At 64.3% G+C, this 56,453-nt stretch carries 57 protein-coding genes, 3 tRNA genes and 1 other RNA gene (1 of these 61 running past the window's edge); 30 read left to right on the top strand and 31 right to left on the bottom strand.

From position 1 onward, the window contains the following. Nucleotides 1-169: 169 nt before the first annotated feature. From UP10_RS24250 to UP10_RS24235, 4 genes are all read left to right on the top strand, one after another. Nucleotides 170-634 carry a (2Fe-2S)-binding protein gene (locus UP10_RS24250; RefSeq protein WP_197086890.1) on the top strand — a complete coding sequence of 155 codons (465 nt, stop codon included), beginning with the start codon at nt 170-172 and terminating at the stop codon, nt 632-634. A 9-nt stretch (nt 635-643) separates the two neighbouring features. Further along, on the top strand, nt 644-2,818 hold the full coding sequence (locus tag UP10_RS24245) for a xanthine dehydrogenase family protein molybdopterin-binding subunit (protein WP_044589733.1): 2,175 nt from the start codon (nt 644-646) through the stop codon (nt 2,816-2,818). After that, nucleotides 2,815-4,161 carry a c-type cytochrome gene (locus tag UP10_RS24240; RefSeq protein WP_044589732.1) on the top strand — a complete coding sequence of 449 codons (1,347 nt, stop codon included), beginning with the start codon at nt 2,815-2,817 and terminating at the stop codon, nt 4,159-4,161. Before UP10_RS24245 ends, UP10_RS24240 begins: the two co-directional genes overlap by 4 nt. A gap of 418 nt (nt 4,162-4,579) precedes the next feature. Then, nucleotides 4,580-4,813, top strand: coding sequence for a hypothetical protein (locus UP10_RS24235; protein WP_044543090.1), 234 nt, complete (start codon nt 4,580-4,582; stop codon nt 4,811-4,813). A gap of 5 nt (nt 4,814-4,818) precedes the next feature. Here UP10_RS24235 and UP10_RS24230 read toward each other — a convergent pair whose 3' ends face one another. The 5 genes from UP10_RS24230 to UP10_RS24215 all read right to left on the bottom strand — a co-directional run bounded on the left by UP10_RS24230 (nt 4,819) and on the right by UP10_RS24215 (nt 7,493). Beyond that, on the bottom strand, nt 4,819-5,646 hold the full coding sequence (locus tag UP10_RS24230) for a TIGR00282 family metallophosphoesterase (protein ID WP_044589731.1): 828 nt from the start codon (nt 5,644-5,646) through the stop codon (nt 4,819-4,821). Nucleotides 5,647-5,648: 2 nt separating this feature from the next. Next, nucleotides 5,649-6,227 carry a 5-formyltetrahydrofolate cyclo-ligase gene (locus UP10_RS24225; protein WP_044590090.1) on the bottom strand — a complete coding sequence of 193 codons (579 nt, stop codon included), beginning with the start codon at nt 6,225-6,227 and terminating at the stop codon, nt 5,649-5,651. Between the two features lie 209 nt (nt 6,228-6,436). Continuing rightward, nucleotides 6,437-6,598, bottom strand: a non-coding RNA gene (ssrS, locus tag UP10_RS42600) — 6S RNA. A 194-nt stretch (nt 6,599-6,792) separates the two neighbouring features. After that, nucleotides 6,793-7,176: a cell division protein ZapA gene (locus tag UP10_RS24220; RefSeq protein ID WP_044589730.1), complete on the bottom strand. Its 384-nt coding sequence runs from the start codon at nt 7,174-7,176 to the stop codon at nt 6,793-6,795. Continuing rightward, nucleotides 7,173-7,493: a DUF4164 domain-containing protein gene (locus UP10_RS24215; protein WP_044589729.1), complete on the bottom strand. Its 321-nt coding sequence runs from the start codon at nt 7,491-7,493 to the stop codon at nt 7,173-7,175. The genes UP10_RS24220 and UP10_RS24215 overlap by 4 nt, the downstream gene beginning before the upstream one ends. A 344-nt stretch (nt 7,494-7,837) precedes the next feature. Between UP10_RS24215 and tkt the strand changes: the two genes are divergently transcribed. The 9 genes from tkt (at nt 7,838) to UP10_RS24175 (ending at nt 17,314) form a co-directional block, all read left to right on the top strand. Then, entirely contained in the window at nt 7,838-9,820 is a 1,983-nt protein-coding gene (gene tkt, locus UP10_RS24210) for a transketolase (RefSeq protein ID WP_044589728.1), read from the top strand. A 164-nt stretch (nt 9,821-9,984) separates the two neighbouring features. Beyond that, complete coding sequence (gene gap, locus UP10_RS24205; RefSeq protein WP_044589727.1) at nt 9,985-10,992, top strand: type I glyceraldehyde-3-phosphate dehydrogenase; 1,008 nt, start codon at nt 9,985-9,987, stop codon at nt 10,990-10,992. 8 nt (nt 10,993-11,000) lie between these two features. Then, nucleotides 11,001-11,135, top strand: a complete 135-nt coding sequence (locus UP10_RS46385; protein ID WP_283807676.1) for a hypothetical protein — start codon at nt 11,001-11,003, stop codon at nt 11,133-11,135. 14 nt (nt 11,136-11,149) lie between these two features. Continuing rightward, on the top strand, nt 11,150-12,343 hold the full coding sequence (locus tag UP10_RS24200; RefSeq protein WP_044589726.1) for a phosphoglycerate kinase: 1,194 nt from the start codon (nt 11,150-11,152) through the stop codon (nt 12,341-12,343). 48 nt (nt 12,344-12,391) lie between these two features. Further along, nucleotides 12,392-13,459 (top strand): class II fructose-bisphosphate aldolase, encoded by a 1,068-nt coding sequence (gene fba / locus UP10_RS24195; RefSeq protein WP_044589725.1) that lies wholly within the window; start codon nt 12,392-12,394, stop codon nt 13,457-13,459. A gap of 165 nt (nt 13,460-13,624) precedes the next feature. Continuing rightward, a complete protein-coding gene (locus UP10_RS24190) occupies nt 13,625-14,674 on the top strand; it encodes a class I fructose-bisphosphate aldolase (protein WP_044589724.1) in 1,050 nt (349 codons plus the stop codon). After that, nucleotides 14,675-15,346 carry a thiamine phosphate synthase gene (locus tag UP10_RS24185; protein ID WP_044589723.1) on the top strand — a complete coding sequence of 224 codons (672 nt, stop codon included), beginning with the start codon at nt 14,675-14,677 and terminating at the stop codon, nt 15,344-15,346. Between the two features lie 7 nt (nt 15,347-15,353). Next, complete coding sequence (locus UP10_RS24180; RefSeq protein WP_044589722.1) at nt 15,354-16,430, top strand: tetratricopeptide repeat protein; 1,077 nt, start codon at nt 15,354-15,356, stop codon at nt 16,428-16,430. An 89-nt stretch (nt 16,431-16,519) separates the two neighbouring features. Beyond that, entirely contained in the window at nt 16,520-17,314 is a 795-nt protein-coding gene (locus UP10_RS24175; protein WP_044589721.1) for an inositol monophosphatase family protein, read from the top strand. Between the two features lie 14 nt (nt 17,315-17,328). Here UP10_RS24175 and UP10_RS24170 read toward each other — a convergent pair whose 3' ends face one another. The 3 genes from UP10_RS24170 to UP10_RS24160 form a co-directional block, all read right to left on the bottom strand. Next, on the bottom strand, nt 17,329-18,465 hold the full coding sequence (locus tag UP10_RS24170) for an AAA family ATPase (protein WP_044589720.1): 1,137 nt from the start codon (nt 18,463-18,465) through the stop codon (nt 17,329-17,331). A 132-nt stretch (nt 18,466-18,597) separates the two neighbouring features. Further along, complete coding sequence (locus UP10_RS24165) at nt 18,598-21,753, bottom strand: multidrug efflux RND transporter permease subunit (protein ID WP_044589719.1); 3,156 nt, start codon at nt 21,751-21,753, stop codon at nt 18,598-18,600. A 6-nt stretch (nt 21,754-21,759) separates the two neighbouring features. Next, nucleotides 21,760-22,968 (bottom strand): efflux RND transporter periplasmic adaptor subunit, encoded by a 1,209-nt coding sequence (locus tag UP10_RS24160; protein ID WP_156180226.1) that lies wholly within the window; start codon nt 22,966-22,968, stop codon nt 21,760-21,762. 554 nt (nt 22,969-23,522) lie between these two features. Between UP10_RS24160 and UP10_RS24150 the strand changes: the two genes are divergently transcribed. From UP10_RS24150 to UP10_RS24135, 4 genes are read left to right on the top strand one after another with little or no spacing between them, the layout of a single operon-like run. Continuing rightward, on the top strand, nt 23,523-24,518 hold the full coding sequence (locus UP10_RS24150; protein WP_156164945.1) for a flagellar motor protein MotA: 996 nt from the start codon (nt 23,523-23,525) through the stop codon (nt 24,516-24,518). Nucleotides 24,519-24,533: 15 nt separating this feature from the next. Further along, nucleotides 24,534-24,905, top strand: a complete 372-nt coding sequence (locus tag UP10_RS24145; RefSeq protein WP_044589717.1) for a VOC family protein — start codon at nt 24,534-24,536, stop codon at nt 24,903-24,905. A 24-nt stretch (nt 24,906-24,929) separates the two neighbouring features. Next, nucleotides 24,930-25,958, top strand: a complete 1,029-nt coding sequence (locus UP10_RS24140) for a peptidoglycan -binding protein (protein ID WP_044543071.1) — start codon at nt 24,930-24,932, stop codon at nt 25,956-25,958. Next, entirely contained in the window at nt 25,959-26,408 is a 450-nt protein-coding gene (locus UP10_RS24135; protein ID WP_044589716.1) for a GNAT family N-acetyltransferase, read from the top strand. A 797-nt stretch (nt 26,409-27,205) separates the two neighbouring features. On the opposite strand, the gene UP10_RS24130 is transcribed toward UP10_RS24135, so the two are convergent. Next, nucleotides 27,206-28,198, bottom strand: coding sequence for an aldo/keto reductase (locus tag UP10_RS24130; RefSeq protein WP_044589715.1), 993 nt, complete (start codon nt 28,196-28,198; stop codon nt 27,206-27,208). A gap of 108 nt (nt 28,199-28,306) precedes the next feature. On the opposite strand from UP10_RS24130, the gene UP10_RS24125 reads away from it, so the two are divergent. From UP10_RS24125 to UP10_RS24115, 3 genes are all read left to right on the top strand, one after another. Then, nucleotides 28,307-29,200, top strand: a complete 894-nt coding sequence (locus tag UP10_RS24125; protein WP_044589714.1) for a LysR family transcriptional regulator — start codon at nt 28,307-28,309, stop codon at nt 29,198-29,200. Between the two features lie 190 nt (nt 29,201-29,390). Continuing rightward, nucleotides 29,391-29,476: transfer RNA gene (locus UP10_RS24120), tRNA-Tyr, on the top strand. 16 nt (nt 29,477-29,492) lie between these two features. After that, nucleotides 29,493-29,568 (top strand) — tRNA-Phe (locus UP10_RS24115). Between the two features lie 643 nt (nt 29,569-30,211). Here UP10_RS24115 and UP10_RS24110 read toward each other — a convergent pair. Then, on the bottom strand, nt 30,212-30,607 hold the full coding sequence (locus UP10_RS24110; RefSeq protein WP_197086889.1) for a PilZ domain-containing protein: 396 nt from the start codon (nt 30,605-30,607) through the stop codon (nt 30,212-30,214). 234 nt (nt 30,608-30,841) lie between these two features. On the opposite strand from UP10_RS24110, the gene UP10_RS24105 reads away from it, so the two are divergent. After that, nucleotides 30,842-32,359 (top strand): AMP-binding protein, encoded by a 1,518-nt coding sequence (locus UP10_RS24105; RefSeq protein WP_044589713.1) that lies wholly within the window; start codon nt 30,842-30,844, stop codon nt 32,357-32,359. 23 nt (nt 32,360-32,382) lie between these two features. Here the strand turns inward: UP10_RS24105 and UP10_RS24100 are convergent, their stop codons facing one another. Continuing rightward, complete coding sequence (locus UP10_RS24100) at nt 32,383-32,859, bottom strand: hypothetical protein (protein ID WP_156180225.1); 477 nt, start codon at nt 32,857-32,859, stop codon at nt 32,383-32,385. 215 nt (nt 32,860-33,074) lie between these two features. On the opposite strand from UP10_RS24100, the gene UP10_RS24095 reads away from it, so the two are divergent. Then, a complete protein-coding gene (locus tag UP10_RS24095; protein ID WP_044589711.1) occupies nt 33,075-34,046 on the top strand; it encodes a S1C family serine protease in 972 nt (323 codons plus the stop codon). 33 nt (nt 34,047-34,079) lie between these two features. Further along, nucleotides 34,080-35,165 carry a carboxylesterase family protein gene (locus UP10_RS24090; protein ID WP_044589710.1) on the top strand — a complete coding sequence of 362 codons (1,086 nt, stop codon included), beginning with the start codon at nt 34,080-34,082 and terminating at the stop codon, nt 35,163-35,165. 5 nt (nt 35,166-35,170) lie between these two features. Here the strand turns inward: UP10_RS24090 and UP10_RS24085 are convergent, their stop codons facing one another. After that, complete coding sequence (locus UP10_RS24085) at nt 35,171-36,070, bottom strand: SDR family oxidoreductase (RefSeq protein WP_044589709.1); 900 nt, start codon at nt 36,068-36,070, stop codon at nt 35,171-35,173. A 45-nt stretch (nt 36,071-36,115) separates the two neighbouring features. After that, nucleotides 36,116-36,856: an SDR family oxidoreductase gene (locus UP10_RS24080; protein ID WP_044589708.1), complete on the bottom strand. Its 741-nt coding sequence runs from the start codon at nt 36,854-36,856 to the stop codon at nt 36,116-36,118. A gap of 120 nt (nt 36,857-36,976) precedes the next feature. Here UP10_RS24080 and UP10_RS24075 point away from each other — a divergent pair, with 120 nt between their 5' ends. Together UP10_RS24075 and UP10_RS24070 are read left to right on the top strand one after the other, a co-directional pair. Next, nucleotides 36,977-37,864: a LysR family transcriptional regulator gene (locus tag UP10_RS24075; protein WP_044589707.1), complete on the top strand. Its 888-nt coding sequence runs from the start codon at nt 36,977-36,979 to the stop codon at nt 37,862-37,864. 59 nt (nt 37,865-37,923) lie between these two features. Then, complete coding sequence (locus UP10_RS24070; protein WP_044543058.1) at nt 37,924-38,130, top strand: hypothetical protein; 207 nt, start codon at nt 37,924-37,926, stop codon at nt 38,128-38,130. 76 nt (nt 38,131-38,206) lie between these two features. Here UP10_RS24070 and UP10_RS24065 read toward each other — a convergent pair whose 3' ends face one another. The 6 genes from UP10_RS24065 to UP10_RS24040 form a co-directional block, all read right to left on the bottom strand. Continuing rightward, entirely contained in the window at nt 38,207-38,884 is a 678-nt protein-coding gene (locus UP10_RS24065) for a DsbA family protein (RefSeq protein ID WP_044589706.1), read from the bottom strand. A gap of 36 nt (nt 38,885-38,920) precedes the next feature. Beyond that, a complete protein-coding gene (locus UP10_RS24060; protein WP_044543057.1) occupies nt 38,921-39,658 on the bottom strand; it encodes a sulfite exporter TauE/SafE family protein in 738 nt (245 codons plus the stop codon). A gap of 135 nt (nt 39,659-39,793) precedes the next feature. Beyond that, a complete protein-coding gene (locus UP10_RS24055) occupies nt 39,794-40,516 on the bottom strand; it encodes an LrgB family protein (RefSeq protein WP_044589705.1) in 723 nt (240 codons plus the stop codon). Then, nucleotides 40,513-40,899 carry a CidA/LrgA family protein gene (locus tag UP10_RS24050; protein WP_044589704.1) on the bottom strand — a complete coding sequence of 129 codons (387 nt, stop codon included), beginning with the start codon at nt 40,897-40,899 and terminating at the stop codon, nt 40,513-40,515. The genes UP10_RS24055 and UP10_RS24050 overlap by 4 nt, the downstream gene beginning before the upstream one ends. Nucleotides 40,900-41,057: 158 nt before the next feature. Further along, complete coding sequence (locus tag UP10_RS24045; RefSeq protein WP_044589703.1) at nt 41,058-41,501, bottom strand: PaaI family thioesterase; 444 nt, start codon at nt 41,499-41,501, stop codon at nt 41,058-41,060. 5 nt (nt 41,502-41,506) lie between these two features. After that, nucleotides 41,507-41,941, bottom strand: a complete 435-nt coding sequence (locus UP10_RS24040) for an acyl-CoA thioesterase (RefSeq protein WP_044589702.1) — start codon at nt 41,939-41,941, stop codon at nt 41,507-41,509. 97 nt (nt 41,942-42,038) lie between these two features. Here UP10_RS24040 and UP10_RS24035 point away from each other — a divergent pair, with 97 nt between their 5' ends. Beyond that, a complete protein-coding gene (locus UP10_RS24035) occupies nt 42,039-42,596 on the top strand; it encodes a TetR/AcrR family transcriptional regulator (RefSeq protein WP_044589701.1) in 558 nt (185 codons plus the stop codon). Nucleotides 42,597-42,650: 54 nt separating this feature from the next. Here UP10_RS24035 and UP10_RS24030 read toward each other — a convergent pair whose 3' ends face one another. Continuing rightward, nucleotides 42,651-43,142, bottom strand: coding sequence for a hypothetical protein (locus UP10_RS24030; protein WP_044543052.1), 492 nt, complete (start codon nt 43,140-43,142; stop codon nt 42,651-42,653). Between the two features lie 177 nt (nt 43,143-43,319). On the opposite strand from UP10_RS24030, the gene UP10_RS24025 reads away from it, so the two are divergent. Then, nucleotides 43,320-43,604 carry a PsiF family protein gene (locus tag UP10_RS24025; protein WP_044543051.1) on the top strand — a complete coding sequence of 95 codons (285 nt, stop codon included), beginning with the start codon at nt 43,320-43,322 and terminating at the stop codon, nt 43,602-43,604. A gap of 14 nt (nt 43,605-43,618) precedes the next feature. Here the strand turns inward: UP10_RS24025 and UP10_RS45385 are convergent, their stop codons facing one another. Then, complete coding sequence (locus UP10_RS45385; protein WP_197086888.1) at nt 43,619-43,786, bottom strand: hypothetical protein; 168 nt, start codon at nt 43,784-43,786, stop codon at nt 43,619-43,621. On the opposite strand from UP10_RS45385, the gene UP10_RS24020 reads away from it, so the two are divergent. Further along, entirely contained in the window at nt 43,752-44,837 is a 1,086-nt protein-coding gene (locus UP10_RS24020; protein ID WP_156180224.1) for an AbrB family transcriptional regulator, read from the top strand. The two genes, UP10_RS45385 and UP10_RS24020, sit on opposite strands and share 35 nt — an antisense overlap. A 24-nt stretch (nt 44,838-44,861) precedes the next feature. Here UP10_RS24020 and UP10_RS24015 read toward each other — a convergent pair whose 3' ends face one another. Next, complete coding sequence (locus UP10_RS24015; protein WP_044589699.1) at nt 44,862-45,398, bottom strand: disulfide bond formation protein B; 537 nt, start codon at nt 45,396-45,398, stop codon at nt 44,862-44,864. Nucleotides 45,399-45,590: 192 nt separating this feature from the next. Between UP10_RS24015 and UP10_RS24010 the strand changes: the two genes are divergently transcribed. After that, a tRNA-Leu gene (locus UP10_RS24010) sits at nt 45,591-45,675 on the top strand. A 401-nt stretch (nt 45,676-46,076) separates the two neighbouring features. Here the strand turns inward: UP10_RS24010 and UP10_RS24005 are convergent. From UP10_RS24005 to UP10_RS23970, 8 genes are all read right to left on the bottom strand, one after another. Beyond that, nucleotides 46,077-47,069, bottom strand: coding sequence for a peptide ABC transporter ATP-binding protein (locus UP10_RS24005; RefSeq protein WP_044589698.1), 993 nt, complete (start codon nt 47,067-47,069; stop codon nt 46,077-46,079). Continuing rightward, entirely contained in the window at nt 47,066-48,094 is a 1,029-nt protein-coding gene (locus tag UP10_RS24000) for an ABC transporter ATP-binding protein (protein ID WP_044589697.1), read from the bottom strand. The genes UP10_RS24005 and UP10_RS24000 overlap by 4 nt, the downstream gene beginning before the upstream one ends. 28 nt (nt 48,095-48,122) lie before the next feature. Next, nucleotides 48,123-49,034, bottom strand: coding sequence for an ABC transporter permease subunit (locus UP10_RS23995; protein WP_044589696.1), 912 nt, complete (start codon nt 49,032-49,034; stop codon nt 48,123-48,125). Further along, nucleotides 49,031-50,041 carry an ABC transporter permease subunit gene (locus tag UP10_RS23990; protein ID WP_044543045.1) on the bottom strand — a complete coding sequence of 337 codons (1,011 nt, stop codon included), beginning with the start codon at nt 50,039-50,041 and terminating at the stop codon, nt 49,031-49,033. The genes UP10_RS23995 and UP10_RS23990 overlap by 4 nt, the downstream gene beginning before the upstream one ends. A gap of 84 nt (nt 50,042-50,125) precedes the next feature. Further along, on the bottom strand, nt 50,126-51,724 hold the full coding sequence (locus UP10_RS23985; protein ID WP_082077235.1) for an ABC transporter substrate-binding protein: 1,599 nt from the start codon (nt 51,722-51,724) through the stop codon (nt 50,126-50,128). Between the two features lie 361 nt (nt 51,725-52,085). Further along, the gene (locus tag UP10_RS23980) at nt 52,086-53,042 is read right to left on the bottom strand and encodes a PDR/VanB family oxidoreductase (RefSeq protein WP_044589695.1); all 957 of its coding nucleotides are present in this window, start codon (nt 53,040-53,042) and stop codon (nt 52,086-52,088) included. After that, entirely contained in the window at nt 53,039-53,566 is a 528-nt protein-coding gene (locus UP10_RS23975; RefSeq protein WP_044589694.1) for an MOSC domain-containing protein, read from the bottom strand. Before UP10_RS23975 ends, UP10_RS23980 begins: the two co-directional genes overlap by 4 nt. A gap of 87 nt (nt 53,567-53,653) precedes the next feature. Further along, complete coding sequence (locus tag UP10_RS23970) at nt 53,654-54,967, bottom strand: MFS transporter (protein ID WP_044589693.1); 1,314 nt, start codon at nt 54,965-54,967, stop codon at nt 53,654-53,656. A 498-nt stretch (nt 54,968-55,465) separates the two neighbouring features. Between UP10_RS23970 and UP10_RS23965 the strand changes: the two genes are divergently transcribed. Further along, the gene (locus UP10_RS23965; protein ID WP_245321857.1) at nt 55,466-56,059 is read left to right on the top strand and encodes a helix-turn-helix domain-containing protein; all 594 of its coding nucleotides are present in this window, start codon (nt 55,466-55,468) and stop codon (nt 56,057-56,059) included. A gap of 47 nt (nt 56,060-56,106) precedes the next feature. On the opposite strand, the gene UP10_RS23960 is transcribed toward UP10_RS23965, so the two are convergent. After that, on the bottom strand, nt 56,107-56,453 hold the 3' portion of the coding sequence (locus tag UP10_RS23960; RefSeq protein ID WP_050043790.1) for a c-type cytochrome. It continues 46 nt past the right edge of the window; the window shows 347 of its 393 coding nt (coding positions 47-393); the start codon falls outside the window, past its right edge; it ends in the stop codon at nt 56,107-56,109.

Below are 56,453 nucleotides of genomic sequence, written 5' to 3'. Positions count from 1 at the left end.
TTAGCCTAAAACTGCAGCAGTCGGGCCGCACGATCGCGTGAACGGCATGCATACTCTTCGGTTATGCAAGTCAGCCTTGCGGACAATATCCTGGCTTCCCAATTGATCGTAACGCGATAGTCTCGCGCTAACGTGTCCGCTGCCCGCGGCCGTCGATCTGGGGATGCTCATGGCAACAACGCTGACCATCAACGGCGAAGCGAAATCCTTCGATGCGCCCCCCGAAATGCCGCTGCTCTGGGTGTTGCGCGACATTCTCGGCATGACCGGAACGAAATTCGGCTGCGGCATCGCGCAATGCGGCGCGTGTACGGTGCACATCGACGGCAAGCCGGTGCGATCCTGCGTGCTTCCTGTCGGCGCGGTGCGCGACAAGGCCATCACCACGATCGAGGGCATCGGTGCATCGCCTGCCGGGGCGAAGGTGCAGAAGGCCTGGCTCGATCTCGAAGTGGTCCAGTGCGGCTATTGCCAGTCGGGCCAGATCATGTCGGCTGCGGCACTACTCGCATCGACACCGAACCCTGACGATTCAGACATCGACGCCGCGATGGCGGGAAACATCTGCCGCTGCGGCACCTATGTCCGGATTCGCGCCGCGATCAAGCAGGCCGCCTCCGGGCGCCAGTCGTAGGGGCGCGCCATGACAACAGTCCAAAAGAATTCCGACGGTGTTTCGCGCCGCGCCATGCTGGCCGGCGGCCTCGCCTCCGGCTTCGTGCTTACCTTCCACATTCCGGTCCAGGCCGCCAACGAGCCGACGCAGCCCGCAGACACGACCGACGGCGAATTCGCGCCCAACGCCTTCATTCGCATTGATCCCGCCGGTCGGATCACGCTTGTGATGCCGCAGGTCGAGATGGGTCAGGGAATCTATACCTCCGTCGCGATGATCCTGGCCGAAGAGCTCGACGCGAATCTCTCGACCGTCATCCTGGAGCACGCCCCGCCCAACGAAAAACTGTACGCGAATCCGATTTTCGGGATCCAGGCGACCGGCGGCTCGACGTCCGTGCGCGCATTCTGGAAACCGCTTCGCGAAGCCGGCGCAACGGCCCGCGCCATGCTGATCGAGGTCGCCGCGCAGCAATGGCAGGTCGAACCCGGGACATGCACGGCGTCGGATGGCGAGGTGATCCATCCCCAGAGCGGGCGCAGGCTCGGCTACGGCGCGCTGGCGCGGGACGCAAATGCGCAGACACCGCCGAAGACTGTCGCGGTCAAGGACCCGAAGGATTTCGTGCTGATCGGCAAGCCCGTGAAGCGCTTCGACACCCCGAACAAGGTCGACGGCACGACAATCTATGGGATCGACGCCATGGTTCCGGGCATGACATTCGCGACATTGGCGATGTCACCGGTTTTCGGCGGCAAGATCGGCAAGGTCGACGATACCGCGGCGAAGAAAGTCCCGGGCGTTCGGAAGGTCATCGTTCTCGACGACCTGGTCGCCGTGGTCGGCGACCATATGTGGGCCGCGAAAAAGGGCCTCGACGCGCTCGAGGTGACCTGGGATGAGGGCGCCAACGCGCACCTCAGTTCGAAAGACATTTGGCAGGATATCCGCGCCGCCAGTGAGAAGGACGGCGCAGTCGCGAAATCCGAGGGCGACATCGCCAAGGGTCTTGCCAGCGGCGACAAACTCGAAGCGGCGTACGAGCTGCCGTTTCTTGCGCATGCCACCATGGAGCCCTTGAACTGCACCGTTCATTTCAAGGGGGACTCCTGCGAGATCTGGACCGGCACGCAGATCATGGCGCGGGTGCAGTCGGAGGCGGCGAAGGCCGCAGGGCTGCCGGTCGACAAGGTGACTGTGAACCAGCATCTGATCGGTGGCGGTTTCGGCCGCAGGCTGGAGCCCGACATGGTTGTCGCGGCGGTGCGCATCGCCAAACAGGTCTATGGGCCGGTCAAGGTGGTGTGGACCCGCGAGGAAGACATCCAGCACGACGTCTATCGCCCGGTCTATCGCGACACCATTGCCGCCATGCTGTCGGGTGGCAGGATCGCCGCCTGGAAATATCGCATCACGGGTGCCGCCATCATCGCACGCTGGCTGCCGCCTGCGTTCCAGAAGGGCATCGATATCGATGCCGTCGACGGCGCCGTGGACATTCCCTATGACATCCCCAACATCCACGTCGAATATAACAGGGCCGAGCCACCGGCGGTGCCGACCGGCTTCTGGCGCGGCGTCGGCCCCAACAACAACGTGTTCGCCATGGAATGCTTCATGGACGAACTGGCGCGCAAGGCCGGTAAGGATCCGGTCAGCTTCCGCCGCGACATGCTCGGCAAAAACCCGCGCCAGTTGGCCGCGCTCAACCTCGCCGTGGAAAAATCAGACTGGGGCCAGGCCCTCCCCGCGCAGGTCGGACGCGGCGTGTGTGTGCAGCCGTCATTCGGCAGCTTCCTCGCCACCGTGGTGGAAGCGGAAATCGACGAACAGGGCGAGGTGCATCTGCGTCGCGTGACGACGGCGGTCGACACCGGCATCGCCGTCAACCCTGATACCATCATGGCGCAGATCGAAGGTGGACTGATCTTCGGCCTGACCGCCGCCCTCTACGGCGAAATCACCATCGACAAGGGACGGGTGCAGCAGTCCAATTTCCACGACTACCGCATGCTGCGCATCAACCAGGCCCCAAAGATCGACGTTCATCTGATCAAGAGTGGCGAGATGCCCGGCGGTATCGGCGAGGCCGGCGTGACGGCGGGTCCGCCCGCCTTGCGCAACGCGATCTATGCAGCGACCGGCGTTGCACTGCGCAGGCTGCCGATCGACCGCGCGCTGATCGCGGGGAAAAAATCATGAGCCGCCGCGCTCGCCGTATCCTCGAAAGCATCGTCGCGATCGTCCTGGTCGCATTCATTGTCGGCGTCTGGGTCATTCGCGGCCCCGGATCGATGGCGTTCGGGACCGGCCCGAACGTCGAACTCTCCGAATACAAGGGCGCCAATCCGACCGGCGTACCGGCTTCGCTGACCAGTGCGAGCCTCGTCGCGCGTGGGGAATATCTGGCAAAGGCGGCCGACTGCATGGTCTGCCACACCGCGCAGGGCGGCAAGGAATATGCCGGCGGCCTCGGCTTCAAGCTGCCGTTCGGCATGCTCTATTCGACCAACATCACGCCGGACAAGGAAACCGGTATCGGCAATTACAGCGACAAGGATTTCCTCAACGCGGTTCAGCGCGGCATCCGCCACGATGGTGCGCGGCTTTATCCGGCGATGCCCTACACGTCCTATACCTACGTCACCGACGCGGACGCGCTGGCGATCAAGGCTTATCTGTTCAGCCTGCCGCCGGTGCGCGCCGCTGCGCCCGTCAATACACTGGCATTTCCATTCAACCAGCGCTGGGCGATGGCGGTCTGGTCTGAAGTGTTCAATCCGAACATCAGGTTCGAGCCTGACATTTCGAAGTCTCCAGAATGGAATCGCGGCGCCTATCTGGCCGAAGCGCTGGCGCATTGCGGCGAGTGCCACACGCCGCGAAACCTGGCGTTCGCACTGAACAATCGCAAGAAGTTTGCCGGCGCGATCACCGCCGGCTGGCGCGCCTTCAACATCACCTCGGACAAGTCCACCGGCCTCGGCAACTGGAGCGACGACGATCTCGTCGCCTATCTCTCAAACGGCCACGCGACCGGCCACGGCACTGCGTCGGGCCCGATGGGCGAAGCCGTCGACCACAGCTTCAGCAAATTCGCGCCGGAGGATATCCGTGCGGTCGTGGCCTATCTGCGCAGCGTGCCGCCGGTTGCCTCGCCCGATCTGCCGGCGACCACGGCGCCACCAGCACCTTCGTCGCACAAGGATGGCGTGACATCAGATGCGCGCGGCAAGATGGTCTTCGAAGGTGCCTGCGTCAGTTGCCACGGCTGGAGCGGCGAGAGCAACGTCTCGCCGATGGCGACCCTGACCGGTGCCTGGGCGGTGAACGATCCCGGCGCGACCAACGTCGCGCAGATCGTGATATCGGGCACCAAGCGGCATACGCCCGACGGCGCGCTCTCGATGCCGGCGTTCGGCAATGCCTATTCCGACACCGAGATCGCAGCGGTTGCCAACTACGTCACCGCGCGGTTCGGCACTAAGGGATCGAAACTCACGGCGCAGGACGTGGCCGAGCTGCGCAAGCAGACGGCGCAGTGACCGCGTTTTTCAAGCGGCTGGAACCTTTCTGTTCCGATGGAATCGGAACGGGGTTCCAGACTCTGGTTTAGATGCGTTCTCTTTACGTGAACCGTCATCCACTTCGTTCGAAAACGCTTTAGTTCTACCCCGGCAGGGCGGCGTCGCGCAGCAGGCAGCCGGCACGCGCTCCAACCGATATGCGGGTGTCACACCGCTGACACAGCTATTTGAAAACAAAGATGCGCTGGCCGGCTTCCGTATGATCCGGCGGCGCTGTCGCCGCGTAATTATGACCCGGACTACGATCGCGGCCCGATCCCGCCGAAAATGTACGTGCCGAACCGATACTGAGGCGAGTTCCAACTCGGACCTCGTCGCGGACCGACCGGCTTCTTCAGGGAGCCGCGCAACGGACATCGAACAGAGGAGCTTCAAGATGAGCGACGAATATCCAGAGCTGGATCGTCTGCAGACCGAATACAAGAACTCGGTCGAGGCCTGGATCGCGGCGATCCGAAGCGAGGAAGCGCTTGCCTCCGTAAACCATACCGTGGCCGAGGTCGACCAGTGGGAGAACGCCCACTTCGCCGAGGACGCGATGCGCAGCAAGGTCAAGGCGGCGAAATCCGGGTACGAAGACGCCCTGCGCGAAAAGTTCTTCGGGTTCTGATCGAGCTAGCTGATCCAGAAACCCGGCACCGCGGGCGCGAGCCGCCCGCCGGCCCGCACCGGCGCGACCTTTACGGCAAGGCCGGTCGCATCGTCGGTCTCGACCGCGACGCCGCTCAGCGTCGCCGGCCCCGCGGCCGGCTCGAACCGGCCGGACGGGATGCCGGTGAGGAAGCGCTGCAACGGCTCTTCCTTCTGCATGCCGATCACCGAATCATAGTCACCGGTCATGCCGGCATCGCTCATATAGGCGGTGCCGCCGGGCAGCACCTGGTGATCGGCGGTCGGCACATGGGTGTGGGTGCCGACCACAAGGCTGACGCGGCCGTCGCAGAAGAAGCCGATGCCCTGCTTCTCGCTGGTGGCCTCGGCATGGAAATCCAGCACGATGGCGTCGGCGCCCTCGCCCAACGGACAGGCCTCGAGCTCGCGGTCGATCGCTGCGAAGGGATCGTTGGAGGACGGCTCCATGAAGACGCGGCCGATCGCGTTGATGACGAGCGCGCGCTTGCCGTTCTTGGTGTCGATTAGCGTGGCGCCGCGGCCGGGCGAATGGCGCGGAAAATTCAACGGACGGATCAGGCGCGGCGCGCGCTCGATGAAGACCAGCGCCTCCTTCTGATTCCAGGCGTGGTTGCCGAGCGTGATCGCATCGGCGCCGGCGTCGAGCAGCTCCTGGTAGATCGCCTCGGTGATGCCGAAGCCGCCGGCCGAGTTCTCACCGTTGACGATGACGAGATCGAGCGACCAGTCCTTGACCATGCCGGGGAGGTGGTCGGTGATGGCGGTGCGGCCGGTCCTGCCGACGACGTCACCAACAAAGAGAATACGCAATGCTAGGCACTCCGGAAATCGAACGTCTTGCGCTCCGTTAGCACATAATCCAGCGCGACGTCGTGCGACAGCGCCGGAATCACTTTGGTTTCCTGCGCGGCGAAAGCAAGCCCGACGCCGATCACGTGGTTGCTCTTGCGCAGATGCGCGAAGGTATAGTCGTAATAGCCGGCGCCATAGCCGATACGGTGGCCGAGCCGGTCGAACGCCGCCAGCGGCACCAGCATCACGTCCGGCTGCACCTCGGCGGCGGCCGGCGACGGCTCGGGGATGCCGAGCGGCCCGAGCATCAGCCGGTCATTCGGCGACCAGGCGCGAAAGGTCAACGACTGGCCGCGCGCATTGACGCAGGGCAGCGCGAGGCGCGCGCCTTTGGCTGCGAGCTTCAACATCAGCGGCGCCGGGTCGATTTCACTGCGGATCGGCGCATAGCCTGAAACGATCATGCCCTGCGCGATCTCGAACGGCGCGCCGCGTTTGGCCAGCGCCTCGGCGGCGGCACTGCGCTGCTCATCGCTGAGCGCGTCGCGCTTGGCGAGCGCCAGAGCCCGAAGCTCGGCCTTCGATGGAGATGCGTGCATGACCCATCTTCCGCTGTCATCGTCCACGAAAGCAGACGATCGGGTAGTCCAGAAACGCTAGCAATCCTGCGGTCATGCCGCGGCGTACTGGCACCCCCGCGTGGGCGGGGCATGACACTGCTACTCAATCGAACCGCCGCAGCGAGAGACGACAAGGAAACAGCAGAAAACCCGAGTGCAGAGACCCACCCGGGGACAGAAAATTAAAGTGCGAAGCCACAGAGGCCGTTGGAGCGCTCGATCCCGGAGTTCCCTACGAAAGTAGGTGGGCACCATATGACCGGATCCACGGACCCGGCCAGGGACAGTTCCCTGAAGGATCGATAAGGCCCCGGGGATATTATGGCTCCTGACGCACGACGCAGCTTCGCACCGACCAATGTAGCTACGAAGTGGAGGTTGCGCCAGCGGCAAGACATTTTGTCGTCCTGGCGAAGGCCGGGACCCATTACCACTACTTTTGATTGCTTTGGGTGGTATCAACCGGCACCGCCCAAAATCGATGGGCCGCGGCGTATGGGGCCCGGCCTTCGCCGGGACGACGATAGCTGGCGGATTGCGGCAACTACCCGATCGCGATGCCGCCGCCGACGGTGCGGTTGAGCACCTGCGTGGTGCGCTCGATACGCTCGGCGGCTGCATTGAGCGCGTTAGACACGGCAATTTGGGTCGCGCGGGCGCGGTCGCCGGCGTCAACGCGCGCGTTGCGGAGCTGCTCGACCTCCTCCTCGAGGCTGCGGATGCGCGCCCCGGCATCGAGCAATTCGTCGCAGGCGGTGAGCGCGGCCATCACCGTCAGCCTGGCGTCGCCGATCTCGCCGAACTTCCCGCGCAGCGCTTCCACGCGGGATTCCAGATTCTCCGCGAGCTTGAGCAGCCGCACCTCCTGGCCCTCCTCGCAGGCCATCCGGTATTGCCGGCCGTTGATGGTGACGTTGATGTGGCTCATTTGCTCTCCCCATCCTCGAGCATGGTTCGGATGGTGCCGATCGCTGCGTCGAGTTTTTCCGCGATCTCGCGATTGGTGCGTTCGAGCCTGCGCGTCTTCACCAGCGATCCGTCGAGCTCATCGGCAAGTCTGGAGCGGTCGGCACCGAGCGCCTGGATCCGGCTCGCGAGCTCATTCTCGTCGCGGTCGGCCTCACGGCGCCGCTCCACTGAACTCTCCAACGCATCGAGTGCCGCCATCAGCCGCTTGGTTGCGGCATCGATGTCGGCAAGCGGTGCCTCGGTGTTGCCAGACCCGTTGGCGGGACGATCACTCATGAGACGCGGTGCGGACCCTTGATATTAGCCTGACCCAAGCCTGCTTATAAGCCTGCTTGGGCATGCCTGCCGCACGGCAAAATCGGCGTTTCGGCAAGCGGTTACGAGGCGAAATTTACGTGGCAAGCGAGGCGAGCGCAACGCCAGCGCCGAACTATGCACCGATCAATCGAAATGGCCCATTTCGAGCAACTTTTCCCCGATTCAGCGCGTTTGATCGCCTTGGACTTGCGAGATTGAGGTGCTAATCCAGCGCCAACCCCGTAAGGCCATCACGCGCGTGTCGCGGCTGCCCGCCCCGACGCGTACCGCAACAAGCTCCTCATTTCAGGCGGATTTTCATCATGACGCAGGTCGATCATACCCGTATGGCCAATGCGATCCGTGGGCTCGCCATGGATGCCGTCGAAAAGGCGAACTCCGGCCATCCAGGTCTGCCGATGGGCGCCGCCGACATGGCGACGGTGTTGTTCACCCAGTTCCTGAAATTCGACGCGGCAGACCCGGCCTGGCCCGACCGCGACCGCTTCGTGCTGTCGGCCGGCCACGGCTCGATGCTGCTCTATGCGTTGCTGTATTTGACCGGCAACAAGGACATGACGCTCGACCAGATCAAGCATTTCCGCCAGCTCGGATCGCTGACGCCTGGACACCCCGAGAATTTCCACACCAAGGGCATCGAGACCACCACCGGCCCGCTCGGCCAGGGGATTGCGACCGCGGTCGGCATGGCGCTCGCCGAGAAAATGCTCGCCGCCGAGTTCGGCAAGAAGATCGTCAACCACCACACCTATGTGATCGCCTCCGACGGCGACCTGATGGAGGGCATCTCGCAGGAAGCGATCGCGCTGGCCGGCGTTTGGCGGCTGAACAAGATGATCGTGCTCTACGACGACAACGGCATCTCGATCGACGGCCCGACCTCGATCTCCGACGCCGTCGACCAGGTGAAGCGCTTCAAGTCCGCCGGTTGGGCTGCCGAGCTGATCGACGGTCAGGACCAGAAGGTGATCGCCGCGGCGATCACCCGCGCGCAGAAGTCCGGCAAGCCGACGATGATCGCCTGCAAGACCACGATCGGCTACGGCGCGCCGACTAGGGCCGGCACCAACAAAGCCCATGGCGAGGCGCTCGGCGCCGCCGAGTTGAAGGGCGCCAAGGAGAACCTCGGCATATCGCTCGAGCCGTTCTCGGTGCCAGACGACGTGCTGAAGGCCTGGCGCGAAGCCGGCAGCCGGGGCGCGGCCGCGCACAAGGAATGGAATGAACAGTTCGCCCAGCTCGGTATCCGCAAGCGCGCCGAGTTCGAGCGCCGCCTGCGCCACGAGCGTCCGCAGGCGCTCGCCAAGGCGCTGCGCGCGCACAAAAAGTCGCTGCTGGAAAATCCGCTCAACATCGCAACCCGCAAATCGTCGGAAGCCGCAATCGAGGTGATCGCCGCCGCGATGCCGATGGAATTCGTGGCCGGCTCCGCCGATCTGACCGGCTCCAACAACAACAAGGCCAAGTCGGCGATCGGATTTGCCGCCAAGACGCCGAAGGGCCGCTTCATCCATTACGGCATCCGCGAGCACGGCATGGCGGCGTGTTTGAACGGCATCTTCCTGCATGGCGGCTTCGCGCCGAACGGCGCGACCTTCCTGGTGTTCACCGACTACGCGCGCGGCGCGATGCGGCTATCGGCGCTGATGGGCACTGGCGTCGTCTATGTCATGACGCATGACTCGATCGGTCTCGGCGAAGACGGCCCGACCCATCAACCGGTCGAGCATCTCGCCGCGCTGCGCGCGATCCCGAACATGCGCGTGCTCCGGCCTTGCGACGCGATGGAGACCGCCGAGTGCTGGGAACTCGCGCTCAACCGCATCGACGGGCCGACGGTGCTGGTGCTGACCCGCCAGAACCTGCCGCAGCTCCGCACCACGGCTCCGAATGAGAGCCCGTGCAGCCACGGCGCCTATGAACTGGTCGCGGCCCAGGGTGACGCAAAAGTGTCATTGTTCGCCTCCGGTTCCGAAGTCGAGATCGCGGTTGCCGCGCAGAAGCAGCTCGCCGAGCGCGGCATCGCGACGCGGGTGGTCTCGGTGCCATCGCTGGAATTGCTGCTGGCGCAACCCGCCGAGCGGCAGAACGCCATCATCGGCCACGCCCCGGTCAAGATCGCGATCGAGGCTGCGGTACGCTGGGGCTGGGATGCCGTGATCGGCCGCGATGGTGAATTCGTGGGCATGCACGGTTTCGGTGCCAGCGGTCCAGCGAAGGATCTTTACAAGCACTTCGGAATTACCGCTGAGGCTGTCGTTAATGCTGCCCTGAAACGCGTCTGACGCTGGCCTGAAACGCGCACGCTGACGGTTGAGCTCGCCGCGAAAAAGGACTACCAAGGCTGCATCTTTTCCGCTCGCGTCCGGCTGAACCGGGCGTTCCGCCGTAAAATCCTCGTGGGAGCCATCCCGTGGGGCTGGCAGCAGCTTTTAGAGGAGACAACAGCATGGCAATCCGCGTCGCAATCAACGGGTTTGGCCGCATCGGCCGCAATGTATTGCGTGCCATCGCCGAGTCCGGCCGCAAGGATATCGAAGTGGTCGGCATCAACGACCTAGGCCCGGTCGAGACCAATGCGCACTTGCTGCGCTTCGACTCCGTGCACGGTCGTTTCCCCGGCACCGTCACCGTCGATGGCGACTCGATCAGCGTCGGCAACGGCAAGATCAAGGTGTCGGCCGAGCGCGATCCCACCAAGCTGCCCTGGAAGGAACTCGGCGTCGACATCGCGCTGGAATGCACCGGCATCTTCACCGCAAGGGACAAGGCCTCCGCGCACCTCACCGCCGGCGCGAAGCGCGTGCTGGTCTCGGCGCCTGCCGACGGCGCGGATGCGACCATCGTCTTCGGCGTCAACCACGACGTCCTGACCAAGGACCATCTGGTCATCTCCAACGGCTCCTGCACCACCAACTGCCTCGCGCCGGTCGCCAAGGTGCTGAACGACACCGTCGGCATCGAGACCGGCTTCATGACCACGATCCACGCCTATACCGGCGACCAGCCGACGCTGGACACCCTGCACAAGGACCTTTATCGCGGCCGCGCAGCGGCGATGTCGATGATCCCGACATCGACCGGTGCGGCGAAGGCGATCGGATTGGTTCTCCCAGAACTTAAAGGCAAGCTCGACGGCGTTTCGATCCGCGTGCCGACCCCGAACGTCTCGGTGATCGACCTCAAGATCGTCGCCAAGCGCAACACCGACGTCAATGAGATCAACGAGGCGATGAAGCGGGCCTCCGAGCAGCAGCTCAAGGGCGTCCTCGGCTACACCACCGCGCCGAACGTCTCGATCGACTTCAATCACGATCCGCACTCGTCGACCTTCCACATGGATCAGACCAAGGTGCAGAACGGCAATTTCGTGCGCGTGATGTCGTGGTACGACAATGAGTGGGGCTTCTCCAACCGCATGGCCGACACCGCGGTCGCAATCGGAAAGCTGCTGTAAGGCACTGAATGACCCTTCCGGCCTGGATCGGCATTCCCGGCGCGGTCTTGTTGATCGCGTTCATCGTGTACGGCTTCCGCCAGGGCACGAAGGTGACGACCAGGCAGGAAGGGGATCCGCCCGAGCGCGATTCTCCCTCCTGACCTGTGGTCGCCGCATGAACAAATTCCGTACCCTCGACGACGTCGATGTGAAGGGCAAGCGCGTGCTGTTGCGCGTCGACCTCAACGTCCCCATGGACAATGGCCGCGTCACCGACGCCACGCGGCTTGAGCGCGTCGCCCCGACCATCACCGAAATCTCCGACAAGGGCGGCAAGGTGATCCTGCTCGCCCACTTTGGCCGGCCGAAGGGACGCGATCCCAAGGAGTCGCTCAAACCCGTCGCCGAGGCGCTGTCGACGGTGATCAAGCGGCCCGTCGCCTTCGCCGACGACTGCATCGGCGAAGTCGCGGCCAAGGCCGTCGGCGCCATGAAGGACGGCGACATCCTCTGCCTGGAGAACACGCGTTTCCACAAGGAAGAAGAGAAGAACGATTCCGGTTTCGTCGCGGAGCTCGCCAAGCTCGGCGATATCTGGGTCAACGATGCCTTCTCGGCCGCGCATCGCGCGCACGCCTCCACCGAAGGCCTCGGCCACAAGCTGCCGGCCTATGCCGGCCGCACCATGCAGGCCGAGCTCGACGCGCTCGGCAAGGCGCTGGATGCGCCGACCAAGCCCGTGATCGCGATCATCGGCGGCGCCAAGGTGTCGACCAAGATCGATCTGCTGGAAAATCTAGTGACCAAGGTCGATGCGCTGGTGATCGGCGGCGGCATGGCCAACACCTTCCTGCACGCGCAGGGCATCGGCGTCGGCAAGTCACTCGCCGAAAAGGACCTTGCCCCGACCGCGCTGCGAATCATGGAAAAGGCCGAAGCGGCCAATTGCGCCATTATCCTTCCCGTGGATGCCGTGGTCGCGAACCAGTTCGCCGCAAATGCCCCCTCGCACGCCTATGGCCTGGATGCGATCCCGGCCGACGGCATGATCCTCGACGTCGGCCCGCAATCGATCGCGCGCATCCATTCCGCGATTGACGATGCGGCCACCCTGGTCTGGAACGGACCGCTCGGCGCCTTCGAGCTGACTCCATTCGACCGCGGCACCATGGTGTCCGCCAAACATGCCGCCGAGCGCACCAAGGCGAAGAAGCTGATTTCGGTCGCCGGCGGCGGCGACACCGTCGCGGCGCTGAACCAGGCGGGCGTCGCCGACGATTTTTCCTATGTCTCGACCGCGGGCGGCGCGTTTCTTGAATGGATGGAAGGCAAGCCGCTGCCGGGCGTCGAAGTTCTGAAGAAGGACTGATCTACCGTGATCACGCGCGAAAGCGCTGTAACTACAGGGAGAAACTGAATGGCACGCATTACGTTGCGGCAACTGCTCGACCACGCGGCTGAGCACGACTACGGCGTACCGGCGTTCAACATCAACAATATGGAGCAGGCGCTGGCGATCATGGCGGCAGCCTCCGAGGTCGATGCCCCCGTCATCATCCAGGCTTCGCGCGGCGCGCGCTCCTATGCCAACGACGTCATGCTCAAGCACATGATGGACGCCGTCACCGAGATCTATCCGCAGATTCCGGTCTGCGTGCATCTCGACCATGGCAACGAGCCCGCCACCTGCATGACGGCGATCCAGGCCGGCTTCACCTCGGTCATGATGGACGGCTCGCTAAAGGCCGACGGCAAGACCCCCGGCGACTGGGACTACAATGTCGGCGTCACCCGGACCGTGACCGGCATGGCCCATCTCGGCGGCATCTCGGTCGAAGGCGAGCTCGGCGTGCTTGGCTCGCTCGAAACCGGCATGGGCGACAAGGAAGACGGCCACGGCGCCGAGGGCAAGCTGTCACATGACCAGCTCCTCACCAATCCCGACGAAGCCGTGAAGTTCGTCCAGGAAACCAAGGTCGACGCGCTGGCGATCGCGATGGGCACCTCGCACGGCGCCTACAAGTTCACCCGCAAGCCCGACGGCGACATCCTCGCCATGAAGGTGATCGAGGAGATCCACCGCAAGCTGCCGAACACCCATCTGGTGATGCACGGCTCCTCGTCGGTGCCGCAGGATTTGCAGGAGATCATCAACGCCCATGGCGGCAAGATGAAAGCGACCTGGGGCGTGCCGGTTAGCGAGATCCAGCGCGGCATCAAGAACGGCGTGCGCAAGATCAACATCGACACCGATAACCGGATGGCGATGACCGGCCAGATTCGGAAAGTGCTGCACGACAATCCGGAAGAGTTCGATCCGCGCAAGTACCTGAAGCCGGCGATGGAGGCGATGACCAAGCTGTGCAAGCAGCGCCTGCAGGAGTTCAACACCGCAGGCCAGGCCAGCAAGATCAAGAAGGTGCTGACCACCGCCGAGATGGCCAAGCGCTACGCCAAGGGCGAGCTCGATCCGAAGGTCGCCTGAGAAACATTAACGACGGGACACCGTTTCTGACACGGTCGGAAGCGGTGTCCCGACCGGCAGCCTGCCGCCGCTGCAATAACCGGCCGCGACGAACGTTTTCTAGGCAATTGCCCGAGAACCGCCTATTTTGGCTCGCAAAGGCAAGTTGCTCTGGAGGACGCCCCGATGAATCTCGCTGACCTCAACAAAGTTGCGCTTGCCATGGTCGCCCCGGGCAAGGGCCTGCTCGCCGCCGACGAATCCTCGGGCACGATCAAGAAGCGTTTTGACGCCATCAAGGTCGAATCGACCGAGGACAGCCGCCGTGACTATCGCGAGATGCTGTTCCGCTCGCAGGAGGCGATGAGCAAATACATCTCCGGCGTTATCCTCTACGACGAGACGATCTGGCAGAATGGCAAAGACGGCACGCCGCTGGTCAGATTGATCGAGCAGGCCGGCGCCATCCCCGGCATCAAGGTCGATGAAGGTACGCAAACCCTGCCGAACTGCCCGGGTGAACTCGTCACATCAGGTCTCGACAAGCTCGCCGAACGCCTGGCGAAATATTACGAACGCGGCGCGCGCTTCGCGAAATGGCGCGCGGTGATCGATATCGGCACGGGCGGGAGCGGCACCGGCGGCCGGGGTATCCCGACCATGACCGCGATCCGCGTCAATGCGCACGCGCTGGCGCGCTACGCGGCGCTGTGCCAGGCCGCGCAGATCGTGCCAATCGTCGAACCAGAAGTGCTGATGGACGGCGATCACGACATCGACCGCTGCTACGACGTGACGCAGCGCGTGCTGAACCGCACCTTCCAGGAATTGCGGGTGCAACGGGTCGCGCTGGAAGGCATGATCCTGAAGCCGAACATGGCGATCTCGGGCAAAAAATGCGCGAAGCAGGCCTCGGTCCAGGAGGTCGCCGAGAAGACCGTCCGCCTGCTCAAGAGCTGCGTGCCGGCCGCCGTGCCGGGCATCGCCTTCCTCTCCGGCGGCCAGAACGACGAGGAAGCGACCGCGCATCTCGACGCCATGAACAAGATCGGCAATTTGCCCTGGCCGCTGACCTTCTCCTACGGCCGCGCATTGCAGGCCGCGCCGCAGCAGGCGTGGGCCGGCAAGGCCAACAATGTCGCCGCGGGCCAACGCGCCTTCTCGCATCGCGCCAGGATGAACAGCCTGGCGAGCACCGGCAAATGGGACGCCGGCCTCGAAAAGCAGGCGGCATAATTGGCTACCAAACCCGTTCCGCCGCGCCCCGCCCCGCGCCTCTATCTCGCGACGCCTGAAGTCGACGAGCCCGCGCAGCTTGTGGCCGACCTTCCCGGCCTGCTGGCCGCGGCCGATATCGCCGCGGTGCTGGTGCGGCTGCGTGAGACCGACCAGCGCACCATGATCTCGCGCGTCAAGGCGCTGGTATCGATCATCCAGAACGCCGGCGCTGCGGTCTTGATTGAGGGCCACGCCGAGCTGGTGGCCCGCGCGGGTGCCGACGGCGCGCATCTGATCGGCATTGCTGCGATGCAAGACGCGATGCCGTCGCTGAAGCCCGACCGTATCGTCGGAGTCGGCGGGCTGGCGACGCGCCACGATTCGATGGCCGCGGGCGAAGCCGGCGCCGACTACGTGCTGTTCGGCGAGCCCGATGCCAGCGGACAGCGGCCGTCGGTCGAAGCGATCGCCGAGCGGCTGCAATGGTGGGACGAATTGTTCGAGCCGCCTTGCGTAGGCTTTGCCGTCTCGCGCGAGGAGGCCGAGGAGTTCGCCGCAGCCGGTGCGGATTTCGTGCTGGTGGGTGACGTCGTCTGGGCCGATCCGCGCGGCGCGAAAGCGGCGCTGATCGAGATCGGCGAGGCCATCGCACGAGCGCGCGCCAGCACAAGGGCCAAGGCCGAGGGATGACGCCGGAATGAAGCGCCTGCGTCCGATAGGGGTTGCGCTCGGCTGCACGATGCTGGCGGGCGGTGCGATGGCGCAGCTGTCGATCACGCCGCCGGCCCAGACACCGCCTGCGAAGAAGGAAGCCCCCAAGGAGAAGCCGAAGGTCCATTCCCCGGTAGCCAAGAAGCCTGCGCCGAAGCCTGCGGCCACGCCGACGCCAACGCCGGCCCCCTTGCCGTCCCTGAAGCAGGCCTTCGACGATCCCAACGTCGATCTGGTCTACGGCGCCTATCAGCGCGGCATGTACAAGACCGCGTTCGATCTCGCGACCGCGCGTGTCCAGTACAACGGCGATCCCAAATCGATGACGATGCTGGGCGAACTCTACGCCAACGGCCTCGGCGTCAAGCGCGACTACGCCAAGGCCGATCAGTGGTACCAGAAGGCCTGCGACGCCGGCGATCGCGAGGCGATGTTCGCGCTCGCCATGATGAAGATCGCGGGCCGCGGCGGCCCGGTGAACAAGGACGCCGCGGTCAAGCTGCTGGCATCGGCGGTCAAGCTCGGCGAGCCCAAGGCGGCCTATAATCTCGCGCTGCTCTATCTCGACGGCCAGACCCTGCCGCAGGACGTGAAACGCTCGGCCGAACTGCTGCGGATGGCCGCGGACGCCGGCAACCCCGAAGCGCAATACGCGCTGGCGACCTTCTACAAGGAAGGCACCGGCGTGCCGAAAGACCTCGATAAGTCGGTGCGGCTGCTGCAGGCCGCCTCGCTCGCCGACAATGTCGACGCCGAGGTCGAATATGCCATCGCGCTGTTCAACGGCACCGGCACATCGCGCAATCCGCCGGCGGCGGTGGCCCTGCTGCGCAAGGCGGCCCGGCAGAACTCACCGATCGCGCAGAACCGACTCGCCTTCGTGCTGGCGACCGGCCAGGGCACGCCGCTGGACAAGGTCGAGGCGCTGAAATGGCACACGGTGGCCAAGACCGCCGGCAAGGGCGATCCCGCGCTCGACGAGACGCTCGCCAACATGAGCCCCGAAGACCGCGCCAAGGGCGAGGAAGCCGCCCGGAAATGGATCGGAAACAACGTCAAATGACGCCTTGACGGCGCCACGTCCAGAGGGCAACCCAGTCCGAACTTACCGGCGCCGCAGGCCGTTCCTCTGACCCCGCAAGCTCCTCCATCATGCTCTATTCCGCCGTCATCAATGTCATGGTCAAGGCCGCGCGACGCGCCGGCCGCAGCCTCAAGCGCGATCTCGGCGAGATCGAGCATCTCCAGGTGTCGCTGAAAGGGCCGGCGAACTTCGTCTCGCTCGCCGACAAGCGCGCCGAGGAAATGCTCTACACCGACCTCGACAAGGCGCGGCCCGGCTACGGCTTCCTCGGTGAGGAAGGTGGCAAGCGCGAGGGCGCGGACAAGAGCCACACCTGGATCGTCGATCCGCTCGACGGCACCACCAACTTCCTGCACGGCATCCCGCAATTCGCGATCTCGATCGGGCTTAAGCGCGAAGACACGGTGATCGCGGGCGTGATCTACAATCCCGCCAATGACGAGCTCTACATCGCCGAGCGCGGCAAGGGTGCGTTCCTCAACGACCAGCGGCTGCGTGTCGCCGGCCGCCGCAGGCTCGACGAATGCGTGATCGCCTGCGGCCTGCCGCATATCGGCCGCGGCGACCACGCGCTGGCGCAGCAGGAGATGGCCGCACTGCAGACCAAGGTGGCGGGCTTCCGCCGTTTCGGCGCCGCCTCGCTCGACCTCGCCTTCGTCGCCGCCGGCCGCCTCGACGGCTATTGGGAGCGCAATCTCAATTCCTGGGACATCGCAGCCGGCCAGATCATGGTGCGCGAAGCCGGCGGCACCATCTCCGGCATCCAGGGCAGCGACGACCCGCTGCAAACCGGCCACGTGGTCTGCGGCAATGAATTCGTCCACGGCGAACTGATCAAGGTGCTGAAGCCGCTCGGGCAATAGCACGACGGCTCCATCTAAGCCTCATCATCATCACCATCGTCCGCTTCCTCATCGCGAAATTCACCGCTGAGGGTCAGGCCCTCGATGGTCGTGGCGCCTTTGGACTTGATCACCCGGCGAAGCGGGACCGAACTCTCGCTGCGCAGCGCCTCCATCAGGGGTTCCGAATGGGTGACAATCCAGATGTCGGCGCGGCGTGACGCCTTGGCGATCAGGCGGCCCAACGGCGCCAACAGCGATGGATGCAGACTGGTCTCCGGTTCGTTCAGCGCGATGAACGGCGGCAGCCGATAGCCCATGAACACGGCGAGCAGGCAGATATATTTCAGCGTCCCATCGGACAATTCGTGGGCCTTGAACGGACGCGGCATATCCTCGAGCTGTAACTCAAATTCACACCGCCCATTTTCTTCCCATGCCCGGAGTTCGGCGCCTGGGAATGCGTCCTCGATCGCATCCTGCAGATCAGTGGTATCTCCCCTGATAATGGAGAGAGTCGCCAGAGTGGCAGCCAGATCGTGGCCATCGGCACTCAGCGAGGGCGTCGTAATTGCGAGACAAGGCTTTCGTATCGGTGACGCCGGATCGGTACGGAAGTCGTGATAGAATCGCCAGCCCAGCATGGCGTTCCTGATCAGGTCGATTTCGGGGCATTCCTTGCCATCCGAGAACCCGGCAAGCGCGGTTTCCGACGGTAGCACCGCATCCTTGTGGCCGCTCCAGGTGCCGCTCTCACCGCGCACGCTGACGAGTGAATTCGTCCGCTCCATCAGCAGAACTTTTCGCTTGCCGTGGGTCGTCTCGATCGTTTCCGACTTGATCATCGGCTCACCGGAAAATGCCGCCTCGAGCGGGCCGGGAAAGCCGAGCTCGATGGAATATCTGATGTGGTCGAATCTGGCAGCCAATCGCAGTCGCCCATCCTCGCCGCGCTTGCGAATGCCGGACCAGGAGACGGAATTCAATCCGCCTTCGTCGGCGATCGTGCGCGTGATCTGGCCTGTCGCCGCATCGCGCAACAGCGACAAGGATTTGTAGAGGTTGGATTTGCCAACACCGTTTTCGCCAACGAATACGGACAAGGGTTGAATGGGCATGAAGAGCCGCCGAATGGAGCGATAATTCGAGATCGCAATATCGGTCGGACGCATTACACGCTCACAATCCTCGGGTTGCCCGCGCGCTTCCAGTTCAATCCAGAGATGCAATCTGGATTGGTCAGCTTGCGAAAGCAAGCCGGAGGCGGTGCTAAGCTCTGATTTGATCAGCACCGACCTCGAGCATTAGTGACCGGACCCTGCCGGTGCCGGCGGGCCATACGCTTCAACCCTTTCCGTCACCTTCTCCCGATCCCCCGCCAGCACGCGCTGGACGCTGACGAAGAACACCGGGACCAGCAGCAGCGCCAGGATGACGACCGCGATCATCCCGCCCATCACTGACGTGCCGAGCGCCTGCTGGCTGGCGCCGCCGGCGCCGGTCGCGATCGCCATCGGCAGCACGCCGCAGACGAAGGCCAGACCCGTCATCAGGATCGGACGAAAACGCAGACTGCACGCCTCCACCGTCGCTTCGACCAGCGGCTTGCCCTGCGCGCGCAGATCCTTGGCGAATTCGATGATCAGGATGGCGTCCTTGGCGGCCAGACCGATGATGGTGATCAGGCCGACGGTGAAATAGACGTCGTTGGACAGGCCGCGCGTCGTCGCCGCCACCACCGCGCCGAGAATGCCGAGCGGAATCGTCAGCAGCACCGCGAGCGGAATGGTCCAGCTCTCGTAGAGCGCGGCGAGCAGCAGGAACACCACCAGCACCGACAGCGCCAGCAGGAATGGCGCCTGCGAGCCCGACAGCTTTTCCTGCAGCGACTGGCCGGTCCACTCATAGCCGAAGCCGCGCGGCAGCTTGTTGGCAAGCCGCTCCATCTCCGCGATCGCGTCGCCCGAGGTGAAGCCGGGCTTGGCCTCGCCGGAGATGCGCACCGCCGGATAATAGTTGAAGCCCGCGATTTGCGTCGGCCCCTTCGACCATTCGATGGTCGCGAAGGCCGAGAACGGCACCAATTGCCCGCGGCTGTTCTTCACATTGTAGTTGAGGATATCGTCCGCGTTCATTCGGCTGGTCTTGTCGGCCTGCACGATGACGCGCTGCATGCGACCCCGGTTCGGGAAGTCGTTGATGTAGTTCGAGCCGAGATTGGTCGAGATCGTGTTGTTGATGTCCTCGAAGGTGACGCCGAACGCGCCGGCCTTCTCGCGGTCGATCATCAGATTGACCTGCGGCGCCGGCGGCAGGCCCTCGACATAGACCTTCTGCAGCTTGGGGCTGGCATTGGCTTCCGCGATCAGGCGGTCGGACGCGGCGATCAGCGCCGGGTAGCCCTTCTGGCCGCGGTCCTGCAGGCGGAACGAGAAGCCCGACGAGTTGCCGAGGTTGTCGATCGGCGGCGGCTGCAGCGCCGAGATTTTGGCGTCGCGGATCGACGACAGCTCGCGATTGATGTCGGCAACGATCGCAGCCGCCGAATCCTGCGGGCCGCGCTCCGACCAGTCCTTCAGCGTGATGAAGGCCTGCGCGGTGTTCATGCCCTGGCCGAGGAAGCTGAAGCCGGTGAGGAACGTCACGTTATCGATGCCGTCGCGCTCCTTCAGATACTTCTCGACCTTCTCGACCGCCGCTTCGGTGCGCGCGTAGGACGACTCCGACGGCGTCTGCACGTCAGTGGTAATAAAACCCTGGTCGTCGACGGGCAGGAAGCCGCCGGGCAACCGCACGAAACCCCAGCCGACGCCGATCAACAATACGCCATAGATCAGCATCAGCCGTCCGGTGCGCTTCAGCGAGCCCTGCACCGTCCGCGTATAGCCAGCGCGGCTGGTGTCGAGCACGCGGTTGAACCAGCCAAACACGCCTTTGCGCGCGTGGCCGTGGCCCTTCTCGACCGGCTTGAGCAGCGTCGCGCACAGCGCCGGCGTCAGCGACAGCGCGAGCAACGCCGAGAAGGCGATCGCCGCCACCATCGTGACCGAGAACTGGCGGTAGATGATACCGACCGAGCCGGGGAAGAACGCCATCGGCACGAACACCGCCATCAGCACCAGCGTAATGCCGATGATGGCGCTCGTGATCTGCGACATCGCCTTCTTGGTCGCCTCCTTCGGCGACAGGCCCTCTTCGGCCATGATGCGCTCGACGTTCTCGACCACGACGATGGCGTCGTCGACCAGGATGCCGACCGCCAGCACCATGCCGAACATGGTCAGCATGTTGATCGAGAAGCCCGCGATCATCAGCATGGCGCAGGTCCCGAGCAGCGCCACCGGAACCACGATGGTCGGAATGATGGTGTAGCGGATGTTCTGCAGGAACAGGAACATCACGATGAAGACCAGCACCACCGCCTCGACCAGCGTCATCAGTACCTTCTTGATCGAGGCTTCGACCACGGGCGTGATGTTGTAGGGAATTTCGTAACTGATATTGGCCGGGAAGAAGCGCGACAGCTCCTTCATCTTGGCCTCGACCGCGCTGGCAGTGGCGAGCGCGTTGCCCTTCGGCGACAGCAGCACCGAGAGGCCGGCGGTCGGCTTGCCGTCAAGCCGCGTGTTGAACTGGTAGCTGAGGCCGCCGACCTCGATCCGCGCGACGTCGCGCAACCGCACGGTCGAACCGTCGGCATTGGCGCGCAGGATGATCGCGCCGAACTCGTCGGGCGAGGAGAGCTGGCCCTTCACCAGCACCTGCGCGGAGATCTTCTGGGTGTCGATGCTCGGTTGGGCGCCGATGCTACCGGAGGCGACCTGGGCGTTCTGCGCCGTGATCGCCTTGTTGACGTCGTCGGCGAACAGGCCATAGCCGACCAGCTTGGCTGGATCGATCCAGATCCGCAGGCTGCGTTCGGTCGAATACAGCGTGGCGCGGCCGACGCCGGGAATGCGGCGGACCTCGCCCAGCACGTTGCGGATCATGAAGTCGCCCAGCCCAACCTCGTCGAGGCTGCCGTCGGTCGAATTCAGCGTGATGATCTGCAGCACGGCGCTCGAGGCTTCCTCGACCAGGATGCCCTGCTGGATCACGGCGCGCGGCAGCCGCGCCTCGACGCGCTTGAGGCGGTTCTGCACTTCGACCGAAGCCGAGCCGGTGTCGGTGCCCGGCTTGAAGTTGGCGATGATCTCGACCTGGCCGAGCGAGTCGCTGGTCGATTCGAAGTTCAGGATGTTGGCGGCGCCGTTCAGCTCCTCCTCAATCAGCCGCGTCACGCTGTTGTAGAGGTTCTCCGGCGACGCCCCGGGATAGCTGGTCGAGATCGAGATCGAGGGCGGCGCGATGATCGGATATTGCGCGATCGCGAGCAGCGGAAGCGAGATCGCGCCGATCAGACAGATGAACAGCGCGACGACCCAGGCGAAGATCGGCCTGTCGATGAAGAAACCGGGCATGTCAGATCACCGCTCGATATGGGCGGTTTGATGCGCGTCCGTCGCAGCCCCGGCCGATACGTCGGCCTGATTCCAGGCCTGCGGCCGCACCTTGTCGCCGGCGGCGAATTTCTGGAAGCCTTCGACCACGACCCGGTCGCCGGCCTTCAGGCCGTCAGAGACGAACCAGTGGCCGCCCTGCAGCGAGCCGGTGCGCACGGGCTGCACCGCGACGAGATTGTCATCCTTGACAACGAACACCTCGCTGCCGCCACCGCCATTGCGCTGGATTGCCTGCTGCGGCACGGCGATGGCATCGGTGTCGATGCCCTGCTCGATCTGCACGCGGACATACATGCCCGGCAGCAATTCGCGTTTCGGATTGGGAAACTCGCCGCGCAGCGTCACCTGCCCGGTATGGGCGTCGACCTTGGCTTCGGAGAACAACAGCTTGCCCGCCTCCGGATAGATCGAGCCGCCGTCGAGGACGAGGCGGACCTTCAACGCATCGGGCGAGATGCGGTCGAGATCGCCGCTCTCGAAGGCGCGGCGGAGCTGGTTCATCTCGGTGACCGACTGCTGGAAGTCGGCATAGATCGGATCGAGCTGCTGGATTGTCGCAAGGCTCGCGGTATCGTTCTGCACGACGAGCGCACCTTCGCTGGCCAGCGCCGCACCGACGATCCCATCGATCGGCGCACGGATCGTCGCATAATCGAGATTGAGTTTTGCGCGCGCGACTTCGGCCTCGCGGCCCTGGACGTCGGCCTCGGCCTGCTTCAGGTTCGCGATCGCCTTCTCGTTCTCGGCTTCCGGCGCGGCGCGCTGGCTGGTCAGCGTCGCGATACGGCGAGCCTGCAGCGAGGCCTGCTCGCGCACGGCCTCGGCACGTGCCAGCGCGGCTTCGGTCGACTGCACCTCGACTTCAAACGGGCGCGGATCGATCTGGTAGAGCGGATCGCCGGCCTTCACCTCGCTGCCCTGGTGGAACATGCGCGTGACGATGATGCCGGAGACGCGCGGGCGCACCTCGGACACCCGCGTCGGCGAGATGCGGCCCGGCAGCTCGCGCACCATCGCGCGCGCCTGCGGCTTCACGGTGACGACACTGACGTCCGGCTCGGATGCTTGTGCGGCGGCCGTCGCGGTGTTCGCTTCATCGCAACCGCCAAGCAGTGGCGCCGTCACGGCCAGCATCAATGCAATGCATGCCGATTGCGCGCGAAGTCCAGACATGAAGATGATCGCCCCTGATTTGGTGTGAACAAACAACGGCGGCGTCACGACGACACCGCTGCGTTGCTGCGGTGAACATAGATTTTGCTTGCTGCGACGCAATGCGTTTGCCGGGCGGCTCATTGTCACATAAGCCTATCGCGCTGATTTCGCGGGTTCTTTCGTCGGCTCACCGGATTGTGAGCGGGTTCCATCGCAGGCTGTGGGACCAAGTTAAGGAATGCGTGAGCGGGAGCGCGGCATTTGCGTGCATATCGACGCAGCATGCCGCAACATTGTGAGGCGATGGAGCGAATCGCCGGCCAAGCCCTGCTCCTCCTCCGATGCGTTCGGCTTGGTCTTCTCGTTGCGGTCCGCGGCGGGATCACCACCCGAGCGACGGGTGAGGGTACGCCGGACAAGCCGGGATACCCGCGCAAAGCGGGTGCGGGCCACTCCGGCTTCAACCCGAGGGTCCTTCTTCGTGCTGTTGATTTGGCTTTCCTGCCTTTCCTCCTACCGCCGCTGTGCCATATTGCAGGCTGATGCGGCCTTCGCGAACGGATGACCCGGCAATGCCTCCTTCCCGCTCCGACATGGAGATCGAACTGAGCAAGCTGTCCTCGCCCCGGATTTTCCTGGTGCGGATGCTGGTGTTCCTGGTGCTGTGCGGCCTGGTCGGCGTCGTGCTCTACAAGCAGATCGTCACCGCCTTCTTCGCCAATCCCGGGCTGAACGCCCTGATCGGGCTGGTGCTTCTGGTCGGGATCATCCTGACGTTCCGGCAGGTGATCCGGCTCTATCCTGAAGTCGCCTGGGTCAACAATTTCCGCATCGCCGATCCCGGCCTTGCGATCGACCGCCGCCCGACCCTCTTGGCTCCCATGGCCGCGATCCTCGGCGGCGAGCGCACCGGCCGGATGACCATTTCGCAGCAGACCATGCGGCATCTACTCGATTCGATCGCGACCCGCCTCGACGAGGCCCGCGACATTTCGCGCTACATGACCGGCCTCCTGGTCTTCCTCGGCCTGCTCGGCACCTTCTGGGGCCTGATCGAGACGGTCGGCTCGGTCGGCAAGGTGATCGACGGGCTGAAGGTCGGTGGCGACGCCGGCGCGCTGTTCGACACGCTCAAGGAAGGCCTCGCCGCCCCGCTCGGCGGCATGGGCATTTCGTTCTCGTCCTCGCTGTTCGGCCTCGCCGGCTCCTTGATCCTCGGCTTCCTCGACCTGCAGTCGAGCCAGGCCCAGAACCGCTTCTACACCGACCTCGAAGACTGGCTCGCCACCACCGTGCGCGGCATTTCCGGCGATGGCATGGAAAGCGGCAGCGGCGGCGGTGACCTGCAGGGCGCGATCGAGCGGTTGCGCACTGCTGTCGAGGACGGCGGCAGCAACCGCAGCACCACCGCCGCGATGGCCAATCTCGCCGAGGCGATTCAGGGGCTGGTCGCGCATATGCGCACCGAGCAGCAGATGATCCGCGAATGGGCCGACGGCCAGGGCGAGCAGAACCGCGAGATCAAGCGTCTGCTCGAGCGCCTCGCCCGTCAGCCCGAGAAGAGCTGAGCCACGGAGATCAGCGTGCTGGATCACGTCACCATCGGCATCACTGATATCGAGCGCTCGAAGGCCTTCTACGATCAGGCCCTGCAGGCGCTCGGCATCAGTCGCCTGTATGCGGAGGGTATTGGCTTCGCCGGCTACGGGATCCGCCCGAAGGCATTCTTCTGGATCGGCACGCGCAGCACGCCGCAGACCGGCGCCCACATTGCTTTCACGGCGAGCGACCGCACCACCGTCGACCGGTTTTACGAGGATGCGATCAAGGCCGGCGGAAGGGACAATGGGCCACCCGGAATACGCCTGCATTACCATGCCAACTACTACGGCGCCTTCGTCCTCGACCCCGACGGCCACAATATCGAGGCCGTCTGCCACTCCCCGCAGGACTGAACGCGTCCAACAATGAGAACCTGAATGGCCCTCGCCCGTAGCCGCCGCAGTGAATCCGCTTTCAACTACTGGCCCGGCTTCGTCGACGCGCTGTCGACGCTGGTGCTGTCGATCGTGTTCCTGCTGTCGGTGTTCCTGGTGGTGCAGTTCTTCCTGTCGCAGGAGGTCACCGGCAAGGACAAGGCGCTGGAGCAGCTCAACGCCAAGCTCGCCCAGCTCAACGATCTGCTGTCGCTGGAGAAGCTCAGCAAGCTGACGCTCGACGACCAGGTGTCGCAGCTGCGCGCCGGGCTTGCCTCGGCCGAGAGCGAACGCGACCGCGTCAAGGGGCTTTACGAGGGACTGGCGAGTTCCGGCAATGACGCACAGGGCCGCGCCAACGAGCTCAACAAGGCGCTGGATTCCGAGAAGGGCGTCACCTCGCGCGCGCTGGCGCAGATCGAGGTGCTGAACCAGCAGATCAGCGCGCTGCGCCGCCAGCTCGCAGCGCTTGAGGAGGCGCTCGACGCCTCCGAGAAGCGCGACAAGGAATCGCAAGGGCGGATCGCCGATCTCGGCTCACGCCTGAACGTCGCGCTGGCGCAACGGGTGCAGGAGCTGTCGAGATACCGTTCGGAATTCTTCGGCCGCCTGCGCGCCATCCTCGGCAACCGCCCCGATATCCGCGTCGTTGGCGACCGCTTCGTGTTCCAGTCGGAGGTGTTTTTCGACACCGGACAGGCGACGCTGCTGCCCGAAGGCAAGACCGAGCTCGACACGGTGGCGGGCGCGCTGACCGATCTCGACAAGCAGATTCCGAGCGAGATCGCCTGGGTGCTGCGGGTCGACGGCCACACCGACGTACGGCCGATCAACAGCCCGCTGTTCAAGTCGAACTGGGAGTTGTCGTCGGCGCGCGCGATCTCGGTGGTGCAATATCTGGTCTCGCTCGGCGTGCCGGCGCAACGCCTGGTCGCCGCCGGCTTCGCCGAATTCCAGCCGCTCGACACCGCGCAGACCGAAGACGCCTACAAGCGCAACCGCCGCATCGAGCTGAAGCTGACGGAACGGTAGGTGGCAAGCGGCTTCCAACTCCGCCCATATCGCGCAGCCGACGAGGACGCGGCGATCGAGCTGTGGCTGAAGACCTGGCAGCAGGCCTATCCGTCGATCGACTTCAACGCCCGCGTGGCATGGTGGCGCGAGCGCTGGCGGAATGAGCTGGTCGTGAATGCTACGATCGTCGTCGCCGAGCAAGCCAGCGCGCTGACCGGCTTCGTGACCATCGACAGCGCGGGCTATCTCGACCAGCTCGTGGTCGATCCGGCGCAATGGGGCTCGCCGCTGGCAAGCGCGCTGGTCAGCGAGACGAAGCGCCTGTCGCCCACCGGCGTCACGCTGCTCGTCAACAAGGACAACACCCGCGCCATCCGCTTCTACGAACGCAACGGGTTTTCGCATGCCGGCGAGGACGTCAATCCGACCTCGGGACGGCCGGTGCTGAGGATGAGTTGGACGGCGTGAGGGTGGGGATGGTTTTCGATTCACTCTCAAACAGCGCGGTGTCGTCACCCGCGCATGCGGGTGATCCGGTATTCCAGAGACGTTCGTGCTTGAGCCGAGAGGCCGCGGCGTACTGGGTCGCCCGGTCCATGTGCGCAATTGCGCACAGGCCGGGCGATGACAGGTGTGAATGGGGACGAAGCTTCGAATTCTCGCGACACGACCTGCCCGAGCTTTGCATTTCGTTTGCCCTCTCACTTGGTAGGGCGCAGGGAAAGCCGGGTGCACGCTGCACCCGCGGTCTCGTGTGCAAAGGGTAGAAGAAAACGCACACGAGCATACAGGTTCAGCGGAGGCACTCCGGCTTTTCCTGCGCGATGGTTTACGGCTTATACGCGCTCTCCCCGGCGAGACTAGGCTTTGTTGTCACCGCCATCGGAAGAGGCATTTGCCTCTTCCGACAGGACACCTACCACTGGGGCGTCAGAACCACACGATTTCGCCGTCCGCCTCATGCGCACTCGTCAGTTGCGCATTCGTCGTCCACCGCATCTCACCGCAACGTCCGTGACGATCGCGAGCGCCCCTCAATCGGGTGAAACGGAGAGATTTATACACTGAGTTTCTCTTCTGATAAAGCGAAATATTTTTCGCGCGAGGGCTTGCGCCGCCGGGCAACTCAGATGTAAAGGCCGATTTCTATCCCGCGTCATTCCGGGGCATGCGCAGCATGAACCCGGAATCCATTTCACCCCCAAACGTGCAGCTAATTGGATTCCGGGTTCTCGCTCCGCGAGCCCCGGAATGACGAGAGAGACTCAGCGCCCGACCAGCTGCTGCAAATGCTCCGGATAGCGCGCGCCCTGCACCTCGACCGCGGCGACGGCCTTGGCGATCTCGGCGAGATCACCTGATGTCAGCTCGACTTGCGCGGCGCCGACGTTTTCGTCCAGGCGATGCAGCTTGGTGGTGCCGGGGATCGGCACGATCCAAGGCTTCTGCGCCAACAGCCAGGCCAGCGCGATCTGCGCCGATGTGACGTTCTTGCCCGCGGCGATCTTGGTCAGCAGATCGACCAGCGCCTGATTGGCGCGGCGTGCCTCCTGCGAGAACCGAGGCACGATGTTGCGGAAGTCGCCGCTATCGAATGTCGTGGTGTCGTTGATCGCGCCGGTGAGAAAGCCCTTGCCGAGCGGGCTGAACGGCACGAAGCCGATGCCGAGCTCTTCGAGCGTCGGCAGGATCTCCTGCTCCGGCTCGCGCCACCACAGCGAATATTCGCTCTGCAATGCCGTGACCGGCTCCACCGCATGGGCGCGGCGGATGGTCTGGGCGCCGGCCTCCGAGAGGCCGAAATGCCGGACCTTGCCGGCGGCGATCAGATCCTTCACCGCGCCGGCGACGTCCTCGATCGGCACCGCGGGATCGACGCGATGCTGGTAGAACAGATCGATCACATCGGTCCGCAGCCGCTTCAGCGAGGCCTCCGCCACCGCCTTGATGTGCTCGGGCCGGCTGTTCAGGCCGCGCTGCTGCCGGGTCGCCGGATCGATGTCAAAACCGAACTTGGTGGCGATCACGACATTGTCGCGGTAGGGCGCCAGCGCTTCGCCGACCAGTTCCTCATTGGTGAACGGGCCGTAGACCTCGGCGGTGTCGAAGAACGTAACGCCGCGCTCGACCGCAGCACGGATCAGCGCGATACCCTGCGCCTGCTCGACCGCCGGACCGTAGCCGAAGGAGAGGCCCATGCAGCCGAGACCGATCGCCGCGACCTCCAGATTGCTTTTGCCGAGTTTGCGTTTCTGCATGATGTCTCTCCGCCTTGAGCGCTGAAATCTGTTCTGCAGGATTTAAGGGGTGCACAAGCACACGATTAGACGTAGAGATCGGGATGGACTTATGAGCAGGACTCATGAATGCCGCGGCACGACATCAATGATCTGATTGCCTTCCTCGCGGTGGCGCGGGAACGCAGCTTCACCCGCGCCGCCGCGCGGCTCGGCGTGTCGCAGTCGGCGCTCAGTCACACCGTCCGCGCCCTGGAGGAGCGATTGGGGGTGCGGCTGTTGACGCGGACCACGCGCAGCGTCGCGCCGACCGAGGCCGGCCAGCGGCTGCTGCAGGGCGTCGGCCCGCGCCTGGAGGAGATCGAGGCTGAGCTCGTCGCGCTGGGCGAGCTGCGCGATAAGCCTGCCGGCTCCATCCGCATCACCAGCGGCGAGCACGCGGCAGAGACGATCCTGTGGCCGGCACTGGCCGACTTCCTGCCGCGCTATCCCGACATCAAGGTCGAGCTGACCGTCGACGAGGCGCTCACCGACATCGTCGCGGAGCGTTATGACGCCGGCGTCCGCCTCGGCGAGCAGGTGGCCAAGGACATGATCGCGGTGCGGATCGCCCCGGACTTCCGCATGATCGTGGTCGGGGCGCCGTCCTATTTCAGGCGGCGGGAACGGCCGAAGCAACCGCAGGACCTGACCCAGCACGCCTGCATCAACATCCGCATGCGGACCCATGGCAACATCTACGCCTGGGAGTTCGAGAAACGCGGGCGCGCGATCAAGGTGCGCGTTGACGGACAAGTGGTGTTCAACAGCGGCGCATTGCGGATCAAGGCTGTCATGGCCGGGTTCGGGCTTGGCTATGTGCCCGAGGACCGGGTGCGCCCGCAGCTCGCCAAGGGCCAACTGATCCAGGTGCTGGACGATTGGTGCGCGCCGTTTCCGGGCTATCACCTCTATTACCCGAGCCGGCGGCAATCCTCGCCAGCCTTCGCGCTGCTGGTGCAGGCGCTGCGATATCGGGGCTGAGGCACATGTCTTGGTCTTGCGCTGGCGAAGCCGGAATGATAGAGGAACGGCCCAATCGCTGGCGGCTGGCTCGCCGTTAGCGCCACCACTCTTGGGGACTTCACGGAGCTATGCGCCACTATCTGACGAGCTTTAGCACCGGATACGCCCAATCGTATTGACGATTGGAGTGTGTCCGCATGCGAGAGACGCGTCAGTGCCTGAGTGGTTAAAAGGGCCCGACTGTAAATCGGGTGGCTTAGTCCTTCGGTGGTTCAAATCCATCCTGACGCACCAACTCTCGACTACCTCGGCCGAGGTAGCTCAGTTGGTAGAGCGCTGCGTTGAAGGCGCAGGCGTCGGCGGTTCGAGCCCGTCCCTCGGCACCAATTTCAAATTAGGCAGGCCAGCTAACGAAGGCCAAACCGTCGCCATCGGGGCGATGTTCGTTATGGGTCCAAAAAGCGACGTGCTTAAATTCTGAAGGCATGCCGCGATTGCCCCCCTGAAGACGAACATGCACATGGTTGCGGGAAATCCCTCGACTGGGCGATCGCAGTCCAAGACACGTCAATCACACGAATATTTGCACCGCGACCTGTGCCCGCCGTGGGAACGAGACCTGCGCAGCCGACGTTGATGCTGCGTTCGTAACGCAACCTCGCGGCCTTCGCGGACGTCCCCTTCCGTCCGGGCCGCGCTTGCTGCCTCGACCTGACGGTCGCTGTCGCGCGGGCCTCCCGTCGCAATTCGGAGAATCGAATGCTCAAGACCAAGTTCGCCGTCATCATCGCCGCCGGCCTGACGCTCGCGCCGGCTCAGCTTCTTGCACAGGGCACGGGAGGCAGCGCACTGCCACCGAGACCGGGAGATCGCGCCGCTCCCTCAGGCAGCACTGCGCTGCCGGCCCAGCCGGGACAGCGCGTCGGGTCTTCGGGTGGCGTGGGCGGCAGCGCGCCGCCGGCCAACCCGGGGGCGCCCAGTACGACGACGGGTAGCACAACGGGAAGATGAGACGGAGACGCGGTCGGACTACGCCGCGCTGACGGGCTCGGCGTCCGCTTCAACCGGCGCCTCAGCCACGATGAACTTCAACCCATAGGTCTTGCCGCGGCGCCAGACCACTTCGCAGGCGTGACGCTTGGAGTGATCGGCGAGCAGCGTCAGCGCGAGCCGGTCCTTGACGTCGAACTCCACCTCGGTGACGATCTTGGCGCCGCCGGGCGAGACGTCCACGACGGCACAATCGCTGTCGGTTGCGCCACCGTCGACGGTGATCCATGCCGGACGATTGTTGAGCTGGCGCCGCGGCTCCCGACTGACCTTGCTCCGTGACCCGTTGCTCGCCATCGTCGTGACCCGCCGTGACCCTTTGGGACGTTGAACGCCGGGCATGCTGGCCGCCCGGCACACAACCGCTTCAGCCATCATGCCGCCTCCCCCGTAAAGTCCGGCTTAGCGCGATCGCTTGAACTTTACCGGAATCTTGACGCGGCTTTTAGGCAACCCAAATTCATCAAATCCGGCAGTGGGATACCAATCGTAAGGATGATCGTCGCTTGACTTGAAACGAGCGCTGTTGATGACTGGCGCACGTGGCCTCAGGCCACGTCCCTGCAACAAGAGCGGCATCAAGACGCCTCTGTCCTTCGGAAACGCCCCATGCTGATCCCCTTGGCCGACGTGCCGCGCTGGCATGCCGAACGCAAACCCACTGAGGCGATCGCCGTCAGTCACGGCCGGGATACGCTGACCTGGACGCAGCTCGAGCGCGGTGCAAATGCGCGGGCGCGGGCCTTTGCCGCCAAGGGCGTCAAGCCCGGCGATTTCGTCGCGATCGGACTGCCGAACAGCAACGCGTTCTTCGAGACCAGTTTCGCGGTGTGGAAATGCGGCGCGACGCCGACCTCGCTGTCATGGCGGCTGCCGCGCGGCGAGGCCGCCGCCGTGCTCGAGATCCTGAGGCCTTCGCTGGTGGTCGGCGGCGAGGCCGACTGGAATGCGCCGAATGTACTGCCGGTGGATTTCACGCCGGAAGGATTTTCCGACGCGCCGCTGACGGCTCCGATCGCGCGCTACTGGAAGGCGATGACGAGCGGCGGCTCGACCGGACGGCCGAAGGTGATCCTCGATCACAATCCGGCCGTCGTCGACACCGCGGCACCGCTGCTACTCGGGATTCCGCTCGAAGCCTCGCTGCTCAATCCGGGGCCGCTGTATCACAATGCGCCGTTCATCCTGTCGCACTCCGCGCTGTTCGGTGGCGGGCGCCTCACCGGCATGGTGAAGTTCGACGCCGAAGAGACGCTGCGGCTGATCGAGGCCAACCGCGTGCAATGGGTGAATTTCGTGCCGACCATGATGCACCGGATCTGGGCGCTGCCCGACGAAGTGCGCAACTGCTACGACGTCTCGAGTTTGCAGATCGTGTTTCACATGGCCGCCCCGATGCCACCATGGCTGAAGGAGAAATGGATCGAGTGGCTCGGGCCGGAGCGGATCTGGGAGCTCTATGGCGGCACCGAGCGGCAGGGCGCCTGCGTGATCTCGGGTGTCGAATGGCTGGCGCACAAGGGCTCGGTCGGCAAGATCAGCGAGACCGCGAAGCTGCGCATCATCGGCGAGGACGGCAACGACGTCGCGCCAGGGGAGACCGGCGAAATCTATTTCCTGCCCAACGACGGCGCCGGCTCGACCTATCACTATCTGGGCGCGGCGCCGAAACGGCGGCCGGACGGCTGGGAATCGCTCGGCGATATCGGGCGGCTCGACACTGATGGTTATCTCTATCTCGGCGACCGCCTCGCCGACATGGTGCTGCGCGGCGGCGCCAACATCTATCCCGCCGAGGTCGAGGCCTCCGTCAGCGAACATCCCGAGGTGCGCTCCTGCGTCGTGGTCGGCCTGCCCGATCCGGAATTCGGCCAGCGCGTGCACGCGATCCTCGAGCTCGCCGACGATGCCGACGCGCAGGCGATCGCCGACAGGATGGGCGATTTCCTCAAAGACAAGCTCAGCCGCTACAAGCATCCGGAAAGTTTCGAGCGCGTCGATGTGGCGCTACGCGACGATTCCGGAAAGGTCCGCCGCACGCTGCTGCGCGATGAGCGCGCCGCCTGGATCAAGGACAACCGCGCCTTCCGCATCATGCCGACGCGCCGGTCGTCGAAGGCGGATTGAGCAAGGAAGAACCGCGGCAAAGACTACATTCTCGGTCTGGACAATGCGTCCTTGCTGACAAACAGGAGGCGTCGGCGAAAAGCCGTCGGACTCTCGGCGACCAGCACGCCCTTGAACGATTGCAGGCCGCCGGCGAAGAACGGCTCGCGGAGTCCGTTGCCATGGGTCTCGCTCCACTCGGGTATCGCCAGGCCGTAGACTCGCGCAAGGTGCTCTGCGACCGCAGCCACATAGGCGTCATGGACGGCGTCAATCGACGCCGGTCGCTGGTCGATCGCCTGTTGGCGTGAATTGATGTTCACATAGAACGAATCGAGGAACTCCCGCAGCGACGGGTCGAACTTCTGTTCGCCGGTCCCAACGCGGCGAACCACCTCTCTCAATGTTTCCGGCTTCTTGCCAAATAGGCTCAAGTCGCGCTCGACGCTATTATACGTTTTGCCGCGTCCGTAAATAATCTGTTTGTAACACAAAAACTTCCAGCGAACCGCTCCGATCAACTACCATCCCGCAAGAAATGGACTTGCGACACGGCGCGCCGATGGTGAAGCGGGATGCGAACAGCTGGGTAGCCCGCCCTGCCTTGCGGGAGGCAGGTCTGCACGCCACATGAGCTGTGCAGGCGGTCGTTGGAGGTATATGTTTTCACTTTCCCTGCCGGCAGAACCTCGGATTTAATCGGGGTTCCAGCGCTGCACGCCAGGAGACCTCTCAGATGCCCGCCTTGACCGAATGGAAAGTGCCGCCGGCCTTTCAGCCCCGCCCGGAAGATTATCGCTTTGATCTCGATCGCGCACTGGCCTCGGTGGTCGGGCTGCATTCGATCATTCCATCCGACGCCTTCAGCGCCGAGACGCTCGGCACCGAGCGCGCCGGCAACGGCGTGCTGATCGACGACGGGCTGGTGCTGACCATCGGCTATCTGATCACGGAAGCCGAATCGGTCTGGCTGCATCTCGGCGACGGCCGCGTGGTCGAAGGCCACGCGCTCGGCCTCGATTTCGAATCCGGCTTCGGCCTGGTGCAGGCGCTCGGCCGGCTCGACGTCGACCCGCTGCCGATCGGATCCTCGGCGGCAACGCGGATCGGCGACAATGTCATCGTCGGCGGCGCCGGCGGCCGCACGCGCTCGGTCGCGAGCCAGATCGCCGCCAAGCAGGAATTCGCGGGCTACTGGGAATATCTGCTGGACGAGTCGATCTTCACCTATCCGTCGCATCCGAACTGGGGCGGCACCGGGCTGATCTCGAACACCGGCGAGCTGATCGGCATCGGCTCGTTGCAGCTCGAGCGCGAGAAGAGCGGCAAGGCCGAGCACGTCAACATGGTGGTGCCGATCGACCTGTTGAAGCCGGTGCTGACCGATCTGCGCAAGTTCGGCCGCGTCAACAAGCCGGCGCGGCCGTGGCTCGGCATGTACACGACGGAAATCGACGACCGCGTCGTCGTGGTCGGCATTGCCGGCAAGGGACCCGCGGCGCGCGCCGAGCTGAAGACCGGCGACGTGATCCTCGCGGTCGCCGGCGAGACGGTGACGAGCCAGACCGAGTTCTACCGAAAACTCTGGTCGCTCGGCTCGGCCGGCGTCGATGTGCCGCTGACCGTCTATCACGAGGGCGTCACCTTCGACGTGACGCTGACCTCGATCGACCGCGCCAAGCTGTTGAAGGCGCCACGGCTGCACTAAATTTCGAGCTAGAAGAGACGAGAGGCAGCCGCGATGAGCGAGGCCGTGGTTGATAACATCGTGGCCGTACTGCCGCCGCTGTTGCAGACGCTGGAATCGTTGTCCTATGTCGCGCGCAATCTCAACCCGCCCGACTTCGGCCGCGTGATGGAGATTGCAGGCGAGCCCGACGCGGCGCTGCAAACGGTCCAGCCACGGCTGGCCGATTGGCCTGAAAAATTCGCGCACGTCAAGAACGCGCTTCTGGCCGCCAGCGACGCGGCGCTCGCGGGCTATGCGGGCCTGCGCGCGGTGGAGAACGGCCAAGGCGATCTCGTCAGCGTGTTCCGCGCGCTGCGCTATGCGCCGCGGGCGCAGGAGGCGCTCTATCCGCTGGTCGCGCAGCTGCCGCCGGTGAGCCAATTCTTCGTTGCGCCCGAATTGCGCGAGGATGCCGCTCTGCTGGCTAAGCTCGAAGCGCCCGCCAACGACAACACCGGCATCTTCCATGAGCGGAACGAGCCCGGCAGCCGCGGCGGCTTCTCGCTCTATGTGCCGGAATATTACACGCCCGATCGCGCCTGGCCGCTGGTGGTGGCACTGCATGGCGGCAGCGGTAACAGCCGCGGCTTCCTGTGGAGCTGGCTGCGCGACGCCCGCAGCCGTGGCGCCATCCTGATCGCGCCGACCGCAACCGGCCAGACCTGGGCATTGATGGGCGGCGACACCGACACGCCGAACCTCAACCGCATCCTCGACGAGGTCGGCGCGCGCTGGACCATCGACAGCCAGCGCATGCTGCTGACCGGCATGAGCGACGGCGGCACGTTCAGCTACGTCACCGGCCTCGACGGCGCCTCGCGCTTCACCCATCTTGCGCCTGTGGCGGCGACCTTCCATCCGCTGATGGCCGAGATGGCCGATGCAGACCGGTTGCGTGGCCTGCCGATCTTCATCACCCATGGCCAGCAAGACTGGATGTTTCCGGTGCAGACTGCACGGCAGACCCAGCAACTGCTGTCGGCCGCCGGCGCTAACGTCACCTACCGCGAACTCGACGATCTCAGCCACTGCTATCCGCGCGAGATGAATGCGGAGATTTTGCAATGGCTGAATCAGGGATCGGCCGACGGCGCCTGAGGCGATTAGTTGTTCACCCGCGGCTTGAGCAAATCCGAGAAGCCGACCCGGTGCAGCATCTCGTTACGGACGCGGTCGATCACGCCGAAGGCGACCTCGGCACCGTCCTGCGTCGGATCGATATGGACGCGGAACGGCCGCTTGCCGAACGGCATGTCGACGACCTCGACGATCGCGTTGGCGACCGATGACGCATCCGCATCCTCAGGCACGATCGCCGAGAACGCTTTCATGATCTCTTCGCCGAACCCGGCATAGGGACCTGCTTCGTATTCGGCGACACGCGCCTGATCGGCGGGTCGGCCGGAATGGGCGAAGTGATTGGTGCCGCCGGTGAAGGCGCCGGGCACGATGATCGAGGTTTCGATGCCCCAGCGCGACAACTCCCGCGCATAGATCACCGCCATCGCGTCCATGCCGGCCTTCGCCGCGAAGTACGGCGCGAGATAGGGCGGCGTGCCGCCGGCCGAGCTGCTGCTCGACACCCAGACCACGAGTCCCCTGCCCTGCTTGCGCAGCTGCGGCAGCGCCGCGCGGTTGACGCGCTGGGTCGACAGCACGTTGACGTCGTAGAGTTCGGCGAGCTGTTCGGGCGTGAACGCTTCGGCCGGACCGAACACCATGTGGCCGGCATTGTGCATCACGACGTCGAGACGGCCTTGCTCGGTGACGATTTTTGCGATCGCGGCATCGGCTGACGCCTGCGAACCGACGTCGAGTTCGAGCGCGCGCAGATCGACCTTGTTCTCCTTCGCGAACGCCTCGACATCGGTGACTGCTGCGGCGTTGCGGCCAGTGGTTTCGCGCATCGACGCATAGACGGTGTGATCGGCGCTGGCGAGCGCATTGGCGGTGAGCCGGCCGAAACCGCTCGACGCACCGGTGATGACGATGACTTGCTTCATGACGAATATCCTCGTGATGTTGGGTTGAATGAGTGCTTGAGGGCGTCAGACCAGGCCGCCATTGGCGCGCAGCGTCTGGCCGTTGATCCACCCTCCGTCGGGACCGGCGAGGAACGACACGGCAGCGGCGATGTCGTCGGGCGTGCCGAGCCGCTCCAGCGGGACCATCTTGGCGAAGCGGTCGATCAGCTCGTCCGACTTGCCGTTGAGGAACAGGTCGGTCGCGGTCGGGCCGGGGGCGACGGCGTTGACGGTGATTGCGCGGCCGCGCAATTCCTTCGACAGGATCGCGGTGAGCGATTCGATCGCCGCCTTGGTCGCGACATAGATGCCGTAGCTCTCCAGCTTGGTGCCGACCACGCTGGTCGAGAAATTGACGATGCGTCCGCCGTTGCGCAGCCGCCGCGCCGCCTCGCGCATGGTGTTGAAGCTGCCCTTCAGGTTGACCGCGACCTGCTGGTCGAACAGCGCGTCGTCGCTGTCGGCGATTTTTGCGAGCTTCATGATGCCGGCATTGTTGACCAGCACGTCGACGCCGCCGAAGGCCGCCTCCGCCGCGTCGAACAGGCCGCGCACCGCGTTGGCGTCACTGACATCGGCCTTCGCCGTCAGCGCCCGGCCGCCGGCCGCCTCGATCGTGCTGGCGATGGTTTCAGCCGGCTTGGCGTCGCCGGAGTAGTTGATCACGACGGTGAAGTTGTCCCGGGCGAGCCGCTCGGCGATCGCCGCGCCGATCCCGCGCGAGGCACCCGTCACCAGAGCTACCTTGTTGGTTTGGTTCGTCATTTTCAGTCTCCCATCAGTTGAGCGGCAGCGCCGCGTTCGAGGGGAGGATCCTACGCCTTGGCATTATCCGGATAATCATGCATCTTCTGGCATCACTATTCGCTTGGTTCGGATAATTGGATGGACCGATTTGATGCGATGCGCGTGTTCACCCGCGTGGTGGAGCGGCGCAGCTTTTCACTTGCCGCCGACGATCTCGGGCTGCCGCGCTCGACGGCGACCGACGCGGTGAAGGGACTGGAGGCGCGGCTCGGCGTGCGGCTGCTCGAGCGCACCACGCGCACGGTGCGCCCGACACTCGACGGCGAGGCGCATTACCGGCGCTGCCTGTCGCTGATATCGGATCTCGAAGATGCCGAAGGCGCGTTCGGCGGCGCGAGGCCGAAGGGGCTGTTGCGGCTCGAAGTGCAGGGCACGCTGGCGCGTCACTTCCTACTGCCGAACCTGCCGGGCTTCCTCGCCGAATACCCTGAGATCGTGATCACGATGAGCGAGAGCGATCGCTGGATCGATCTGATTCGCGAGGGTGTCGACTGCGTACTGCGCTTCGGCGAGGTGCGCGACAGCGACATGATCGCCCGGCGGGTGGTGATGCTGGACCGATTGACCTGCGCAACGCCCGACTATTTCGCGCGCTTCGGTACGCCGACCGATCCGCTCGCGCTCGATGGCCATCGCATGATCGGTATCCGCTCGCTGACCACGGGCCGGCTGCGGCCGATGGAATTCGTGATCGATGGCGCGCTGAAGGAATTCCCGCTGCCGGCGCCGATGTCGGTGACCGGACCGGAGAGTTATCTCGCGACCGCCAAGCTCGGCCTCGGCTTGGTCCAGGTGCCACGCTTCCATGCCGAAGCCGATCTGGCACAGGGAACGCTGGTGGAGGTGTTGCAGCACTGCCGGCCGCCGCCGGTGCCGGTGCATTTGCTCTATCCCAGCAACCGCCAGCTTTCGCCACGCGTTCGCGTGTTCATCGATTATGTGATGCGGGCGTTTGGGCGCAATTGACGCACCCGGAACCATCCCCTCCCCCGCGACGTTGTCAGGCTAACACCGGAGGATTTGCGATGCGGACCTTTTTTGGAATGATTTTGGGCGCGCTACTGCTGATTGGCGGCGTCTACGTTTACGATTCCATGCAGACGTCGAGCGTGGCGAATGGGGATGTGGCGCAGAACAGCCGCACCATCGTCAATTGGGATGTCGCGGCCCGTGACTGGAACGCGCTGAAGGCACGCGCCCATGAGGAGTGGACCAAGGTCGCCTCGAAGTAACGCTGGCCTTATTCAAATCGCCAACCACAAACGGCCTCTCCCTTAAACGGAGAGGCCGCGACTCGTTTCAAAAGGTTTAGTTCTTCTCGGTCTTGCGGCCCATATTGGCCTTGCGGGCGTCGGCGATGACCTGCTCGAACTGATCCATGCTGAGCACGCCGGGCACGCGGTATTTGCCGACGATGAAGGCCGGCGTGCCGTTGAAACCGAAGGCTTGCGCCTGCTCGTTGTTGCGCGCGAGCAGCGCGTCGATCGCCGGCGCGTTGGCGTCGAGATCCTTTTTCAACTTGTCCATATCGAGGCCGGCGCCGGAGAGCAATTCGGCAATGCGCGGCTCGGTGATGCGCGAATTGACCGATATCATCGCCTCATGGGCGACGAGGAACTTGTCCTGGTATCGTGCCGCCAGCGCCATCCGCGCCGCGACCTTGGACACTGGCCCCAGGATCGGCCAGTCCTTCAGCACCAGACGGACCTTGCCGTCATCCTGCACCACCTGGCGCAGCTCCGGCGCGAGCTTGCGGCAATACGGGCAATTGTAGTCGAACCATTCGACGATGGTGAGGTCGCCATTGGGATTGCCTGCCGCCGGAATCTCCGGATCGCGCAGCACCAGCGCTTCGGTCAGGACCTTGTCTTCCTGTGCGCGGGCTGATCTCGCCGCCAGCAGGGCCGTGCCGGCGCCGAGCAGACCGAGCGCGCCGCGGCGGGTGAGGCCCGGATTGGTCCCGGATAAGGTCGTCGATCGATTCATGTGCAGGCCTCGCGAGGAACTCTCGCCTTTCTACGCTCAAAGCGACGTGATGTTACGCACCAGCATATAGACGGCCACCGCGATAATGACAGTGGCGAACACGATATTGAGGGCGCCGCGCCGTACCGACAAATGCCGTGCAGAGCGCGTTCCCACCAGCCCGCCGACGATGCCGCCGGCGACGAATAACCCTGCCAACCCCCACGACACCAGTCCGGACCACGCATAGCTCAGCGCCGTCGTCATGCCGAAGGCAGTGACGGCTACCAGCGAGGAACTGACCGCATTCATGATCGGCATGCCGGTCGCCAGCATCAGGGCCGGCACGATCAGGAAGCCGCCGCCGATGCCGAAGAAGCCGGACATGGTTCCGGTCGCGAGCCCAAGCCCGGCGATCGCCGGCATGTTGGACATGTCCATCTTGACGTCGGCAAGGCCAACCCGCGCGCGTGTCTTCAGCATCAACCCGGCGATCACGAGCATCACCAGCGCGAACAGCGCCAGCAGCTTCTGTCCGTCGACCATCTTGCCGAGGATCGAGCCGCCGAACGCTCCACACATGCCGGCGGCCGCGAACAGCAGCGCGCAGGACCAGATCACCGTGCCGCCGCGGGCATGGTTGGACAGGTTGACCGCGGCATTGGCCGCTACCGCGATCGCCGAAGTGCCGATCGCGACATGCGGCTCCGGCACGCCAACCACATAGACCATCAGCGGGACGGCGAGGATCGACCCGCCGCCGCCGACCAGGCCGAGTGAAAAACCGACCAGCATGCCCGATGCCAGTCCAAGCAGACTCTGCGTTGCGGAGAAGACCAAGGGGAACAGACTCGCGTTTGCGACCGCGATCCTAGAAGGATTTGCTGCCTTACGCTATGCCTATAGCACAAAACTGCACTGCAGCAGCATTCAGTGGACCAGAAATGTCACGGCCAGCGGCACCAGCAGCGAGGTGACCAGCGCGTTCAGGCTCATCGCGATCCCGGCGAAGACGCCCGCGACCTCGTCGACCTGGAAGGCGCGCGCGGTGCCGATGCCATGCGCGGCGATGCCGACCGCAAAGCCGCGGGCCCGATAATCGGTGATTCCGGTCAGGTTCATCAGCGGCGTGACTGTGATCGCGCCCATGATGCCGGTGAGGACCACCGACACCGCCGTCAGTGAGGGATCGGCGTGCAGGGATTCGCTGATGCCCATCGCAACGCCTGCAGTGACCGATTTCGGCGCCAGCGACAGGATAATCTCGCGCGGCAAACCAAAGGCTTGCGCCAGCAGCACGACGGAGGCAATCGCCGTGATCGAGCCGACCGCGAGCGCAACCAGCATGGGCAGGATCGCGGCCGCGACGCGTTTGCGATTCTCATACAGCGGCACCGCGAGCGCGACGGTCGCCGGCCCCAGCAGGAAATGCACGAACTGGGCGCCGGCAAAATAGGTGGTGTAGGACGTCTTCGTCACCAGCAGGAATACGCCGATGATCCACATCGAATGCAGCACCGGATTGGCGAGCGGATGACGGCGTGTCGCCAGCGATACGGCATCGGCGACGGCATAGGTCAGCAGCGTTACCGTCAGCCAGAGCAACGGCGACTGTGAAAGATAGACCCAGAGCGAGAACGGATTGTCGCTCACGGCCCGTCCTCGCCGCGCGAAAGAAGGCTGCTGGCCGCAACGAAGGTCGCGACCGTCGCCAGCAGCGTGACGACGACCGAGACCGCAAGGATCACGAGAATCGCAACGCCATGCTCCGCGAGCAGGTCGAGCTTCTGCACCACGCCGACGCCGGCCGGGACGAACAGCAGCGAGAGATTGGCCAGCAGCGCGCGGCTCGCGCTCTCGACGCCGTCATTGCCGAGCGGCCCGCGTGCGAACGCCGCAAAGCGGTCGCGCCCGAGCAACAGTACAAGCAGCAGCACGAGGCCGATCACCGGGCCGGGCACCGGGACAGCGAGCGCGCGCACCGCGACCTCACCGATCAATTGGCAGAGCAGGATCAAACTGAGGCTGGCGATCATGTGGCAGGCGTCCCAAACGAACGTCTATCAGGTCGCTGCGGTGGTGGGTTGTCAATCCACCATCGCGTATGGAGCCTCCTCATCGCGAGCCAACGGGGCGCGCATTCGCGCGACCCGTTGGCTCGCAATGACGACGATAGATTTCCGTAGTCGGCCTGCTACCCCCGCCGCGCCAGCGCCATCAGCGTGCCGGTCATGGTCGCGACCAGCGTCTCGACGCCGTCGTTGATCGCATAGGCGCCGGCTTCGCAAAACGTCAGCGTGCGGCCGGGCTTAACGACGGTGGCGCGGAACACGAACCGCTCGCCCTTGGCCGGCGCCAGCAGATTGGTCTTGAACTCCACGGTGAGGATATCCGAGCCGGCGGGCATCAGCGTGAAGGCGGCAACGCCGCAGGCATTGTCGAGGCCCGCGGTGATGATCCCAGCGTGAACGAAGCCGTTCTGCTGGGTGAACTCGGGCGCATAGGGCATCGCGAGGTCGACCTCGCCCGGCTCCATGCGCGCGATCGAAATGCCGAGCGTCTGCATCGCGCGCTGGCGCACGAACATATCGGTCGCCACAGCACGGTAGTCTGGATTTTTGAGTTCGAAGCGCGGCATGGCGGTTACACCGTTGCTGAGACGGACGGCACCAGATGGTGCATGGCGGCGTAGCGAATCGCCGGCGCGAACGGCACCGATTTGCGCGCGGCGCGATCGATGTGCACGGCTGATATCTCGCAGGTCGCGGCGACCTCGCCGGTTTCCGCGTTGCGCATCTCGTGCAGGATGCGGAGCGATTTGTCGCGGAAGTCCACCAGCCGGCTTCTGACTTCGACGATGTCGCCGGCGAGCAGCTCGTGCTTGTAGGAAATAGTCTGCTGCACGGCGGCCATGGCGCAACCGGACTCACGCAAGTAAGTTGGCGTCACGCCGAGACGCGCAAACATGTTCCAGTTCGCTTCGTCGAACTTGCCGACATACCACATGACATTCATGTGGCCGATATGGTCGCAATGCCAGGGATAGACCGTGCCGCGATAGGTCGCCTCGCCCTCCATCCCGCCGCTCCCGTTTTTCATTTGTGATACGGTAGCGTATCACTGACGAAGCGGGCTAGCAATACGGTACCGTATCAGCAGACGCGCGGGAGAGCAGATGACTGAAGGCAAGGGCGATGCCTGGGTCGCGGCCGGCTTTGCCGCGCTCGCGCATTCCGGCATCGAGGGCGTGCGGGTCGAGGTGCTGGCGAAGGCGCTCGGCGTCACCAAGGGCGGCTTCTACCGCCGCTTTCGTGATCGCGCCGCGCTGCTCGAGGCCATGCTCGCGAACTGGCGCGACGGCCGCATCGCCGCGATCGAAAAGCAGACCGCGCTCGACGGCGCCAGCGCGCGCGAACGGCTGAAGGCGATCATCAAGCTCTATTCGGAACGCATGAACACCGAGGCGATGGCGATCGAGCTCGCGATCCGGCAATGGGCGCGCACCGACGAGACCGCCGCGGTGGCCGTCGCGAACGTCGACGCCGCGCGGCTGAAGAATGTCGGGCAACTCTATCGCGCGACCGGCTTGCCGGCGGAGGAAGCCGACGCCAAGGCGTTCCTGTTCTACTGCTTCATCTTCGGCCAGAGCTTGCTGTTTCTCGAACATGGCCCGCGCAGGCGCGCCCAACTGCTGGCCAAATCGGCGGACAGGCTGCTTGAGGAGGACGGCTAAAACGAAAGCGGCCGGCTCACCACCGGCCGCTCTCCTAAATCGAAGTCGAAGGGCTCAGGCGCCCTTCAGCTTCTTGTTGCATTCGCTGTAGTAGCCGCCGCCCTTCTGGATCCACTTCAGGCCGCCATTGCCGCCGGTGGCCTTGTTGGCGTTGTATTGGTCGTCGCAGGTCTTGAAGCGCTGCTTGCCGGCGGACAGCTGCGAGTATTTCGGATCGACTGCGCCCGGAAATACGGCGGGACCGGACGGCAGCGCCGGTGCTGCGGCGGGTGCAGCTTCCTTCTTGGCTTCCTTCGGCGCGGCCGGAGGGGGCGCTGCGACGACCGGCGGCGGCGCAGCGGGAGCCGCGGCCGGGGTTGCGGTGGCGCCGCACTGGGCCTTGCGGAAATCATTCCACTTCTGGCCGTTGAGGCTGCCGTCGGTCTTGGCGGCCTGATACTTGGCGCTGCACTCCTGCGCGGTCAGGGCCTGCGCCGGCGCGCTCGCCACAAGGGCTGCAAAGCCCGACAGTGCAATCGCGGTGAACAATCTGGTCTGGATGGTCATCCCTGGTCTCCCTTGGGGGGCATTGGCGTAAGACCATGATCCTAGCGCAACCCGCGGGTGCGACAACGCGCGGGTCCGCCCGGCTGTCAAAATATTGTGGCGGCCAAACCGCCGCATGTTCATCCGCGGTTCAGCATCGCCGCGCGACGGTTCCGGTCCCTTCCCTAGAGGTGCCACATGAAGACAATTTCCTCGCTTGCGACCGCAACTGCCCTTGCCTCCCTGCTGCTGATGGGTGGCGCCTTCGCGCAAACCGCAGCACCTGCAGCCAAGGACGCCGCCCCGGCGGCGACCACGGCCAAAGCTCCGAAGGAGGCCAAGCCGCACACCGCCGCCTCGCTGGAATGCTCGAAGGAAGCCGACGCCAAGGGGCTGCACGGCAAGGAGCGCAAGAAATTCCGCTCCGAATGCAAGAAGTCGGCCGGCGGTGCAGCGCCCGCGGCGGCCCCGGCGGCGAAGTAGCACGTCAGACATCTTCAAGAGACATATTCAAGGCTTGCACCCTCCCCACCGGGGAGGGTGCAGGTTTGCGCGTATCCTGAATTCCGGCGCAATGCTGCACCGCGCTGTTGCAATTGTTCCACCGCTCCGGATTTGCCATAACGCAGCGTGACCTCAATCCGCGCTTCGATGGCAACGGCCATTCCAAACCGCAGCAAAGTCCTGAACGGGCTCGAGACCCTCGTCATCGGGGCCGCCGGCGGCCTGCTGTTCCTGTGGGCGGAATTGCCGGGCGGGCTGATCTCGGGCGCGATGGCCGCGGTCGCGATCGCAGCACTCACGGGACGGCCGCTCACAGTGCCGGCCGTGCTGACGCAGTCGGTGCTGGTGCTGCTCGGCATCTCGCTGGGCTCGCTGATGTCGCAGCAACTGCTGCAACATATGAGCTCCTACCCGCTCACCATTGGGCTACTGGCGCTGGCGACGTTCTGCTCGACATTCGGCTCAAGCTTCTATCTGCAGCGCGTGCATGGCTGGGACCAGACCTCGGCGTTCCTTGCCGGCAGCCCGGGCGCGCTCTCGCAGATCACCATCCTCGCCGCCGAGAAGGGCGCTGACGTCGCGGCGATCGCGGTGGTGCAGACCATCCGGGTGATCATCCTGACCGCGGCGCTGCCGCTGGTGCTGGCGCTGACCGGGGTGACCCATGCCACGCCGCCACCGCTGCCGACGGCGGTCGCCTCGCCGCTCGGCCTGGCCGCCCTGGTCGGCGGCTCGATCGTCGTTGCGTTGTTGCTGCGCTGGGTGAAATTTCCGGCGAGCTGGATGTTCGGCGCGATGCTCGCCTCCAGTCTGCTGCACGGCTCTGGCATGGTCGATGGCGGCCTGCCGCCCTGGCTACGCGGCGTGGCCCTGGTCGGGATCGGCGCCGTGATCGGCACCCGCTTCTCGCGGATGAAGACATCGACCCTGCTCAGCCATGTCAATGCCGGGCTCGGCTCGTTCGTGATCGCGATCCTGGTTTCCGCCGTCTTCGTCGCGGTGATCGCCTTTACCGCCCATGTGCGCCTGTCTGACGTCGTGGTCGCCTTCGCGCCCGGCGCGATGGACGCGATGCTGGCGCTGGCGCTGACGCTGCACATCGACCCGATCTTCGTCGGCGCGCACCATCTGTCGCGCTTCGTCTTCGTCACCGTCACGACGCCAGGCATCATCCATCTGTTCGGACGGCCGCAGGACGACGTGGACGATTAGGGGCGGAATTGTACGATTGGGTAGTCAGACCTTCGCCGTCTTCACCACGCCCCAGCCTGCGATCGCCGCCATCAGGAGCGAGATCAGCACGTTGTAGCCGGCAAGTGAGAGCCCGAGGAAGCGCCACTGCACCTCGTCGCAGCGGACCACTTTCACCTTGTCGAGCCGCTCCAGCAGACTGCCGGCGCTGCCGAGATTGACCACCGGGCCAGTGCAATCGGTCGGCCCCTGCCAGAAGCCCCATTCGACGCCGGAATGATAGGTGCCGAGCCCGGCATTGGCGAGCGCGGCAAGGCCGAGAATGAGAAGGCCCGCGAGCAGCACCGGGCGCGGCGCCCCCCGGGCCGCCGCCAGCGCGACCACGGCGCCGAGCGGCACTGCGACGTAATAGGCATAGCGCTGCTCGAGGCAGAGCGGACAGGGCAGGATCTCCAGCACCAGCTGAAAGAACCAGGCGCCGGCCAGCGTCGCCGCCGCGATCAGGGCAATGGCCGCCGACGCCGTCAGGGCCGGATTGGCGGCTGCGGGGGCGTGCGACGGGTGAGCGGTGGCGAGCGTCACGGCTGGTCTCCTGCAGGCATCCGATCCGGCGGGGCATGACCCGGATTCCGTGCCCGATCCGGGTCGTATCCCGCGCAAATACCGCTGTCGAGGCGCGGGACAATCACTTCCGCGCGGGTTGACCGCAACAGACCGGCCGCTATAGTCCCGCCCGCTTCGCGACCCCGGCCGTTCACGGCCTGAATCGCGAATGCCCCTGTGGCGGAACTGGTAGACGCGCTCGACTCAAAATCGAGTTCCGCAAGGAGTGCTGGTTCGATTCCGGCCAGGGGCACCAGCCTTCGCTGCTTCGCAGCTACGGCTTCGGCGAGCCACGCACAACTCCATCCCGGCGAAGCGGCGAAGGCTGTCGCGCCGAAGCCTTGGCGAAGGCGGACGCCCCGCAAACAGCACCGCGTGGCGCAGCCACCTCCGTCCGAGGGGCTTCATTCGCGCGGCCGCCGGTGCAGGTGGCACCCCAAAAATCCGCAAAACAACCCCATGCAAAGTAGGATCGAGCCGGCGACGCCTCGCGCATGTTCCGAAACCGCTCGACACGTCGGGCAACTCAGAGACACACTTCCATTATTCCGAAACTACGCAGGCGCCTCTCGCGCCGCCCCCGAATTACGGTGCCAGCGCACTCAACTCCTCGCTCAACGATTAGCGATCCCTCAACCCTTGTCAGGCTTCATCGGATTAGTTTAGTGCACTGTCATCGTAATGCTGTATTTCCAGGAAACGCTCGGCGTAGTGGCAGGCGACGAGGCGGCCGTCGAGTGGGCGCAAGAGCGGACGCTGCGCGCGGCAGAGATCCGTCACATAGGGACAGCGGGTCGAAAAGACACAGCCCTTCGGCGGATCGAGCGGCGAAGGCAACTCGCCCTTCGGCACGATCCGCTGGCGTTTGCGAAGGCCGGGCGTCGCGTCAAGCAAGGCCTGCGTATAGGGATGCAGCGGCCGCGCAAAGATGCGCTCTTTCGGCCCATGCTCCACAGCGATCCCCAGATACATGATCATCACGTCGTCGGCGATGTGACGCACCACGGCGAGATCGTGCGAGATGAAGAGATAAGCCAGTCCCAGCTCGCGCTGCAGATCGACCAGGAGGTTGAGAACCTGCGCCTGCACCGACATGTCGAGCGCGGAGACCGGCTCGTCGGCAACCAACAGCTTCGGCCGCAACATCAAGGCGCGCGCGATCGCGATACGCTGACGCTGGCCGCCCGAGAACATGTGCGGATACCGGCCATATTGCTCCGGCCGCAGCCCGACCTTCGCCATCATGTCGAGCGCCTGCGCCCGCCGGTCCGGCTTTGACAGCTTGGTGTTGATGATCAGCGGCTCTTCGAGTATGGCGCCAATGCGTTTGCGGGGGTTGAGCGACCCATAGGGGTTTTGAAACACAATCTGCACGGTTCGGCGCAACGTCTTCACCGTGCTGGCCGGAGGATCAACCGCATCGACCCCGTCGAGCATCAGTGTGCCGCCGCTCGGCTTCTCGATGAGAGTCACAAGCCTTGCGAGCGTCGACTTGCCGCAACCGGATTCGCCTACGACTGCCAGCGTCTTGCCGGTTTCAAGCGTGAAAGAAACCCCGCCCACGGCCTGGAGATGCGCCGGGCGGCGGAACCAGCCCTGCTTGATTTCGTAACTGCGCTTGAGATCGGTTGCGGTGACAAGCGCCGTCATAACACCGTCCCGCGCTTGAGAATCGGCGCGCCGCCCCGATCGGCCGCGATGCGTTTGTCCCGTGTCGGATCGCCGAGCGGATAATGACAACGGATCAGTCCGTCCATCCAGGGGCGCAGGCCGGGACGCAAATCGTCGGTCAGCAGCGTCGCATGGGCGCAACGCGGACCAAACAGGCACCCCCGTGGCCGATCGTGGAGTCCCGGCACCACCCCCGGAATGGTAGCGAGCCGCCCGCCGTCGCTCGCCTCCGGGCGTGCCGCCAGCAAGGCGGCCGTATAGGGATGCTGCGGTGACGCGAACAGGCTCTGCGTCGGGCGCTGTTCCATGATCTGGCCCGCATACATGACGGCGACCCGCTCGGTGGTGTCCGAGACGACTCCCATGTTATGGGTAATGAGGATCAGCGCCATGCCACGATCGCGTTGCAGAGACAGCAGAAGATCGAGGATCTGCGCCTGGATCGTGACATCGAGCGCCGTCGTCGGCTCATCGGCGATCAGGAGCTTCGGATTGCAGGCGATCGCCATCGCAATCATGACGCGCTGGTTCATACCGCCCGAGAGCTGGTGCGGATAGGCCGACAACCGGCTCTCCGGAGCCGGAATGCCGACTTGATCTAGGAGTTCGATCACGCGCCGCCGCGCAGCCTTGCGATCCATCCCTTCATGGATATGCAACGTCTCGGCCAGCTGATAGCCGATCGTGAAAGAAGGATTAAGCGATGTCGTCGGCTCCTGGAAGATCATCGCGACGTCCTTGCCGGTGAGCGCGCGCCGTTCGCGGTCAGACAAGGTCTGCAGATTCCGCCCCTCGAACAACAGCTTGTCGGCCTGGACGCGCCCTGGATAGGGCACGAGTCCCATCAGAGCCAACATGCCGACGCTCTTGCCGGAGCCGGATTCGCCGACGATCCCCAGCACCTCGCCTTTTTCGAGCACGATGTTGACGCCATCCACGGCGCGCACCATTCCGTTCTGGGATGGAAACGTGACCGATAGATTTTCAATCTCGAGGAGCGGCATCAGATCGACTTTCGACAGTGATCACGCGTTATCGCTTGAGCTTGGGATCGAGCGCGTCACGCAGTCCGTCGCCCAGAAGGTTGAAGGCCAGCACGGTCACGAGGATCGCCAAGCCCGGAAGCGTAACGACCCACCAAGCCCGCAGCACGAATTCGCGCGCGTCCGCCAACATGGTTCCCCACTCCGGCAAGGGCGGTTGCGCACCGAGACCGAGAAAGCCGAGCGCGGCCGCGTCCAGGATCGCGGTCGAAATGCCGAGCGTCGCCTGCACGATCAGGGGCGCTGCGCAATTCGGCAGCACCTCCTTGAACATCAACCGGAGCCGGCCGGCGCCTGCGACTTTGGCCGCGGTGACGTAATCCTTCGAGACTTCGCTGATGACGGCCGCGCGCGTGATCCGCACGTAATGCGGCAAGAGCACGATAGCGACCGCCAGCATCGCATTCATCAAGCCCGGCCCGAGGATCGCAACGATCACGATCGCGAGCAAAAGGCTTGGCAGCGTCAACGTGATGTCCATCAGCCGCATGATCGTGATCTCGATCACGCCCCTGAAAAAACCCGCCACCAGACCGAGGATCGTCCCGGCGATCACCGACAACGTCACCACCGCGATGCCGATCAGAAGCGAAAGCCGCGCTCCATGGATGAGACGGGACAGAATATCGCGGCCGATCGCGTCGGTGCCCAGCGGATAGGCGATCGATCCACCCTGCTGCCAGAAGGGCGGTTTGAGAAAGGCCGTATTGTTGGTGAGGATCGGGGAATGTGGCGCAACGAAATCGGCAAAGAGCGCGAGCAAAACCAGAACCACGATCACGACGAGGCCCGCCACGGCGCCGAAATTTGCTTTGAAATAGGACCAGAATTCTAACAGCGGATGCGGCGGAGCGCTTGCTTGCGCCACGACGACGGGAGTTTTGAAAACTTCGGCGGTCATCTGGTGTACCGGATGCGGGGATTGATCAGCCCATAGGTAACGTCAACCAGCAAATTGACGATCATGACGATGGTGCCGATCAACAGAGTGCCGCCCTGCAGCACCGGATAGTCGCGGCGGTTGATAGCCTCGATCAGCCATTTGCCCACGCCCGGCCAGGAAAAAATGGTCTCCGTGAGGATCGCGCCGGTAAACAGGACGCCGACCTGTAGCCCGATCACCGTCACCACCGGGATCAGCGCATTGCGCAATGCATGGATCGCGATCACCCGGAAACGCGGCAATCCCTTGGCGCGGGCGGTGCGGATGTAATCTTCTCCCAGGACCTCGAGCATGGCGGACCGCGTCATGCGGGCGATTACGGCGAGCGGCACCGTGCCGAGCACGATCATGGGCAGCACGAGATGTGACAAGGCCGAGCGGAACGCGCCGAAATCACCGGCCAGCAGCGCGTCGATCAGCAGGAAGCCGGTCACCGGTTCGATGAAGTATTGCACTGCGATCCGGCCCGACACCGGCGTCCAGCCAAGTTGCACCGAAAAAAGCAGGATCAGCAGCAATCCCCACCAGAAAATCGGCATCGAATATCCGGTCAGCGAGATCCCCATCACGCCATGATCGAAAATGGAGTTGCGCCGGACCGCGGCGATGATGCCGGCCGGCAACCCGAGGCATAAAGCAAACAGGATCGCGCAAACCGATAGCTCGATCGTCGCCGGGAACAACGTCCGGAATTCGGAAATCACCGGCTCATGGGTGACGATCGAGCGGCCGAGGTCGCCATGCACCAGCCGCGACAGATAGAGGCCGTATTGCACCAGCACCGGCTGATCGAAGCCGTAGTCCTTGCGCAATTGCGCGAGCCGGGTCGGATCGATGCCGCGTTCGCCCGCCATCGTCTCGATGGGATCGCCAGGGATCAAACGGATAAGCACGAACACAAGCAACGTGATTCCGACGAAGGTCGGAACCACGAGACTTAACCGGGTAAGAACGAACCGGAGCATGCCGTTTCCTGTCACACTCCCCGCAAGGGGAAGGGTAAAGAAAAAACGGCGGAGCAGCGAAGGCCACTCCGCCCTCGTTTTCTGTTATTCCCTGACGTTGACGCCATAGAAGTTGTGGCGTCCGAACGGCGACAGCTTGAAGTCGATCACTTTTTTGCTGATTGGTTTCAACTGCACCGCGTGTGCGATGGTGAACCACGGCGCCTGCTCCTTGAAGATCACCTGAGCCTGCGCGTACAGCTTGGCCCGCTCGGCCTGATCGCTGACGGTCTTGGCCTTCACGACGAGATCGTCGAATGGCTTGTAGCAGAATTTGGCGATATTCGAGCCCCCCGATTTCGCGGAGTCGCAGCCGAGCAAGGTGTGCAGGAAGTTGTCCGGGTCGCCGTTGTCGCCGGTCCAGCCGAACATTCCCATCTGGTGCTCGCCGGCCTGCATCCGCTTGCGGTATTCGCCCCATTCAAATGACTTGATCTCGGCCTTGACGCCGATCTTGGCGAGGTCGGCCTGCATCAGTTCGGCGATGCGCTTGGCGTTCGGATTGTAGGGCCGCTGCACCGGCATGGCCCATAGGTCGGTTTCGAAACCGTTCGGAAATCCTGCGTCGGCGAGAAGCTTCTTGGCCGCTGCCGGATCATAGGGGTCGTCCTTGACGTCGTCGTTATAGGACCACATCGAGGGCGGGATGGGATTCTTGGCCGCGATCCCGGTCGACAGAAAGACGGCGTCGATGATCGCCTTCTTGTCGATCGCCATGCTGATGGCCTTGCGCACGCGGACGTCGTCGAAGGGTTTCTTTTGCGTCTGGAAGGCCAGATAACCGACGTTGAGACCCGGCTGTTCCAGGACGGTGATGTTTGGATCTTTCTTGATCGCGTCGATGTCGGCCGGGTTTGGATAAGGCATCACGTCGCACTCGCCCTTCTGGAGTTTGGCCCAGCGAACGGATGCATCCGGCGTGATCGAATAGACGAGGTCGTCAATCTTCGCCTTGCCGCCCCAAAATTCAGGGAACGCCTTGTACCGGATCACGGCATCTTTCTGGTACTGCACCAAATAAAATGGGCCGGTGCCGATCGGATCCTGGTCGATCTTCTCGGGCGTGCCGGCCTTAAGCATTGCATCCGCATATTCCTTCGACTGAATGGCCGCGAAGGGCATCGCGAGGTCGGCGAGGAAAGGGGCTTCCGGCTGATTGAGCGTCACCTTGATCGTGTAGTCGTCCACCTTCTCGACCGACTTCAACAATTTCGGCAGGCCCATGTCGCCGAAATACGAATGGTTCGGGCTCGTCACCTTGAAATAAGCATTATCTTCCTTCCATTGCCGTTCGATCGAGAACATGACGTCGTCGGCATTAAAGTCCCGCGTCGGCTTGAACGACTTGGACGTCGAATGCCACTTCACGCCCTTACGCAAGTTGAAGGTGTAGGTGGTTCCGTCCGGCGAGATCGTCCATTTGTCGGCGAGGCCGGGCACCACTTGCGTGCCGCCGCGCTCGAACTCGACAATGCGGTTGTAGATCGGCTCATTGCCGTCGAACGACGTCCCGGTCGTGTTGACGCCGGGATAGAAGTTTTCCGGGCTGCCTTCCGAGCAGAAAACCAAGGTTTTGGCGGAAGCCGCCGAAGCTGCCACTATCGCCGAAGCGCAGACGGCGGCGAGCAGGATTGATCTGTCCACTGTTAGAACTCCTGGTGAATTCTCTCGGCCCGGTTGACACAGGCTGGGCCAACGCCGCCTGAGACGAGCTTGCGATTGGGTGTTGCTGCTGTCAATGCGTCCCAAGGCGGCGCCTCGCCGAAACATCCATCGAGATACACCGTCGATCGCGGTCAAAAATAAGCTCTGCCGAACTAGCGTCTGCCGGCCTTGAATTTGGTTGCCGGCGCTTCTGCGCCGTGCTCGCTCGATCAGGGAGGATGGCATCACGAGGCTGATTAGCAGCCGAACTTTCCCAGCGCCAGCCGTTCGCGATGCGGACTCTCGGCCGCTGCGATTGCAAGGGCGCCATTTACCGCAGTTTTGCGCGCGCAGCCGCCAACTACAGATCCAGCACCAACCGATCATCCGCGGAGCCGGCAACGCAGACCATCAGGCTGCGTGCACGCTCTGCTGGAGACAGGACACGGTCGCGATGGACCGGCGCGCCTTCGAGCCAGTTCACCTTGCATGAGCCGCAGATGCCGCCGCAGCAGGAGGCCGGGATATCGACATTGAAGCTCTGGATTGCGGACAGCATGGTCTGCCCCGGCGCGACGCGTGTCTCGAGTCTGGAGCGAGCCAGCACCAGGGTATAGGGTTTTGCGTTCGGATCGACCGGCAGAGGCGGCGGCACGAAACGCTCGATGTGGACGCGCTCGGCGGGCCAATCGCCCGTGGCATGCTCGAAATCGTCGATCATGCTCTCGGGGCCGCAACAGCCGAGACCGATGTGGCACTCTTGGCGCCCGATGATTGTTGCAAGCTCGGGGCGCGCGCGCGCGGCGGTGTCGTGAAGCACCAGATGCCCGGACACGGCCAGCGGTGCCAGCAGGCGTCGAAGCGGCGGCTCTCCCCGCGACAGCAGATGCAGCGCGAAATCCGCCCGTCCGGTTCGCATCAGAAAGGCGGCCGCCGACAGGAACGGCGTGACGCCGATGCCGCCGGCGACGAAGATGAACCTCTCGATATCGTCAGACAGATCGAGGCCGCCGCGTGGCAGCGACACGCCGATGCTGTCGCCAACCCCGATCTCATCATGCAGTTTCACCGAGCCGCCGCGGCCGTCACGCTCGCGCTTGACCGCGACGAGATATCGGCAGTCGTCGGCGGGGTCGTTGCAGAGCGAATAGGTCCGCACCAGTCCGCCCGGCAAATGCAGGTCGATATGCGCGCCCGGCCGGAACGGCGGCAACTCCCAGTGATCGGGATCGACCAGCGAGAACAGCTTTACGCCGGCACCGCCGTCCTCGATGGTCTCGACCACGGTCTTGACGGTCGTAATCGGTGCCGCGCTCATGCGTCGTTCCGTACCGCATCGCCGACCCGCACGATGCCGCCTTGCAGGATCCGGCAATTGAGCCCGGAGCGATTGATCAGCGGATCGAAGATCGCCTTGCCGGTGATCTCCTCGATGTGCCGGCAGGGAATCGACAGCCGCGTCGCCTCGAGCAGGATTTCGCCGAGCCAGAACCGGCGGCCGACCAGATGCGTCAGCGGCACGCCGGCAACGGTGACGTTGCGCCGGTGTTCCTCGGGACCGAGATCGATATTGTGATCGCGCTTGAGCGCCACCAGCGTCTCGTCTTCGAACAGCGTCACCTGCCGTCCCTCCTCCGGCTTGTGCGAATAGAAGCCCTGCTCGCGGCCGATCATGTAGCGATCGCCTTCGATGCCCTTGCCTGCGATCAAGACGATCTCCGGCATCGAACGCATCGGCAGGAACGCCCGCGGTGTGAGGTGGAGATGGCGCACCACGCCGGTCCATGATGGCACGACGGATTCAAATGATGATGTTGAGGGTTGCTTGAGTGTATCCAGCATTGTCATTTCTCCCGGAGAGCGACGTCGGTTTCTGGTTTTGAGAGGCAGTGTTCGCGGGCGATGCGCGAGCGCATCGCTCCACCGCCGTCAGCTGAGTTCCTTGTTGGCCATCTCCGGCGCGAACGATGTCGCGACCGCCGTGATCAACGCACAGCCGATCAGGAACAACGAGACCGGCCAGGTGGCGCCGGCCCAATTCATCAGCCCGGCCGCGATCAGAGGGCTGAGCCCGCCGCTCAGCGCGGCACCGACCTGGAAGCCGAGCGAAGCGCCGCTGTAGCGCAGCTTTGCGGTGAATAATTCCGAGTACCAGGGCGCGCCGATCCCGAACATCACCATCTGGCCGAAGCTGATGGCTGCAACAATCGTCGCGATCACGATGGCCGGCTCGCGGGTATCGAGCAGCCAGAACATCGGAAAGGCAAACAAAGCCGAGAATACGCAGCTGGCGTAGAACATGGCCTTGCGGCCGACCTTGTCCGACATCCAGCCGAACAGCGGGATCGAGAACAGCGCGACAAACGACGCGACGAAGGCACCGTTGAGCACCAGGCCGCGTGACAGGCCGAGCGTGGTCGTCGCGTAGGACATGATGAATACGCCGGCGATGCTGGCATAGGCGATTTCGGAGATCTTCAGGCCGACCGCGGTGAAGAACGGGCGGCGATGATATTTGAAGATCTCGACGATCGGCATCCGCACGACTTCGTTCTTCGCCTTGAGCTGACGGAAGGCTGCAGTCTCTTCCAGGCTGAGCCGGATCCACAGGCCGACGCCGACCAGCAGGATCGAGACCAGAAATGGAATGCGCCAGCCCCAGCTGATGAATTCGCTCTCGGGCAATTGCGAGACCAGCGCGAAGATGCCGATCGCCGCCAGATTGCCGACGGGGTTGCCGACCTGAACCATGCTGCCGAGCAGGCCGCGTTTCTCGGTCGGACAATTCTCGACCACCATCAGGACGGCGCCGCCCCACTCGCCGCCGAGGCCGATGCCCTGCAGGAAGCGCAGCACGATCAGCAGCACCGGCGCGGCGACGCCGATCTGCTGATAGGTCGGAAGCAGACCGATCAGGAAGGTCCCGAGCCCCATCACCATGATGGTAATGGCCAGCATTGCCTTGCGGCCGACCCGATCGCCGAAATGGCCGAAGATCGCAGCGCCCAGCGGGCGGGAGAGAAAGCCGACCGCGTAGGTCCCGAACGCGGCGATCGTCGCCAGCGCCGGATCTCCGGCGGCGAAGAATATCTTATTGAACACCAGCGCGGTGGCGGCGCCGTAGATCAGGAAGTCATACCATTCGACGGCGGTGCCGATCACGCTCGACCACACGATGCGGCGCATCGTGGCGACATCGTTGGTGACGGGAACGGCGACATTGAACTCTTCGGCAACGGTCATTGTTCGCTCCTTGAAAAGACATGTTCAGTTTCAAGCGCAGGTCTTCGTTCCGTGCCGAGGCTCCCCGCGGCACAGTCCGGTCGTTCGATGCATCATCGCTGGCTGCTCGGCGCCCCAGCGCGGGCGTTGGAATTCAGGAGATCGCGGCGATCGATGATTCCCGGTACGATCCGGCTCTCCCTTCCCTCAAAGGCTGCCCTTCCCTCAAAGGCTGCTCGAGGGAAGACGATCATGTTTACTGACAGAAATCAACGCCGCGAGATCAGGCATTTGGCCAGAAACAGCGCAGCAGGTCGCTTCTGCTCACAAAATGGGCCAATTTAAATGGTTTCTAACGGATTCTGCATATCATTTCGCCGCCAAAGCGAACTCTTTTTGCAGCGCGTGTTTACTGTTGGGATCACATCACTGTGGTTATTCGCCGAGCGCTCTTGCGTGCCCGCCGCCACGCAGGCACACAGCAGGGGGCCTGAGGACGGGAGATGATCCTTGCTTGATATGAGCAAAACCGCCGGCGTCGGAGACAATCTGCGCCAGTTGCGGACGGCCAAGGGACTGACGCTCGATCGGCTGGCCGGGATGAGCGAACTGACCCGCGGTTACATCTCGCTTGTCGAGCGCGGGCTCAAGGCACCGTCCATTGCGGCCTTGATGCGCATGGCCGCCGCGCTGGACGTCAATGTCGCCACGTTCTTCGATCCCAAAGCCGCAGCAGGGCCACGCTACACCATCCATCGGCACGAGGATCAGGGCGCGGCGCCTGCAGCCAACGGCTCCTTCGACCTGTTCGCGCTCGCCGCGGCGCGTCCGCACAAGAGCATGGAGCCATTTCTGCTCAGGCCCCCGTTCAAAACGTCACCGCCCTCGGTCCGGACCCGTGAGACAATTCAGAGGTCGTTCCACTCCGGCGAGGAAATGCTGTTCGTCGTCAGCGGCCGGGTCGCCATCGAACTCGACGGCGAGGAGTTCAAGCTGGAAAGAGGCGATTGCCTGTACTTCTCCGGCGAGACTCCGCATCAGGTGAATAGCCTTGGCCGGCAGAAGGCCGAGGTCCTCATCGTCATTGCCACGGGCAAGTCCGAGAAACGGTAAACCCGCCGACCGGCCTGGCGCGGTTGCGCGCGTTCGCGAACGATCCGTCAATTGTTCAGGATCGGAATATCCTTCGCCGGCCTCGGCCCGGGCAGCGAGCTCAGGAAGGCGTGGATGTCGGCGGCGTCCTTGTCTGAGAGCACCTGCTCCGAGAACGACGGCATGTCGTTCGGCGCCTCGCGCAGGAAGGCGATGAAGGAGTCCACCGGCAGCGCGATCTGCGCCAGCGCCGGGGTCAGATAGTTGAAACGGCCGCCCTGCCCGGCGCGGCCGTGGCATTCGAAGCACCCGTCCGCAAGATAGAGCCGCTTGCCGTTGACGGGGTCGCCGGCCGGTGGCGCATCATCCGCGCGCGACGAGACAACGATGCCGCCGGCCGCGAAGGCGCCCGCAA

The organism is Bradyrhizobium sp. LTSPM299 (assembly GCF_000938235.1).
In the GTDB taxonomy this organism is placed as follows: domain Bacteria; phylum Pseudomonadota; class Alphaproteobacteria; order Rhizobiales; family Xanthobacteraceae; genus Bradyrhizobium.
Note: the sequence above shows the minus strand (reverse complement) of the source record. Positions and strands in the feature narration are given on the sequence as shown.

Coding starts and splice junctions, on each gene's coding strand:
- UP10_RS24250 (WP_197086890.1), top strand. CDS start 170: ATGGCAACAACGCTGACCATCAACGGCGAAGCGAAATCCTTCGATGCG.
- UP10_RS24245 (WP_044589733.1), top strand. CDS start 644: ATGACAACAGTCCAAAAGAATTCCGACGGTGTTTCGCGCCGCGCCATG.
- UP10_RS24240 (WP_044589732.1), top strand. CDS start 2,815: ATGAGCCGCCGCGCTCGCCGTATCCTCGAAAGCATCGTCGCGATCGTC.
- UP10_RS24235 (WP_044543090.1), top strand. CDS start 4,580: ATGAGCGACGAATATCCAGAGCTGGATCGTCTGCAGACCGAATACAAG.
- UP10_RS24225 (WP_044590090.1), bottom strand. CDS start 6,227: ATGCACGCATCTCCATCGAAGGCCGAGCTTCGGGCTCTGGCGCTCGCC.
- UP10_RS24220 (WP_044589730.1), bottom strand. CDS start 7,176: ATGAGCCACATCAACGTCACCATCAACGGCCGGCAATACCGGATGGCC.
- UP10_RS24215 (WP_044589729.1), bottom strand. CDS start 7,493: ATGAGTGATCGTCCCGCCAACGGGTCTGGCAACACCGAGGCACCGCTT.
- tkt (WP_044589728.1), top strand. CDS start 7,838: ATGACGCAGGTCGATCATACCCGTATGGCCAATGCGATCCGTGGGCTC.
- gap (WP_044589727.1), top strand. CDS start 9,985: ATGGCAATCCGCGTCGCAATCAACGGGTTTGGCCGCATCGGCCGCAAT.
- UP10_RS46385 (WP_283807676.1), top strand. CDS start 11,001: ATGACCCTTCCGGCCTGGATCGGCATTCCCGGCGCGGTCTTGTTGATC.
- UP10_RS24200 (WP_044589726.1), top strand. CDS start 11,150: ATGAACAAATTCCGTACCCTCGACGACGTCGATGTGAAGGGCAAGCGC.
- fba (WP_044589725.1), top strand. CDS start 12,392: ATGGCACGCATTACGTTGCGGCAACTGCTCGACCACGCGGCTGAGCAC.
- UP10_RS24190 (WP_044589724.1), top strand. CDS start 13,625: ATGAATCTCGCTGACCTCAACAAAGTTGCGCTTGCCATGGTCGCCCCG.
- UP10_RS24180 (WP_044589722.1), top strand. CDS start 15,354: ATGAAGCGCCTGCGTCCGATAGGGGTTGCGCTCGGCTGCACGATGCTG.
- UP10_RS24175 (WP_044589721.1), top strand. CDS start 16,520: ATGCTCTATTCCGCCGTCATCAATGTCATGGTCAAGGCCGCGCGACGC.
- UP10_RS24170 (WP_044589720.1), bottom strand. CDS start 18,465: ATGCGTCCGACCGATATTGCGATCTCGAATTATCGCTCCATTCGGCGG.
- UP10_RS24165 (WP_044589719.1), bottom strand. CDS start 21,753: ATGCCCGGTTTCTTCATCGACAGGCCGATCTTCGCCTGGGTCGTCGCG.
- UP10_RS24160 (WP_156180226.1), bottom strand. CDS start 22,968: ATGTCTGGACTTCGCGCGCAATCGGCATGCATTGCATTGATGCTGGCC.
- UP10_RS24150 (WP_156164945.1), top strand. CDS start 23,523: ATGCCTCCTTCCCGCTCCGACATGGAGATCGAACTGAGCAAGCTGTCC.
- UP10_RS24140 (WP_044543071.1), top strand. CDS start 24,930: ATGGCCCTCGCCCGTAGCCGCCGCAGTGAATCCGCTTTCAACTACTGG.
- UP10_RS24130 (WP_044589715.1), bottom strand. CDS start 28,198: ATGCAGAAACGCAAACTCGGCAAAAGCAATCTGGAGGTCGCGGCGATC.
- UP10_RS24125 (WP_044589714.1), top strand. CDS start 28,307: ATGCCGCGGCACGACATCAATGATCTGATTGCCTTCCTCGCGGTGGCG.
- UP10_RS24110 (WP_197086889.1), bottom strand. CDS start 30,607: ATGGCTGAAGCGGTTGTGTGCCGGGCGGCCAGCATGCCCGGCGTTCAA.
- UP10_RS24105 (WP_044589713.1), top strand. CDS start 30,842: ATGCTGATCCCCTTGGCCGACGTGCCGCGCTGGCATGCCGAACGCAAA.
- UP10_RS24095 (WP_044589711.1), top strand. CDS start 33,075: ATGCCCGCCTTGACCGAATGGAAAGTGCCGCCGGCCTTTCAGCCCCGC.
- UP10_RS24090 (WP_044589710.1), top strand. CDS start 34,080: ATGAGCGAGGCCGTGGTTGATAACATCGTGGCCGTACTGCCGCCGCTG.
- UP10_RS24085 (WP_044589709.1), bottom strand. CDS start 36,070: ATGAAGCAAGTCATCGTCATCACCGGTGCGTCGAGCGGTTTCGGCCGG.
- UP10_RS24080 (WP_044589708.1), bottom strand. CDS start 36,856: ATGACGAACCAAACCAACAAGGTAGCTCTGGTGACGGGTGCCTCGCGC.
- UP10_RS24075 (WP_044589707.1), top strand. CDS start 36,977: ATGGACCGATTTGATGCGATGCGCGTGTTCACCCGCGTGGTGGAGCGG.
- UP10_RS24070 (WP_044543058.1), top strand. CDS start 37,924: ATGCGGACCTTTTTTGGAATGATTTTGGGCGCGCTACTGCTGATTGGC.
- UP10_RS24065 (WP_044589706.1), bottom strand. CDS start 38,884: ATGAATCGATCGACGACCTTATCCGGGACCAATCCGGGCCTCACCCGC.
- UP10_RS24060 (WP_044543057.1), bottom strand. CDS start 39,658: ATGCTGGTCGGTTTTTCACTCGGCCTGGTCGGCGGCGGCGGGTCGATC.
- UP10_RS24050 (WP_044589704.1), bottom strand. CDS start 40,899: ATGATCGCCAGCCTCAGTTTGATCCTGCTCTGCCAATTGATCGGTGAG.
- UP10_RS24045 (WP_044589703.1), bottom strand. CDS start 41,501: ATGCCGCGCTTCGAACTCAAAAATCCAGACTACCGTGCTGTGGCGACC.
- UP10_RS24040 (WP_044589702.1), bottom strand. CDS start 41,941: ATGGAGGGCGAGGCGACCTATCGCGGCACGGTCTATCCCTGGCATTGC.
- UP10_RS24035 (WP_044589701.1), top strand. CDS start 42,039: ATGACTGAAGGCAAGGGCGATGCCTGGGTCGCGGCCGGCTTTGCCGCG.
- UP10_RS24030 (WP_044543052.1), bottom strand. CDS start 43,142: ATGACCATCCAGACCAGATTGTTCACCGCGATTGCACTGTCGGGCTTT.
- UP10_RS24025 (WP_044543051.1), top strand. CDS start 43,320: ATGAAGACAATTTCCTCGCTTGCGACCGCAACTGCCCTTGCCTCCCTG.
- UP10_RS45385 (WP_197086888.1), bottom strand. CDS start 43,786: ATGGCCGTTGCCATCGAAGCGCGGATTGAGGTCACGCTGCGTTATGGC.
- UP10_RS24005 (WP_044589698.1), bottom strand. CDS start 47,069: ATGACGGCGCTTGTCACCGCAACCGATCTCAAGCGCAGTTACGAAATC.
- UP10_RS24000 (WP_044589697.1), bottom strand. CDS start 48,094: ATGCCGCTCCTCGAGATTGAAAATCTATCGGTCACGTTTCCATCCCAG.
- UP10_RS23995 (WP_044589696.1), bottom strand. CDS start 49,034: ATGACCGCCGAAGTTTTCAAAACTCCCGTCGTCGTGGCGCAAGCAAGC.
- UP10_RS23990 (WP_044543045.1), bottom strand. CDS start 50,041: ATGCTCCGGTTCGTTCTTACCCGGTTAAGTCTCGTGGTTCCGACCTTC.
- UP10_RS23980 (WP_044589695.1), bottom strand. CDS start 53,042: ATGAGCGCGGCACCGATTACGACCGTCAAGACCGTGGTCGAGACCATC.
- UP10_RS23975 (WP_044589694.1), bottom strand. CDS start 53,566: ATGCTGGATACACTCAAGCAACCCTCAACATCATCATTTGAATCCGTC.
- UP10_RS23970 (WP_044589693.1), bottom strand. CDS start 54,967: ATGACCGTTGCCGAAGAGTTCAATGTCGCCGTTCCCGTCACCAACGAT.
- UP10_RS23965 (WP_245321857.1), top strand. CDS start 55,466: ATGAGCAAAACCGCCGGCGTCGGAGACAATCTGCGCCAGTTGCGGACG.